Source organism: Actinokineospora lacus, assembly GCF_053813445.1.
This window is the reverse complement of record NZ_JBQERA010000004.1, coordinates 288357-346027: the sequence shown is the minus strand read 5'-3', so window position 1 is coordinate 346027 and position 57671 is coordinate 288357. Positions and strand designations below refer to the sequence as shown.

Below are 57671 nucleotides of genomic sequence, written 5' to 3'. Positions count from 1 at the left end.
CCCAAGCCCGCCGCGGCCGTCGCCGAGGCCGCCACCGAGGGCAAGACGTTCGACCGCGACCGGTGGACGTACCTGCCCGCGTGGGAGCAGCGCCCGCTGGCGGTCTCCGACCTGGGCGAACGGGTGCGGATGGCTGGTCCCTGGCTGGTCATGGCCGACGACCCGCGCGGCGAGGCCCTGGTCGAGCACCTCGTCCGGCACGGCGCCGACGTGATCGCGGTCCGCCCGGGGGCGGGGTTCGGCCAGGACGACCGGGGCGACTTCACCGTCCGGGTGGACTCGGCGGCGGACTTCACGGCCGTGTTCGGGGCACTGCTGGAGTCGCCGAGGACGGTCGTGCACGGGTTCAGCCTGGCCGCCGAGGAGGCGGGTCCCGACCCGCTGGCGCACTTCGCCGCCGAGCAGGTGCGCGGGTTCTACTCGGCGCTGGCCCTGTGCCGGGAACTCGCCGAGGGCGATGACCCGGGCAGCCGCACCGAACTGGTCCTGCTGACCTCGGGCGCGGTCGGGGTCGCCGGGGCCGACCAGCGCCACCCCGAGCACGCGGCCCTGGCGTCGCTGGCCCCCAGCCTCGCCCAGGAGAACCCGCGCGTGCGCGCCCGTTCCGTCGACGTGGGCGAGGTCGCCACGCACGACGAAGCCGGGCTCGAGGTACAGACCACCCGCGCGCTGGCCGCCATGGTGTGCGACTACGCGGGCCCGATGGCCGTGCGCGGGGACGACTCGTGGCTGCGGACCTACCAGCCGCACCCGGTGCCGATGGCCGAGTCCGCCATCCAGCCGGGCGACACCGTCCTCATCACCGGCGGCCTCGGCGACGTCGGCCTGACCCTGTCGCGGCACCTGGCCGACAAGTACGGCTGCAAGCTGGTGCTGACGGTGCGCAGCCCGCTGCCCCCGCGCGAGGAGTGGGCGGAGCACCTGGCCGCCGTCCCGGCGGGCGGGGAGCGCTCGGCCCGGCACATCCGCAACATCCTCGACCTGGAGGAGCGCGGCGCCACCGTGCTCACCGCGTCGGCCGACGTCTCCGACAAGGCCGCCATGCGGGCCGTGGTCGACGCCGCGGTCGCGGAGTTCGGCGGGATCGACGTCGTCGTCCACGGCGCGGGCGTGCAGGACGGCAGCGGGTTCGGCTTCGCCCACGCGATGGACAGGGCCGCGTGCGAGGCGCACTTCGCCGCCAAGGTGGGCGGGTTCCACGTGCTGCAGGAGGTGCTGGGCGAGCACGCGAAGGACCGGCGGATCACCCTGTCGTCGGTGTCGGTGGCCCTCGGCGGCATCACCCTCGGCCCGTACACCTCCGCCAACGCGGCCCTGGACGCCTACGCGCGGGCGGCGCGCTCGGCGGACGCGGGCCGGTGGGTGAGCGTCAACTGGGACACCTGGAACATCGACGCCGAGCGCCTGGAGACCCACAGCTCCGCGGTCATGGACTTCGCCATGGCCCCGGCCGAGGGGGTCGACGTCTTCGAGCGCGCGCTGGCCGCGGGCGACCGCGTCGGGCACGTGGTGATCTCGACCGGGTCCCTGGACGCCCGGGTCGCCAAGTGGGTCGTCGGCGACATCCACGCCGCCGCCGACGACGAGGCCGACGACCGCGACCACCACCCCCGCCCGGAGCTGGACACCCCGTTCGTGGCGCCCCGCGAGGGGACCGAGGCCCGGCTGTGCGGGATCTGGACCAGGGTCCTGAGCATCGAGCCCATCGGCGCCCTGGACAACTTCTTCGAGCTGGGCGGCAACTCCCTGCTGGCGATCGAGATGACCGCCCGCATCCGCAAGGTGCTCAAGGCGAACGTCGCCGTCACCGCGCTGCTGGTGAGCCCGACCGTGCGCGACCTCGCCGCCCGGCTGGACGCCGCCGCGGCTGTGGAGGACATCCCGACAGCCGTCGCGGTGTAGTCACTGCTGATGGGGTGCCGCCTTGAAGAAGGCGGCACCCCATCAGCGTTTCCGCGGGCCGCGTGCTCAACTGCCCGAGCGCGGACGACCCCCTTTACCCGGCAACGACTTCTGGCCGGGCGTGGGACGCCCGGCCAGAAGTGTTCGGTTGTGCGGTCAGTACCGCGCGCGGGTGCCCGCGGGCCGGCCGAGGCGCAGGGCCATCGACAGGTAGCGGTGGGTGCGGGCGGCCTGCTCGAAGACGGCGAAGTGGCCGCCGGTGAACAGGTGGAAGCGGAACTCCCCGAGCGTCTGCTCCCGCCAGCAAGCGACCTGGTCGTGCCGGACGCGCGGGTCCGCCGTGCTGCCGAAGGCCGTCACCGGCACCGACAGCGGCGGTTCCGCCAGGTACTCGTAGGTCTCCTTGACCTCGAAGTCCGCGCGCACGGCCGGGAGGACCATGCCGACGGCCGCCGGGTCGTTCAGCAGCCACTCCGGGGTGCCGCCGAGCTCCCGCAGGAGGTCGACCAGCTGGGCGTCGCTCATGCCCATCACCGGGATGTCGTCGTCCATGTTGTGGTGCGGGGCGACGAACCCGGAGACGAACAGGTGCAGGGGGTCGGGCGCGTCGCGGCGGCGCAGTTCGCGCAGCAGCTCGAAGGCGACCAGGGCGCCGAAGCTGTGGCCGTAGACGGCGTACGGGCGGCCCTCGGCGACGACGGTGTCGGCGAGGTCGGCCACCAGGGCGGGCATGCGCAGGTACGGGGGGTCCTGGAAGCGGCCCTCCCGGGCGGGGAGCTGGACCGGCAGGACCGCGACGCCGGGCAGCACGCCCAGCCAGTCGCGGTAGACCGACGCGCCCGCCCCGGCGTGCGCGAGGCAGTACAGGGCGGGCGCGTCGGCGGGTTCGCCGGTCTGGCGCAGGAACGGGAACCAGCTGCTGGCGGCGGCCATGTCAGCCGATTTCCAGGCGCACGTAGGACGGCGGCGGCTGCACCGTCGTGAGGTCCGCCTCCAGCACCACGGCCGCGCCGTCGCGGGAGACCTCGCGGAACCCCGCGAAGGCGTAGGTCACCTGCATCATGCGGTTGCGCCCGGTCTCGACGAAATCGGCGCGCACCCCGGCCCCGGCCTCGGCGGCGAGCCGCATGATGTGGTTGAGCAGGACCATGCCCACGCCGCGGGACATGACGCGGCAGGACATGAGCATCATGCGCAGCCACCACACGTCCCCGGAGCGCTCGACCAGGGCGAGGCCGATCTTGCCGTAGCTGCCGAACTTGTCGGTCAGCGACGCCACGAGCAGCAGGTGGTCGCCGGACTCGCGCAGCGCGTCCAGCTCGTCGTAGGAGTACGTGCGGCCGGTCGAGTTGAGCTGGTTGGTGCGGACGGTCAGCTCCTCGGCGCGCTGGAGGTCCTCGCGGCGGGCCGGGGCGATGGAGAAGACCATCCCCAGGCTCGCCAGGAACTCCTCGTTGGTGCCGACGAACTCGACCTCCAGCCCGTCGCGGGCCAGCTGCGCCTGGTACATGGCGCGGCGCTGGGCGGACTCGTCGGTGACGAAGCGCGGGCGGAACTCGGCGCGGGACAGCTCGACGTCCATCTCCGCGGTGTCGACCAGCAGCACCTCGGGGACGCCGTGCGCCACCTCGGCCAGCTCGAAGGGCTGGTCGTCGACGAAGGCGAAGGCGTCGAGGCCCAGGTTCAGCGCCTTGGCGATGCGCCGGATCGAGTCGGACTTGGCGTTCCAGTTGATCTGCGGGAACAGGAACATCCCGTCGAGGCCGAACTCCCGCAGCTTGGCGAACGCCGCGTCGTGGTCGTTCTTGCTGGCCACTGAGTTCAGCACGCCCATGCTGTCGAGGCGCCGGATGTGCTCCACAACGGACGGTCGGAGCGTGACCTCGCCGTCCTCCAGCAGGACGCCGTCCCACACGGTGTTGTCCAAGTCCCACACGACGCACTTCACGCGGCCTTGGATTGGTTTGGCGGGCGCGGCAAAGCCGGGTGCCCGGGAATCGACACTCACCAGACCGTCTCCCTGTCTGCCTGTCCAGCGATGGTGGTTCGCTGGATCTCGTTGCTGCCCTCGATGACCTCCATCACCTTGGCATCACGGTAGAGCCGGGCGACCGGGTAGTCGGGGCCGAACCCGTTGGCGCCGTGGATCTGGACCGCCTCGGCCGCGTGCCGGGCGGCGGCGGTGGAGGCGAAGTACTTGGCCACCCAGGTGGCCATGACGGTGGCCGAGTCGCCCGCGTCCTTGAGCCTGCCCGCCTCGGTGACCAGCAGCCGGGCCGCGCGGACGTCGGTGACCATGTCGGAGAGCTTGGCCTGGATCAGCGGCAGCTCGCGCAGCGCGACGCCGCCGACCCGCCTGCGCGCGGCGTAGCCCGCGCTGGCCTCCAGGCACGCCTGGATGATGCCGACCGACCCGGCCGCCACGCTGTAGCGGCCCATGTCGAGGGTGGCGGTCAGGACCATGCCCGCGGTGAACCCGGTGGGCCCCAGCAGGGCCTCCGGGCCCAGGCGCACGCCGCGGAAGCGGACCTCGGCCAGCATCGACGCCCGGGTGCCGAGGATGTCGTCGATGGGGACGACCTCCACCCCGGGGCTGTGCCGGGGCACCAGGAACGCGCCGATGCTGGACTCCGTGCGGGCGAAGACCAGGAACAGGTCGGCCCGCTGCCCGCCGGTGATCCACTTCTTGGTGCCGTCGAGCACCCAGCCGTCGCCGCGGGGGCTGGCCGTGGCGGCGATCCCCGCGGCGTCGCTGCCCGCGCCGGGCTCGGTCAGGCAGAACGCGCCCAGGACCTCGCCGGAGGCGAGCAGGGGCGCCCAGCGGGCGACCTGCTCGGCGCTGCCCCAGCGGCGCACCGCCCACGCCGCCATCGTGTGCACGGTCAGCAGGCTGCGCACCGACGAGCAGCCGCGGCCGAACTCCTCGTGGACCTCGCCGAGGGTGACCATGTCCATGTCGGACCCGCCCACCTCGGCGGACAGGAACGGCGCCCACAGCCCGGCGTCGGCGATCCGGCGCAGCAGGTCCTCGGGGACGCGCCCCTGCCGGTCCCACACCTCGGCGTGCGGGGTGATGTGGGCGTCGACGAACGCGCGGGCGGCCCGGCGGTCGGCCACCCGCGCGCCCGCGGGCGCCTCGACGAGGCCGGTCACGGTCACGTCCGCTCGGCCGGGTCGGCCGCGAGGCGCCCGACCAGCGCGGCCATTGAGTCGGCGCTGCGGAAGTTGTCCAGCTGCAGCTCCTTGTTCGGGATGGTGACGGTGAAGGTCTTCTCCACGAACATCACCAGTTCCATGGCGAACAGGGAGTTGACGAAGCCCAGGGCGAAGATGTCCTGGCCCGCGTCGATCTCCACCTGCGGGTAGCGGCCCCTGACGAACTCCAGGATGGTCTCCGCCGCGTCCGCGGCCTGGCTGGTCTGCTCGATCGTCACTGTGCGCTCCTTCTGGCTGTCGGCGGGGTCCGGGTCACCGCTGGGCCGTGTCGTAGGTGTAGAAGCCGCGGCCGCTCTTGCGGCCGTGCAGCCCGGCGTCGGTCATCTGCTTGAGCAGCGGGCACGGTCGGTACTTGCTGTCGGCGTAGTGCTCGTAGAGCACCTCGACGCTGTAGAGGATGGTGTCGACGCCGATGAGGTCGGCGGTCTCCAGCGGGCCCATCGGGTGGCCGAAGCAGCCGCGGAACACCTCGTCGACGGAGGCGGCGTCGGCGACGCCCTCGTGCACCAGGTAGGCGGCCTCGTTGACGGTGAGCATCAGCACCCGGTTGGAGATGAAGCCGCAGGAGTCCTTGACGTCGACCTCGCGCTTGCCCATGGCGTGCAGGACGGCCCGGGTGCGTTCCACGGTCTCCGGCGAGGTGTGCACGCCCGGGATCAGCTCGACGACGGGCTTGGCGGGCACCGGGTTCATGAAGTGCACGCCGATGACCTTGTCCGGGCGCCGGGTGACCGAGGCGACCTTGGTGATCGGGATGGCCGAGGTGTTGACGACGAAGACGGTGTCCGGCCCGCACTCGGCGTCGAGCTGGCGGTAGACCTCGCGCTTGACGTCCCAGTTCTCGGTGACGTTCTCCACGATCAGCTCGGCCTTGGCCGCGGCGGGCACGCCCACGGCGGTGGTGATGCGCGCCAGCAGCGCGGCCGGGTCGAGTTCCGGCCCGCCCATGAGCTTGCTGAGCCGGGCGTTCATGGCGATGGTGGCCCTGGCCTTGTCCAGGATCTGCTCGTCCCGGTCGACCAGGACGACGTCGAACCCGGCCGAGGCCAGGTTCTGCGCGACGCCGACGCCCATGACGCCCGCGCCGATCACCCCGATGACTGTCACGGTTTCTCCATCCGATGGTGGGCTGGTGGGTGGGTTGGGTGGCGCCGGGTCACCGGCCGCGCCTGCGGGCCGCGGACGCGTTGAGCCCGGAGCGGCGCAACTGGGCCCGGACGCCGCTGGCGCCGTCGGGGCCGGTATCCGGCCCGGCCGCGCCGGAGCGCAGCAGGTCGACGGTGACCCCGAGGGCGGCGACGGTGGGCGCCTCGTAGAGCACGTGCGGGGGCAGGCCGTCGACTCCGAACTCGCGGCGGACGGCGGCGACGATGCCGACGCCGAGCAGCGAGTTGCCGCCCAGTTCGAAGAAGTTGTCGAGCACGCCGACCCGGTCGACGCGCAGCGCGTCGCGCCAGATGCGCGCGATGGCCGCCTCGACCTCCCCGGCCGGTTCCTGGTAGGCGGTGACCAGGTCGGGGCGGGGGTGGCGGTCGCTGTCGGCGGCGGGCGCCTGCGGGGCGAGGACGGCGTCGAGGTTGAACAGGGCGCTGCCCGCGACCATCGACGGGAAGTCCAGCGGCGAGACCACCACCCGGGGCTCGCCGGTGGCCAGCGCCCGCAGCAGGGAGCGCCAGCCGTCGGCGAAGTCGATGCCGGTGCGGGCCCGGTTCTCCCGGAAGAAGGTCTGCAGGGCGCTGTCGTAGCCCGCCAGGCCCTCCTCCCAGGCGTTCCAGGTCCACTCGCCCCAGTTGACCGACAGCACCCGCCTGCCGGTGGCGGCCAGTCGGTGGGCCACGGCGTCGACGTAGGCGTTGGCGGCGCAGTAGTCGATCTGGCCGGGGCCGCCGCCGGTCGCCGCGGTGATCGAGGAGAACAGGACCAGGAAGTCCAGCCCCACCTCCTCGGAGGTGCCGTGGCGCAGCGCGGCGAGCAGGGCGTCGGTGCCCGCGACCTTGGGGGCGAGGACCTTGTCGACGTCGGTGGGCTGCTTGAACTGCACCAGGCCGATGCCGGGCACCCCCGCGGCGTGCAGGACGCCGTGCAGCGCGCCGAACCGGGTGATGGCGGTGTCGACGGCGCGGCGGGCGTCGGCGGGGTCGGCGATGTCGCCGACGACGACCTCGACCTCCGCGCCGAGGGCGCGCAGCCGGGTCACGGCCGCGACCCGCCGCCGGGTCTCGTCCTCGGGCCCGTCCAGCACCCCCGGCCAGTCGGCCTCGGGCGGCAGCCCGCGCCGCGCCTGCAGGACCAGCCGCACCCGCGTGCCCGCCGCCATCTGCTCGGCGAGGCCGAGCGCGATGCCGCCGAGGCCGCCGGTGACCAGGTAGACGCCGCCGTCGCGGAGCACGGTGGCGTCCGGCGCGGGCGGGGGCGTGATGCGCTCGTAGGTGGGCGTCCAGCGGCGGCCGCGGCGCAGGGCGACGAGGGTGCCCGCCGCGGTGGAGCCGTGGACGGGGGCGCGCAGTTCGGCGACCAGCCGCGCCGGGTCGGTGCGGTCGCAGACGTCGACCATCCGCGTCTCGACCGACGGGTACTCCAGGCCGATGACCATGGTCGGGCCGAGCAGGGCGGCGGCGTCGGGGTTGACGACGTCGCCGGGCAGGACCTCCTGGGTGCCCGCGACGGCCATGTCCAGCGACCAGTCGGTGAGCCCGCACTCCCCGGCGGCGCGGGCCAGGGCGACGAGGGTGTGCAGGCCGTGGCGCAGGGTCTCGTCCCCGGGGGCGGCGCCCAGGGTCCACAGGTGTGCGATCCGGCGCGGGTCGCGGCCGCGGGCGCGCAGGTCGCGCAGCACGGCGAGCAGGTCGGCGACGCTGCCGGGCGCGGCGGTGTATGTACCGTCCTCGGCTCGGCCGTAGGCGCTGCCGGGTCGTACCGCGTCCACTGTGGACTTGCCTGCCGCGCGCCGCAGTTCGGCGACGGCGTCGTCGGCGAGGCCGTCGCGGGTGAAGACCAGCCACGCCGCCGGTTGCGCCGCGGCGGGCGCGGGCGTCGGGACCTGCCGCCACGCGGGCAGATAGAGCCACTGGTCCTCGGGCAGCTTCGGCAGGCTGGCGATCGCCTCGAACAGGTCGGTCGCCGCCGGGACGGCCGCGGGCGCGCCCACGGCGGCCCGGCGCTCGGGCGGGTCCATCCAGTAGCGCTGGCGCTGGAAGGGGTAGGTCGGCAGCGGGACGCGGCCGGGGCGCCCGTCGCGGTCGCGGCCGTGGAACGCCTGCCAGTCGATGTCCACCCCGGTCAGCCACAGCCGGGCGATGGCGGTGGCCAGCGCCGCGTCGTCCGGGGCGGGGTCGCTCGCGGCGGGCAGGGTGCCCAGCACCAGCGGCCACCGGTCGCTGGGACAGGCGTCGTGGCCGCGCACCAGGGCGCCGAGGGACTGGCCCGGGCCGATCTCCAGCACGGCGAGGTCGGGGTCGGCGAGCAGGGCGGCCACGCCGTCGGCGAAGCGCACCGGCTCGCACATGTGCCGCGCCCAGTAGTCGGGGGAGCAGACCAGCTCCGCGGTGGCCTCGCCACCGGTCACGTTGGAGATGTAGGGCGTCCTCGGCGGGTTGAGGCTGATGTTGGCCCGCACCCACTCGGTCAGCGGCTCGGCGGCCGGGCGCAGCATCCGCGAGTGGAAGGCGTGGGTGGTGCGCAGCTCGCGGCAGGCGACCCCGGCGGCGCGCAGGCCCTCGGCCAGCCCGCGCACCGGCTCGGCCGGACCGGCGACCACGCTCACCTGGGGGCCGTTCAGCGCGGCGATGTCGAGTCCCCGGCCGTCCAGGTCGAACCGGGCGCGCAGGTCGTCGGCGGGCAGCGACACCGCGAGCATCGCCCCGCCGGGCAGCTCCGCGATCAGCGCGGCCCGGTGCGCGACCAGGCGCAGCGCGTCCTCAAGGGACAGCACGCCCGCCAGGCACGCGGCCACGTACTCGCCGAGGCTGTAGCCCAGCATCACCCGCGGCCGCACGCCCCACGCGGCGAGCGTGGTGGCGATGGCGTACTCGACGGCGAAGACGGCGGGCTGCACGACCTTGGTGCGCTCCAGCGCCTCCGCCCGCTCGTCGCGCTCGGCGGCGCGGCCCATCAGCGCGGCGAGGCCGGGGCCGTCGCCGCGGCCGCCGGTGAGCAGCTCGGTCAGCTCGACCTCGCCGACCAGGCCGCCCCACAGCTCGCCCAGCCGCAGCAGGCAGTGGTCGAGCGCGTCGCGGAACACCGGCTCCCGCCGGTACAGCTCGGTGACCAGGCCCGGGTACTGCTCGCCGACCCCGGCGAAGAGCACGGCCACCCCGCGCCCGCGCATCGTGTCCGTCCGCCCGAGCACGGCGGTCGCCGGTTCCGCGGTCAGCGCGGCGGCGGCCTCGCGGACGTCCTCGGCGACCATGACCCGCCGGTGCTCGAAGGTCTTGCGCCCGACCTGGAGGGTGTAGGCGACATCGGCGATGGCCGTGTCCGGCCGCCCGGCCAGGTGCGCGCCGAGGCGGGCCCTGGACTCGTCGGCCGCGGCGGCGGTGCGGGCCGACACCGGCAGCACGTGGTACCGGCGGCCGGTGTCGGGGTCGGCCGGTTCGCGCGTCCGCCGCGCGGGAGCCTCCTCGACCACGGTGTGCACGTTCGTGCCGCCCATGCCCAGCGAGTTGATCCCCGCGATGCGGGGACGCCCGTCGCGCGTGCGCCACGGCGTGAGCCCGGTGGCGACGTAGAAGGGGGACGCGGCGAAATCGATGTCCGGGTTGGGGCTGGTGTAGTGCAGCGTCGGCGGGATGAGGCCCTCGGTGAGGGCGAGGGAGGTCTTGATCAGACCGCTGACGCCCGCCGCCCTGTCCAGGTGCCCGACGTTGGTCTTCAGCGACCCGATCGGGCAGTACTGCGTGGTCGAGGTGGGGCCGAACGCCCTGGCGAGGGCGGCGACCTCGATGGGGTCGCCGAGCTCGGTCGCGGTGCCGTGCGCCTCGACGTAGCTGACGTCCTCGCCGCTCACCCCCGCGTCGGCGAGCGCGGCCCCGACCACCGTGGCCTGCCCGGTCACGCTCGGCGCGGTGTAGCCGACCTTCAGCGCGCCGTCGTTGTTCATCGCCGTGCCGCGGATGACCGACCAGATGTGGTCGCCGTCGCGCAGCGCCGCGGAGAGCCGCTTGAGCACGACCACGGCCGCGCCGTCGCCGAACATGCTGCCCTTCGCCTTGGCGTCGAAGGTCCGCACGTGCCCGTCGGGGGATTCCATGCCGCCGGGTCCGTAGACGTGGCCGATCTTGTCGGGCACCCGCACGGACACCCCGCCCGCGATGGCCATCTCGCACTCCCCGGCCCGCAGGGCCTGCACGGCCAGGTGGGTCGCCACCAGCGAGGTGGAGCAGAACGTCTGCACCGCGACGCTGGGGCCGTGCAGGTCGAACAGGTAGGACACGGTGGTGGTCAGGGCGTCCTTGTCGTTGCCCATGACGACCTCGTAGTGGCTGACCTCGGACTCCGGGCCCAGCAGGTGATCGGCCATGCGCAGCAGGTAGGTGCTGATGTTGGAGCCGCCGTAGACCCCCACCCGGCCGCGGCCCTCGGGCTCGGCGTAGCCCGCCTGCTCCAGCGCCTCCCAGCAGACTTCGAGGAAGAGGCGCTGCTGCGGGTCGGTGAGGGCCGCGGTGCGCGGGCTCATGCCGAAGAACCCGGCGTCGAAGCCGGCCACGTCGTCGAGCACCGGCCGGGCGGGCACGTAGTTCGGGTCGGCGGCGGTCTTCGCGTCCACGCCCGCGGCGGCCAGCTCCTCCGGGGTGAAGAAGCTGATGGACTCGACGCCGTCACAGAGGTTCCGCCAGAACTTGTCCACATCGGACGCCCCGGGGAAGCGGCCCGCCATGCCGATCACGGCCACCCGGCGGTCATCGTCTTCGTCGGGGACGGCGGTGATGGGCGCGACGGGCCGGGGTACGGCGACGGCGGGCGCGGGCTGTTGGGCGGCAGGGGGCGTGGCGCGGTGGGCCGCGCCGTGCTCGTCCAGGATGACGGCGAGGGCGTGCACGGTCGGGCCCTCGAACAGCGCGACCGTGGGGACGGCCACGCCGAGGCGCTGCTTGGCCAGCGCCAGCATCTGCAGGCCCACCAGGGAGGTGCCGCCCAGGTCGAAGAAGTTGTCGCGGGTGCCGACCGGTTCGACGCCGAGCACGTCCGACCACAGGTCCGCGAGCACGCGCTCGGTGGCGGTGGCGGGCGGGCGGTAGGGCTGGGGGAGTTCGGGCCGGGGGAAGCGGTCGCCGCCGCGGGCGGGCGCGGGCGGCGCCACGGCGCGGCCGGGAAGCCGGTCGTCGAGCCCGCCCGCGGCGACCACGGTGTCGGCGAGCCCGAGGGCGAGGACGCGGTCGACGGCGGCGAGACCGTCCGCCGTGGACATCGCGTGCGCGGCCATCGTCGCGCCGAACCCGCTCCCGATGCGGCGCAGCGTGATCGACCAGGTGTCCCATTCCACCGCCTGCCAGCGGGTCCGGCCGTCGCGGTTGCGCGCGGCGACCGCGGTCAGCGCGGCGTTGGCCGCGGCGTACCCGCCGAAGGTCACCCCGCCCAGCAGCGCGGAGGTCGAGGAGAACAGCAGGCAGAACTCCGGCGCGTCGGGCAGGTCGCGCAGCAGCCGCTCCAACGCCAGCGCCCCGCCGACCTTCGCCCCGAAGGAGCGCTCCAGCCGGGGGGAGTCGAGGTCGCGCAGCGGGGCGAAGGTCTCCGCGGCGGTGTCGGCGGCGGCGTGGAAGACGCCGTGGAAGGGGCCGTGCTCGGCCAGGACGGCGCGCATGGCGTCGAGGTCGGCGGCGTCGGCGCGCGGGGTGATCACCTCGGCGCCGAGCGCGCGCAGGCGGGCGACGGCGTCGGCGCGGGGCCCGTCCGGGCCGCCGCGGCTGGTGAGCACGATCCGGGCGGCGCCCGCCTCCGCGAGGTGGCCTGCCAGCAGCAGGCCGACGTCGCCGAGCCCGCCGGTGACCAGGTACGCGCCGCCGCGGCGCACGCCGGGCGCGGAGCCCGGCCCGGCGGGACCGAACCCGCGGACGTGGCGGCGCCCGGCGCGGTAGGCGACCAGGGGCACGGCGCCGGGCAGGACGGCCTCGGCGACCACCGCGGCGGTGTCCAGCGCCAGGTCCGCCCGCGGGTCGAGGTCGACAGCGCGGCAGTCGAGGTTGAGGTACTCCTGGTTGGCGACCAGGGGCAGCGTGGCCACCGCGGCGGCGGCGGGCGCGGGCCGGTCGCCCTCGGCCACGGCGGCGCCGCCGCGGGTCACCACGACGATCCGGGTGCTGCGCGCGGCGTCGCCGCCCCAGGCGTCGAGTTCCCCGGCCAGGGCGAGCACGTCGGCGCGGCCGTCGCCCGCCGCGTCGAGCGGGCGCAGGTCGACCACGACGACCGGGTCGGCGTCAGTGCCGACGGTGTCGTCGGTGCTGTCCATACCGGTGGGGTCGAGGTCGGCGGCGTCGATGACCTCGACACCCTCGGCGAGCAGCTGGGCGGCGACGGCGTCGGCCAGCGCCGTCGCCGTGCCCGCGAGCAGCACGCAGCGCGACGGCGCGTCGAAGTCCCCTGGGGAGTCCTCACGGGACTCCTCGGCCGACCAGGTCGGGACGAGCAGGTCGACGGCTGCCCCAGTGTCGGCGGTGGCCCCGGCGGGTGCGGGGGCGGGCACGGGTGCGGGGGTGCCCGGCGGGTCGATCCAGTAGCGCTCGCGCTCGAACGGGTAGCCGGGCAGGCCGGTCTTGGCCGCCGGCCGCCCGGCCCGGTGTCCGGCCCAGTCGATGCCGACGCCCGCGAGCCACAGGCGCCCGGCGGTCTCGGCGAGCACCGCGGTGGCCGGGCGGGGGTCGGCGGCGGCGGGCAGGGTCGGCACGATCAGCGGCCAGCGCGGCGGCGCGCAGTCGCGGTGCGCCCGCGCCATGGCCGAGAGCGACTGGCCGGGGCCGATCTCCAGCAGCGCCAGGTCGGCGTCGGCCAGCAGGGTCGCGAGCATGTCGTCGAAGCGGACCGGCGCGCACATGTGCTCGGCCCAGTAGGCCGGGTCGGTGGCCTGGGCGTCGGTGACGACCCGTCCGGTCACATTGGACAGGTACGGCACGGTCGGCGCGGACAGGGTGGTGTTCGCGGCGATCCACTCGGTCAGCGGGGCGCGGACCGCCTCCAGCATCCGGGAGTGGAAGGCGTGGGTGGCGGCCAGCGGCCTGCACGGCACCGAGCCCTCGGCGAGCAGCCCGGCGGCGGCCCGCACGGCGTCGACCGGGCCCGCGATGACGGTCAGCTCGGGCCCGTTGAGCGCGGCGACATCCACCTCGCCGATCCCGGCGAGCCGGGTGCGGACCTCGTCGGCGGACAGCGGCACGGCGGCCATCGCGCCCGGGGGCAGCGCGGCGATCAGCCTGGCGCGGTGGGCGACCAGGCGCAGGGCGTCCTCAAGGGACAGCACGCCCGCGAGGCACGCGGCCACGTACTCCCCGAGGCTGTAGCCCGCGACCGCGGCGGGCTCGACGCCCCAGGACCGCACCAGGGCCGCGAGGGAGTACTCGACGGCGAACAGCGCCGGGTGCAGGGTCGCGGTCTCGGCGAGCGGGTCGGCTGCCTCGGGCACGCGCCCGAGCAGGGCACTGAGGTCCGGCACGGCCGCGCGTGGGCCGAGCAGCCCGGCGACCGGGTCGGCGCCGGTGGCCTCGACGAGGATGGCCCGGCAGCGGTCCAGCTCGGCGCGGAACACCGGCTCGCGGGCGTGGAGGTCGGCGGCCATGCCGGGGTACTGCTCGCCCGCGCCCGCGACCAGGAACGCCACCGGGCGGTCGGTCCGGCTCTCGGCGCGGGCCAGGGCGGCGGCGTCGGCCAGCGCGGCGGCGGCGTCGGCCGCGGTCTCGGCGGCCAGCGCCCGGCGGTGGCCGAACACCTGCCTGCCGGTCTGCAGGGTGTGGGCGATGTCGGCGAGCGGGGTGTCGGCGGGCAGCCCGGCGAGGTGGTCGGCGAGGGCGCGGGTGGCGGTGTCGGCGGCGGAGGCGGTGCGGGCCGACCACACCAGCACCTGCGGACGGGTGGCGGGCTCGCGCGGCGCGGGGACCGGGGCCTCCTCCAGCACCACGTGGGCGTTGGTGCCGCCGATGCCGAACGCGCTCACCCCGGCCCGCCGTGGCCGGTCGGCGCGGCGCGGCCAGTCGAGCAGGTCGGTCACGATCTCCAGGTCGGCATCGCCCGCGCGCAGCTGCGCGCTGGGCTCGTCGGGGGCGCGGGTGGGCGGGATCTCGCCGTGGTGCAGGGCCAGGGCGGCCTTGATCAGGTTCGTCACGCCCGCGGCGCGGTCGAGGTGGCCCAGGTTGGGCTTGACCGAGCCGATCTTGAGCGAGTGGCCCGCGAAGACCTGTTGCAGGCCCGCGAGCTCGGCGGCGTCACCGAGGGCGGTCCCGGTGCCGTGCGTCTCGACGTAGTCGATGTCCCCGGGGTCCAGCCCGGCGGCGGCCAGCGCCTCGGCGACCACGGCCGCCTGCCCCCGCACGCCGGGGGCGGTGAAGCCGACCTTGCGGCCCGCGTCGTTGTTGACCGCCCAGCCGCGCAGCACCGCGTACACGCGGTCGCCGTCGGCGATGGCGTCGCCGAGCCTGCGCAGCGCGACGACCCCGACCCCGCTGCCCAGCGGGCTGCCCAGCCCGGCGGCGTCGAACACGCGGCACTCGCCGTCCGGCGGGGCGATGCCGCCGGGCTGGTAGGTGTAGCCGACGTGGTGCGGGACGCTGACCACCACACCGCCCGCCAGGGCGAGGTCGCTCTCGTAGGCGGCCAGGCTCGACGCGGCGGCGCAGACGGCGACCAGCGACGTCGAGCAGTAGCTCTGCACGGTGTAGGTCGGGCCCGACAGGCCGAGGGTGTGCGACACCCGGGTGGTGAGCGAGTCCTTGTCGTTGGCCAGGCCCACGGCCAGCTCGCCCATGGCCGCGACGGTCCCGGCGGGAACCAGGTTGCTGGTCAGGTACGACGACCAGGCCGTGCCGCCGAACACCCCGATCGCGCCGTCGAAGCGCGTCGGGTCGCACCCGGCGTCCTCCAGGGCGACCCACGCCTGTTCGAGGAACAGCCGCTGCTGGGGGTCGAGGATCTGGGCCTCCTTGGGGCCCATGCCGAAGAAGCCCGCGTCGAAGCGGTCGACGTCGTCGAGCACCGGGGCGGCCTTGACGTAGGCCGGGTCGGCGATGGCGGCCTCGGGGACGCCGTTGGCGCGCAGCTCGTCGTCGGTGAACCGGGTCAGGCCCAGCCTGCCCGCCCGCAGGTTCGCCCACAGGCCGCCGACCCCGGGCGCGCCGGGGAACCGGCCCGCCATGCCGACGATGGCGATGTCCTCCGGCGTGAAGTCCCCGCCCGGCTGTCCGGTCCGCTCGGTCATGCCCGACCCCCGCTTCCCGCGCTGTTCCTGGCCTTGCGCCGCCGCGCGCCGCGGGCCGAGCCCGCGGTCAGCGCCATGCCCCCGCCTGCGGCGGGCTCGCCCGGGCCGCCGTCGACCGCGGCGGCGAACGCGGCGACGGTGGGGTGCTCGAACAGCACCGCGGGTGGGATCGCCACGCCCAGCTGGCGCTCGATGGCCAGCACCATCGCCATGCCCAGCAGGGAGTTGCCGCCGAGGTCGAAGAACGGGTCGTCGACCCCGACCCGGTCGATGCCGAGGTAGGCGCCCCACACCTCGGCGACGGCGGTCTCGGTCGCGGTGCGCGGCGCGGCGAACTCGGTGCGCAGCGCGGGCCGGGGGAACCGCTGGCGGTGCTCGGCGGGTGTGGCGGCCCCGGCCAGGGTGGTGATGTCGGTCAGCGCCGCCCACTCGCGCAGCAGCTCCGGCAGCGGCTGGCGCACGGCGAGCACGCTGCCGCCGCCGGTCGCGGCGATCCGGTCGAGGAAGGCGCAGCCCGCGTCGTCGGCGAACCCCCAGCGGGCCCGGTAGTCGCGGACCCCGCGGGCGAGCCCGGCGCCGGCGCCCTCCAGGGCGTCGGCCTGCCAGGTGTCGTGCCGCCACGGTCCCCAGGCGACGGACACGACGCGGGTGGACGGCGCGTGCGCGGCCAGCGCCTCGCCGCAGGCGTCGAGCACGGTGTTGGCCGCGCAGTAGTCACCCTCGCCGATCCCGCCGAACGCGGTGACGACCGAGGAGTACAGCACCAGCAGCTCGGGCCGCTCCGCCTCGGGGACACCGGGGCCGACGAGTTCGGCGAGCGGCCCCATGGCCAGCACCTTCGGGGCGAGGACGGCGGCGGAGTCGGCGACCGAGCGCCGCTGCGCGAGCCCACCCGCCGGGAGCCCGGCGGCGTGGACGACGCCGGTCAGCGCGCCGAAGTGGGCGCGGCAGGCGCGCAGCGCGGCCCGCAGCTGCTCGGGCACGCCCGCGTCGGCGGTCAGCAGCAGCACCCGCGCGCCCTCGGCCTCCAGGTCGGCGACGTCGGCGCCGGGCGTGCGCCCGACCAGGGCCAGGTTGCGGACGCCGAGGCCGACGAGGTGGCGGGCCAGCGCCCGGCCCAGCCCCCGGGTGCCGCCGGTGATCAGGTACGTGCCGTCGGCGCGCCACGGCGGCTCGCCGTCGGGGGTGGGCACGGGCGCCCAGTCCTTGACCCAGCGGCGTCCCCGCCGCCAGGCCGCGCTGCCCGCCAGCAGGCCCTCCGGCCGCGCGGCGGTGGTCAGCTCGACGAACAGGTGGGCCGCGGCAATGTCGGGGTCGGCGGTGCTGGGGTCGGCGGTGTCGGGGTCCAGGTCGACGCCGGTCCACTCCATGCCGGGGTACTCGTGGTGGACGGCCCGTCCGAGGCCGTGGACGACGCTGCGGTGCGGCGCGGTCGCGTCACCGCCGAGCACCTCGGCGGCGCCGCGCGTGGCGGTCAGCAGCCGCACCGGGCGCTGCCCGGCCAGCTCCCCGAGCGCCTGTACGGCGAGCAGGAGGGTGTCGTGGCCGTCGCGGACCGCGGCCCGCAGCTCGTCGTCGGCGGGGAAGCCGGGGACGGCGGCCGGGGTGTCCAGGGTCCACAGGTGGACCACGCGCACCGGGCCGGACCCGGCGCAGGCGGCGGCCACCTCGCGGTAGTCGGCCGGACGGGTCGGGTCGACCACCAGCACGCGGCCGTCGCGTCTCGGCCCCGCCCCCGGCCGGACCTCGATGACCTCGGCGCCCGCCGCGGCGGCGGCGTCGGCGAGGCGGGCGCCGATCCCGCCCGCGTCGGCGAACACGACCAGGGTGCCGTCGAGCCGGTCGGGCCGGGTGGGACCGGTGGCGGTGTCCCGCCGCCACGACGGCACGAAGGCGAGGTCGGCGGGCACGGTGGCGGGGGCCGGGCTGTCCGCGACCACCTCGGGCCAGAACTCCTGGCGCTGGAACGGGTACGTCGGCAGCGACACGAGCGAGCCGGGGCCCGGGTCGGCGGCGGCCCAGTCGACGTCCACGCCGATCTCCCACAGCCGGGCGCAGACCCGCAGCAGGTCGACGCGTTCGTCGGCGTCGCCGCTCCACCGTCCGGGCAGGGTGCCCAGCACCGCGGCGGCCGGGCCGTCCACGGCCACCTGGCGGACCAGGCCGCCGAGGGTCTGGCCCGCGCCCAGCTCGATGAAGGCGTCCACCCCGGCGGTGACGGCGGTGGCGACGCCGTCGGCGAAGCGCACCGGCCGCACCAGGTGCTCGGCCCAGTAGCGGGCGCTCACGGCGTCCTCGGCGCTCAGCACCTCGCCGGTGCGGTTGGACACGATGTCGACGCGCGGCGCGTGGCGCGGCACCGACTCGACCAGGGCGGCGAGCTTGTCGCGGGCCGGTTCGAGCAGCGTGGAGTGGAAGGCGTGGACCGAGCGCAGCGGCTTGGCCGCCACCCCGGCGGCGACCAGGGTCGCGGCGACGGCGTCGACGGGGTCCGCCGGTCCGCTGATGACCGTCATGGCCGGGCCGTTGATCGCGGCGACGCCGACCTCGCCGTCGTCGGGCAGCGCGGCCCGCACCCGCTCCTCGCCCGCCGCGACGGCGACCATGCGGCCCGCGGGGGCGGCGGCGATGAGCCGGGCCCGCTCTGCGACGACCCGCAGCGCGTCGGGCAGGGTGAACACCCCGGCGAGGCAGGCGGCGACGTACTCGCCGAGGCTGTAGCCGATCAGCACGTCCGGGCGCACGCCCCAGGAGGCCAGCAGCTCGGCCAGGGCGTACTCGACGGTGAACAGGAACGGGTGCGCGGTCTCGGCGTGGTCGAGCGGGTCGGCCGCGGGGTCGGTGCGGCCCAGCATCGCGGCCAGGTCGCCGCCCGGTCCAGGCTCGCTGTCCACAAGGGACTTCACGTCGACGCCCATCGGGGCGAGCACGGCGGCGCAGGCGTCGACGGCGGCGGCGAACACCGGCTCGTCGCGGTAGAGGGCCCGCCCGAGGCCGCGGTACTGGTCGCCGGTCCCCGGCAGCAGGAAGGCGACACGGGGGCGCCGCGTGCTCCGCCGAACGCCGGGAACGGCCGCGGCGGCGGCGAGCCCGCGCCGGGCCTCGGCGGTGTCGCCCGCGAGCACGGCGTGGCGGAAGTCGTGGGACGCGCGGTGCTCGCGCAGGGTGTGGACGACGTCGGTGAGCGCGGTGCCCGGGTGCGCGGCCAAGTGCCCGGCGAGCCGCTCGGCGTGGGCGGTCAGCGCGGCCTGTCCCGCCGCGGAGCAGGTCAGCACCCGCACACCAGTCCGCGGCGCCCGCGCGGCCACTGGGCGTTCGGGCGCGGCCTCCAGCACGACGTGGGCGTTGGAGCCGGACCAGCCGAAGGCGCTCACCCCGGCCAGGCGCGGGGCGTGCCCGGTGTGCCGGGGGTCGGCGCCGACCGGGGCCACGGTGCCGTCGTCGGGGACCGAGCGGGCGGGCTTGGCGTAGTTCAGGTTCGGCGGGATCTGCCCGCGCTCCAGCGACAGCGCCGCCTTGATCAGCCCGGCGATGCCCGCCGCCGCCAGCGTGTGCCCGATGTTGGTCTTGACCGCGCCGACCCGCAGCGGGTTGCCGGGGTCGCGGCCGCCGAACACGTCGTGCAGGGCGCTGAGCTCGATGGCGTCGCCGAGGCGGGTCCCGGAGCCGTGCGCCTCGACGTAGTCGACCTCGTCCGGGGTGACCCCGGCGGTGGCGAGCGCGCGGCGGATCACGTCGGCCTGGGCGGCGCGGCTCGGCGCGGTGAGGCCGTTGCTGCGGCCGTCCTGGTTGGTGGCCGAGCCGCGCACGACCGCCCGGATGGGGTGGCCCTTGGCCAGGGCGGTGGACAGCCGCTCCAGCACGACCACGCCGCCGCCCTCGCCCATGACGTAGCCGTCGGCCTTGGCGTCGAAGGTCTTGCACGCGCCGTCGGCGGAGAGCATGGAGGTGGCGCACGCCTGGATGTAGAGGTCCGGGTGCAGCACGAGGCTGGTGCCCGCGGCGATCGCCAGGTCGCACTCGTCGCGCCGCAGCGCCTCGACGGCCAGGTGCACGGCGATCAGCGACGACGAGCACGCGGTGTCCACCGTGATGGCCGGGCCGCGCAGGTCGAACTGGTAGGCGATGCGGCCCGCGACGACGCTGGCCGACACGCCCTGCCCGAAGTGCGGCTCGGCGGCCACGTTGGGGATGCGCTCCAGTTCGAGGCGGCCGTACTGCAGGAAGTCCAGGAAGCCGACCAGCACGCCGGTGCGGCTGCCCGCGAGCGTGGGCGCCGGGGTCCCCGCGTCCTCCAGCGCCTCCCACACCAGTTCGGCGAGCAGCCGCTGCTGCGGGTCCAGGCGCAGGGCCTCGCGCGGGGAGTGGCCGAAGAACTCCGCGTCCCACCCCGCCACGTCGGGCAGCATCGCGCCCCGTCTGGTGTAGACACCGCCGCGGGCCCTGCGGTCGGGGTTGAAGTACTCGTCCATGTCCCACCGGGACACCGGGACGTCCCCGACCCCGCTGCGCCCCTCGCGCAGCAGGTCCCAGTAGGCCTCGACGGTGTCGGCGCCCCCGGGGTACCGGCAGGCCATGCCGACGATGGCGATCGGCTCGCCGCGCCGCTGCTCGGCCCGCGCCAGGCGCTGCCGGGTCTCGGCGAGTTCCACGGTCGCGCGTTTGAGGTAGTCGCGGAGTTGTTGCTCGGTCGCCACGTCGGAGCCTTCCGGTGTGAGCGGGCAGTCCTCAGGTCTTGTCGATGATCGCGAAGATGTCCTCGTCGGAGGCTGACTCGATGAGGGCTGGGTCGATAAGGGGTGAGCCGATGAGCGCGGCGTCGACCTGGGGGGCCGGTCCCTGGCAGGCGGTGCCGGTGTCGTGCTCGGCGAGCAGCTCGCGCAGCCGGGCGACCGCGTCGGCGCGCGGGCGGGCCTCGGCCGCGGCCAGCCCGGCGGCGAGTCGGTCCACAAGGGACATCAGGTCGACGGCTGCCAGCCTGGTGCGGATGTGCTCGGCGAGCGCGCTGAGGGTCGGGTGGTCGAAGACGACCGTGGCGTGCAGGGCCAGACCCGTGTCGGCGCTGAGCAGGTTGCTCAGTTCCACCGCGTTGAGCGAGTCGAACCCGACGTCGCTCAGCGGGGTGTCCATCGGGACGTCGTCGGGGCTGGGCGCGGGCAGGACGGCTGCGGCGTGCCCGCGGACCGCGGCGGCGATCAGCTCGCCGAGCGCGTCGGGCGGCAGCGCTGCGGCACGCGCGGCCAGAGTGTCCATTTGGGACATGGGAAGTCACCCCCGGGGGAAACGCGGCGCGGGATCACGGCGCAGGGCGTTGCGGCGCGGTCCCCAGCATCGGCAGCGGGTTGTGGCGGCGTCAAGGCGCGGCGGTGGCAACCTGTGCCCAGCGATATGTGCCAGCGCGCCGTCCTGTCGCGGGGTGGGGCGGTGTGGTCGGGTTGACAAGTGTCCGTCGAAGCCCCGCTGAACAACGGCCAGCTCTGGAGCTGGCGCGATGTCGACCGGTACCCGCCCGCGTGGCGCACCGACGCCAACCTGCCGGTCTTGTGGGACCTGCGGGGGATGCCCGCCGCCGCGGTGGAGACCGCGCTGCGCCGGGTGACGGCCCGCCACGACGCGCTGCGCACCACCTACCACCTGCGCGACGGCCTCCCGGTGCAGCGGGTGCGCCCGACGGCGGTGCTCCCGCTGGAACGCGAGGACCGGGAGATCACCGACTACGGCGACCCCGACCGGGTGCTGGCCGCCCTGGCCGCGCGCCCGTTCGCCATGACCGGCGAACTGGGCTGGCGCGGGCACCTGGTGAGTACCGGGGGAGCGCCGATGTTCCTCGCCCTGGTGTACTCGCACCTGATCGTCGACGTCTGGTCGACGCACCACATCCAGGACGATTTCCGCGCCCTGGTGGCGGACCCGGACGCGCCCGACCCGGACGGCCCGTCGCCGCGGGAGCTGGCCGCGGCGCAGCGCGGCCCGGACTGGCGGCCCCGGCAGGCCGAGTCCGAGCGCTACTGGCGGCGCGTCCTCACCGACGACATCGGCCGGTGCTTCCCGACCCTGCCCCACCGCGCCCAGCGGCCCCGCGTCGAGCTGACCCTGCACTCGCACCGCCTCGGCGGCCTCGCGGCGCGGGCGGCCCGCGGGCTGGGGGTCTCGGCCCCGTCGGTCCTGCTGGCGTGCACCGTCGCCGCGCTCGCGCATTACCTCGACACCCGTCGGGTCACGATGAGCGTGATGGCGTCGAACCGGTTCTCCCCTGAGCACCAGCAGGTCGTCGGCACCATGAACCAGCTCGTCCCGGTGATGTCCGACGTGGACCCGGACGAACCGCTGTCGGCCCTGGTCAAGCGGGTGCACTGGGCCAGCGCCAAGGCATACCGGCATTCCTGCTACGACACCGACGCCATCGCCGCCATCGCCGCGGAGGTGCTCGGCCCCGTCGAGCACGACTGCTGGTTCAACCACCTGTTCCGCGGCTGGTTCAACTACCTGCAACTGGACCGCGAGCCCGCCGACCCGGCCGCCGAGACCCCCGCCGAGCTGGTGTGGACGCCCGCCGACCGGGCGCAGCCCTACGGCCAGCCGTTCCGGGTCCGCGTCGCCGCGTCGCAGGGCCGCACCAGCGCGATCCTGCTCGCCGACCCGGAGATCCTGCCGTCCGCCGCGGCAGCGGGCATCCTGCGCGCCATGGCCATCGGCGCCCGCCAGGCCGCCGCCGACCCGGCGGCCCCGGTCAGCGGCCTGTGGCGCGGCGCTGCGCTGGAACCGGCGCTGTTCCCCCTCCACGCCGTCCCTGTTTAGCGCCGTCCCCTGTTTAGCATCATCACTGTTTGGCGCTGTCACCGTAGGCGCTGTCACCGTTTAGCGCGGTCCCTGTTCAGCGCGGTCCCTGTTTAGCGCGGCACCGTCCAGTCCGGTCACTGTCCAGCTCGGTCATTGTCCGGACGGCGCGGCCCGCGATCACACCAGGATCTCCACCGGGGCCGGGTGGCCGAGGAACGCGGTGGGGCTGGCGGTCAGCCCGTACGCGCCCGCCTGGAAGACCACGATCAGGTCTCCCACCTCCACCTCGGGCAGGTCGACGTCCTTGCCGAGCAGGTCGAGCGGGGTGCACAGGCAGCCGACCACGGTGACCGGGCCCGCGGGCGCCGCGTCGGCCTTGGTGGCCACCAGCAGCGGGAAGTTGCGGCGGATCGCCTGGCCGAGGTTGCCGGTGGCGGCGAGCTGGTGGTGCAGGCCGCCGTCGACCACGGCGAACTCGGTGCCACGCGAACGTTTGCGGTCCACCACCCTGGTGACGTACACCCCCGCCTCGCCGACGAGGTAGCGGCCGAGTTCGACGGACACGCGCGCCCCGGGCAGGCGGGCGGCGAGCGGGCCGTCGAGCAGCGCGGCCAGGTTCGCCCCGACGGGGCCGAGGTCGAGGCGGCGGTCGCGGGCGCTGTAGGGGATGCCGAAGCCGCCGCCGAGGTTGAGGTGGCGCACGGGCGCGGGCGCGGAGTCCGCGAGCCCGCACACCAGCTCGACGGTGTGGGTCTGGACCTGGCAGAGGCTGGCGGCGTCGAGGTTCTGCGAGCCCGCGAAGACGTGGAAGCCCTGGAAGTCCAGCCCCGCGTCCCCGATGCGGGCGAGCACGGCGGGCGCCTGCTCGGCGTCCACGCCGAACTGGGCGGGACCCCCGCCCATGCGCATCCCGTGCCCGCGCACCGCGAAGTCGGGGTTGACCCGCAGCGCCACCCGCGCGGGCAGCCCCAGGCCGTCGCTGACGGCGCGGACCCGGTCCAGTTCCCCCACGGACTCCAGTTCGATGGTGACGCCCGCGGCGACGGCCTGGGTCAGCTCCGCGGTGGACTTGGCTGGCCCGGCGAAACTGACCCGGGCGGGCTCGACGGGGGTGTCCAGCGCGTGCCGCAGCTCCCCGGCCGAGGCGACGTCGAAGCCGTCGACCAAGGTGCTGAGGTGCTGCACGAGCGCGGGCATCGGGTTGGCCTTGACCGCGTAGCTCAGCGCGACCGCGGGCGGCAGGGCCGCGCGCACCTCGGTGACCCGGCTGGTCACCAGGGCGCGGTCGTAGGCGAAGAACGGTGTGCTCCCCGCGCGGGCGGCCAGGCGGTCCACGGGGATACCGCCGACGGTCAGCCTGCCGCCGTCGCGGCCCGCCCAGCCCGGCGGCACGGCGGTCACCGCGCGGCCACCCGGCGCAGGGCGGCGAGGTCGAACTTGCCGTTGCCGGAGCGGGGCAGCGCCGGGCGGGTCAGGACGGTGCCGGGCAGCATGTAGCCGGGCAGGTCGCGGCCGAGGGCGGCCCGCAGCGGCCCGGTGTCCTCGACGCCGCTGACGGCCAGCACGATGCGCTGGCCCAGCGCCTCGTCGGGCACCCCGAACGCCGCGGCCTCGGCGACGAGACCGGTGGCGTAGGCGGCGTTCTCCACCTCCGACGGGCTCACCCGGTAGCCGGAGGTCTTGATCATCTCGTCGGTGCGGCCGACGATGTGGACGAACCCGTCCTCGTCGCGGCGGGCCCGGTCGCCCGACCACACCGCGGTCTCCGCGCCCGGCACGTCCGGCGGGTAGGGCCGGAACCGCTCCGCCGAGCGGACCGGGTCGTTCCAGTAGCCCTGGGCGACGAGCGGGCCCCGGTGCACCAGCTCGCCCTCCTCGCCGGGGGCGCACTCGGTGCCGTCCGGGCGCACCACCAGCACCTCGGCGTCGGGGATGGCCTTGCCGACGGAGTCGGGCCTGCGGTCGACCTCGGCCGGGTCGAGGTAGGTGGAGCGGAACGCCTCGGTGAGCCCGTACATCAGGTAGGGCCGGGCCGCGGGGAACAGCGCGCGCAGCCGCGCCAGGGTCGTCCGCGGCATCCGGCCGCCGGTGCTGGCGAAGTACCGCAGCGGGCCCGCCGCCTCGGGCGGCCAGTCCGCGCCTGCCAGTTGCAGCCACAGCGGGGGCACGCCGGTCAGGCCGGTGACCCGGTGGCGCGCGCACAGGGCGACGACCTCGCGCGGGCGCAGGTAGTTGACCAGCACGGCGTGCGCGCCCGCGGTGAAGGCGGTGGTGAGCTGGCTCAGCCCGGCGTCGAAGCTCAGCGGGAGCACGGCGAGCACGACGTCGTCGGCGGTGTGCCCGAGGTAGCCCGCCACGCTGCGGGCGCCCACGGTCAGGTTGCGGTGCGAGAGCACGACCCCCTTGGGACCGCCGGTGCTGCCCGAGGTGTAGAGGATGGCCGCCGGGTCGGTCTCGGCCACCGGCACCGGATCGTCCTCATCGGACAGCACGAGCCGGGACCACGGCACCGTCCTGGCGTCCCCGTCGTCGGAGTCGAGCAGGACGAGCGCGCGGACCGACCGGGTCTCGGCCAGGGTGGCCGCCAGGGCCCTGGCCCTGGCCGCGGTGGTGACCAGCGCGGCGGCGGCGCAGTCGGACAGCACGTGCCCGACCTGCGCGGGCTTGGCCAGCGGGTTGACCGGCACGGCCACCGCGCCCGCGGCGGAGACCGCCAGCAGGGCGGCCACGGTCTCCAGCCGCTTCTCGGCGAACACCGCGACCCGCTCTCCCGGGCGCACCCCCATCGCGCGCAGGCCCGCCGCCGCGCGGGCGGTCTCGCCTGCCAGCTCGCCGTAGGTCAGGGTGCGGCCCTGGTGGGTCAGCGCGGGCCGGTCGGGGTCACCGTGGCGCAGCAGGGCGTCCACCCGGCTCATTGGGCGCTTTCGCGCACGAGCAGGTCCGCGACGGCCAGCCACAGGGTGCCGACGGTGGCGAAGGTGTCCTCGTCGAGCAGGTCGTCCGGCACGGTCAGCCCGTACCCGGCCTCGATGTCGGCCAGCAGCGACACCACGGCCATGGAGTCGAGGCCGAGCATGGCCAGGTCGTCGTCGGCCTGGAACCCGGCGGCGTCGGCGAAGGGCAGGTGGACGCGCAGGATGTCCTGGAAGTGGTGCGGTATCTGCATGGTCGACGTCCCACTCTCGGGCGGGGCACCTCGCCCGGTCGCGGTCAGTGTCGGGCGGGCGCGGCGAGCCGGTCAAGGCGCGCCGCGGACCGCCGCCGTCAGCTTGGGGACGGCAACAACGTGCCACCCGGGCGGCGTTGTGCCGCCATGGCCGCGTCGACACCATCGGGCTCATGCCGCTAGCGAAGGCCGCGGGCCTGGGGTGGGGACAGCGCTACCTGTGGCTGCGCCACCAGCAGCAACCCGGCTCCGGCCGCCACGAGTCGAACCTGGTGCTGAACTGCGCGCTGGAGACCCCGATCCCGCTGGCGCGGCTGCGGGCGCTGGTCGACCAGGTGGTCCGCAGGCACGAAGGGCTGCGCACCACCTTCCACCACGACATCGACGGCGACCCCGAACAGCGGGTGCACCCGCCCGCGCCGCTGCCGTTCGCGGTGGCCACGACCGAGCGCGACGGCACGCCGACACCGGCGGAAGTGGTCGGCGCGGCGACCTCGACCGCGTTCGACCTCGCCACCGAGTGGCCGGTCCGCGCCTGCGCCGTCACCACCGCCGGGGTGCCCGTGCGGCTGGTGCTGGTGTTCGACCACATCGCCGTCGACCGGTGGACCGTCGACCGGATCGACCACGACCTCGCCGTGCTCTACGGAGCGGTGACGGCGGGCAGGCGGGCGCGGATGGAGCCGGTCCAGCACCAGCCGGTCGACCTGGCCCGCCACGAGGCCACGGCGGCGGCGCGCCCCGCCCTGGACTGGTGGCACGCCGAACTGGCCTCGCTGCCCGCCGACACCTGGGCGGCGCGGCGTGCGCCCGCGGCGGGTCCGCCCGCCCACGAGGCGACCCTGACCTCGCCGGAGCTGGTGGCCGCGGCGCGGGCGGTGGCCGCGAGCCACGGCGTGTGGCCCTCCCTGGTGCAGCTCACCGCGTACGCGGCGGTGACGGCGGCCTACACCGGCAGCGGCACGGTCGCGGTGGCGACCTTCGCGAGCAACCGCGACCTGGTGCCGTACCCGCGGGTGCACACGTGCCTGTTCTCCCCGCAGCTGCTGCGCGTGGACTGCTCGGGCGACCCCGGTTTCGCCGAGCTGCTCGGCCGGGTCGCCGACAGCTTCGCTCAATCGCGGTGCCACACCTACGTTCCGCACGACGCCATCGTGGAGCGGATCGCCCGCGAAGGGGCCCGGCGCGGCCAGCAGCTGCGGCTGGGCCACGAGCTGAACCTGATCGGCGAGACCTGGCGGGAGACCCGGGCCCGCCGGACCACGCTGGTGCGCAAACCGGCGCCGACCGGCTGGGCGGGCGCCGGGACCGACACCTTCGTCCGCCTCCACGAGTGGCGCGACGCCCTGGGGATCACCCTCAGCGTCCGCGCCGAGCTGATGGACACCGACGCCGTCGACACGTTCCTGCGGACCTTCGAGCAGGTGGTCGTCGAGCACGAGCGCGGGGCCGACCCTCGGGTCAGCGAGCTCGCCGCCCGCTTCCCGGCCCCGGCGCGCGCCCTGGCGACCGTCGCGGGCGACCCGGTCGACCTGGACCTCGTTGCGGACATCCTGCGCGCGCACCCGGGGGTCGACGCCGCCTCGGTGTCCGTTGTGGATGGTGAGCTGGTCGCCGACGCGCCGGGCCGGGCGTCCGCGGACGAGCTGCGCGCCCACGTCATGGCCAGGCTGGACACCGCGGGCGCGGTGCGCTGCCCGACCCGGTTCCGCGCGGGTCCTGACCGGCGGGCGGCGGCGCCCACCGCCGCCGAACTGGAGCTGGCGGCCGCCGTCGCCACGGCCAACGCATTGTCCGAAGTGGACCTCTCAACGGACTACACCAGCGCGGGCGGGCGGGTTCTGCGCGTCCCGCGCGTGCTCGACGCGCTGGCCGCGCGCGGGTGGACCGGTCTGCGCCCGCGCGAGCTGGCCTCGCCGGTGCCGCTGCGCGCGCTCGCCGCCCGGCTGACCACCGGCCCCCGCCCCGCCCCGAACCGACTCCAGGAGGCACAAGCATGAGCGAGACGCTGAGCACCCCAGTGCGCACCAGACACCGCCTGGTCGGCTCCGAGGCCGAACTCCGCGCCGCGATCGACGGCGAACTGACGGGCCGCTCGGGCGGGCTGGTGGTCATGGGCGGGCACTTCATGCTCATGGCCGATGCCGACACCGGGGCACTGGTGCCGGGTGTCGCCTGCGAGCAGCGCTCGGACACCATGCGGGCCAGGGTCGCGGGCCGGGTGGGGATCTTCCCGGAGTACACCTGGGGGCTGGCCGTCGACCTGGTGGGGGCACACGGGCGCGCCTTCGACGACAGCAGGCTGCTGCTGCTGGTCAACGACTGGCAGTACGTGCCGGTGACCGAGAAGTCGGCGGGAGAGTTGCGGGCGGAGTTCTACGCCGGGTTCACCCGCCTGCCCGCCGACTACGAGAAGGCGCTGCGCGAGGCGGGCCTCGGCCCCGACCGGGTGCTGCCCAGCCGCAAGCACCCCCTGGCCTTCCCCGAGACGTGGCTGAAGTACCGCTTCCAGAAGGCCGCCGACAAACTGGTCCGCCAGGGCCTGCTGGAGAAGCGGGTGCTGGACACCGGCGGCGCCGACACCGAGGTCGCCTTCCTCGACGACGACGGCAACTACCGCACGCTCATCAGCTGCGGGGTCACCGGGTGCGCTGGCGAGATCACCGAGATGGTCGCCGAGGTGCACCGCGCGGGCCACCGCACGCTGGTGGTGTTCGCGCCGGGGGAGTGCCTGGCCCCGGTGCAGACCGGGGTCTCCACGGCGCTGAGCCTCTACCGCCTGCCGGACATGCTGGTGGTCGTCGCCGACCCCGGCGGCAGCGGCGAGGGCAGCACCGAGGAGATCTACGGCAACCTGGTCACCGTGAGCAGTTTCCGGAGCTGACCCCACCGTGGACGTCATCTACCTGGACAACTGCGCCACCACCCGGGTCGCCGACGACGTGCTCGCGGCGATGCTGCCCTACCTGCGCGAGGACTTCGGCAACCCGGCGTCGCCGCACCTGCTGGGCAAGCGCGCGCGGCGGGCGGTGGACGCCGCGGCCGAGTCCGTCGCGGCGCTCATCGGCGCGCCCGACCCGGCGGGCATCGTGTTCACCTCCGGCGCGACCGAGAGCAACAACCTGGCCCTCCAAGGCGTCTTCGGGCACGACGACGCGCACCCGGCGAACCTGCTGCTGTGCCCCATCGACCACAAGTCGGCGCTGGCGACCGGCCAGGCGCTGGGGGCGCGCGGCATCGGCGTGCGGACCATGACCGTGCGCCGGGACGGCACCGTCGACCTGGCCCGCCTGTCCGCCTTGCTGGACAGCCACTCCCGCATCGCGGCCGTGGCGGCGGTCAACAGCGAGATCGGGGTGGTGCAGCCGGTCGCCGAGATGGCCGCGCTGTGCCACCGGGTCGGCTGCCTGCTGCACGTGGACGCCGCCCAGGCCGCGGGCCGAATCGCCGTGGACGTGGTCGCGGCCGGGGTGGACACCCTGGCGCTGTCGGCGCACAAGATGCACGGCCCCAAGGGCGTCGGCGCGCTGTACGTGCGCCCGGGGCTGCGGCTGCGGCCCCTGCTGCACGGCGGCGGGCAGCACGACCTGCGCAGCGGGACGGTCCCCACCCACCTGGTCGTGGGGATGGGGGTGGCAGGCGACCTCGCCCGCCGCGACCTGGCCGACAACCGGCGGCGGGTGGCCGTGCTGCGGGCGGCCGCGCTGGAGCGGCTCGCCCGCTTCCCCGGGTTCCGGCTCAACGGGGACCCGCGGGTGTCGGTGCCGCACGTGCTCAACGCCGTGCTGCCCGGCGTGCGCGGTGAGAGCCTGGTGGCCGGTCTCGGCGGGGTCGCGGTGTCCACCGGGGCGGCCTGCAACTCCGCGTCACAGCTGCCGTCCTACGTGCTCACCGCGATCGGCGTGTCCACTGAGGACGCCAACAGCTCGGTGCGGATCGGGCTGGACCCGGCGATGCCGGTCGAGGACGTGGTGCGCGGCGTCGACCTGCTGTGCGAGCGGGCGCTCGCGCTGGCCGGGATCGGCGCCGTGGCCGCCGGGTAGGCCGGGGGTCCCACCCGGCGGCCGCGGTTCAGCGCGCCAGCCGGTCCGCTTCCCCGCCCGCGAAGTACCTGCGGGCCGCCAACACCCCGGCCTGGAACCGGCTGATGGCGTCGAGGTCGCGCAGCAGCGCCGCGATGTGCCTGCGGCAGGTCCGCACCGACATGTCGAGCTTGCGGGCGATCACCTCGTCGGTGTAGCCCTCGGCCATCAGCGCCGCGATGGTGCGCTGGAGGTCGTCGGCGACGGGGGCGTAGCCGATGGTGTCGTCGGTCAGCGGGGTTCCCTGGTCCCACAGGTTGTTGAACAGGTCGAGCAGGAACCGCACGACGCCGTCGTCGCTCACCCTGGCGACGGCGTCGCCGTCCCCGGCCAGTCCGAACAGGACGGCCGTCGCGCAGTCGAACACCGCAGCCGCGCGCGGCACGTGGCTCACGGTCCGCACGGACAGCCCGGCGTCGACGAGCCGCTTGAGCTTCACCCGCGCGGCCAGGTCGGTGCGGCTTCGGTGCTGGCACACCACCCGCACCTCGATGTCGCGGGCGATCCCCGCCAGGTGACCGGACACCAGCCGCTCCAGCTCGGCGGCCGTGGCGCTGTTGGGCAACAGCACCAGGACCTCGACGCGGCAGGCGTCGGTCGCGGTCTTGAGCAGCCCCCGCACCTGCACGGGGTCGGTGAGGCGGTCGATGGCGACGAACGGGCTCGGCCCCCGCTCGGCCGAGAACTCCCGGAACGCCCCGAACCGCTCGCGGATCTGGTCGATCTGCTCACGCCGCTGGTAGATCTCCCGTTCCACGGAGAACACCGCCGAGGCGGTCGCGACCTCGGGGTCGACGGGCTCGAACCCGCCCGCCGGGTCGGCGGAGGGCCGCAGCAGGCCGTGGTCGACCAGGAGCCGGACGGCGGTCTCGGCGTCCTGGGCGGTGATGCCCAGTTCCGCCGCGACCGCGTCGATCGAAGTGAGCGCGCCCGCGTGCGCGGCGGCGCGGTAGATCTCGGTCACGTGCGTCCCACCGGTCGCAGTGACCTGGGATAACGGAGCCCTCGTCTGCATGGTCAGTCCTCCTGGGTTCCACCTCGTTCTTGCTGTCCTGCCGCTGGGGGCCCCCGCATCAGCGCGGGAGCACGACCCCCAAGCCGTGGTCGACGGCGGCCTCGTACAGGGCGTTTGCCAGGCCGACGTCGAGTCGCGTGGTGCCGAGCAGTTCGACGAGGAGCACGTCGTCGGCGTGCGAGCGGCCGCGCCGGTCGCCGGAGATGAGCTGGGCGAAGTCGGCGGCGACCCGGTGGGGCCGGGGTCCGCCGGGGACCGGGGGACCGGCGAGCGGGTGCGGCCGGGCGAAGTGCCTGCGCCGGTGGGCGCCGATGAGCGCGGTGTCGTCGACGAACACCTGGTCGACGGAGTCGACGACGGCGTCGGGCAGGTCAGCGCCGGTGGTGTTGACCAGCGTCGAGCCGGGCGGCAGCCGGTCGGTCGCGCCCCAGCCCGCCTCCGCCGCCACCACGACGAGCGTGGCCCCGAACAGCGCGTCGGCGAGGGCGGGCGCGATCGTCCACCCCACGCGGGCGCCCGCGAGCGGGCGGACCACGTCCAGCGGCACCGGGCAGCCCGCGTCGCCGACCGGGTGCACGGCGACGCGGCTGACCCCGGGCAGGCCGGAGACCATGAGGGACACCGAGAGGCGGGCCACGAGGCCGAGGCCGAGCACGGCGGCGGTGACCACGCCGGGCTGGACCAGGACGCGCGCGGCGAGCACGGCCATCGCCGCGGTGCGCACGGCGCACAGCTCGGCCGAGGGCAGCACGCACCGGCCCCCGGCGGGCTGCCCGTCGAGCAGGACGAGGTCGTCCGCGCCGCGCCAGGGGACGAGCCTGCCGGGGACGCGGCGCCCGCTGTGCTCGGCGGCGGCCAGCGCGACCGGGTCCACAGCGCCCGCGAGCACCGCGAGTTCGGCCCCGGAGAGCCGCAGGTGCGGGCTGGTCATGTCCGGTCGCCTCCTGTCGCGGTACCCGTTCGGGCTCAGCTTCGGCAGGGCCGGTCCCAGGTCGCTCCCGTCGCGCTCTCGCCCGGCCGGGAGCGCGCCGACAACGGCGTCGGCGATGATCAGTGGCGACCCCGGCCCGCACAACGGGCCACGGACACCGCACACGGAGGAGGACGGGACATGCCGACCACGCAGCCTGCCGACCCGAACCGCACTGGCGAGGACATGCACTGGCCGCGAGCCGCCTGACCCGGCCGCCTGACCCGGCCCTCTGACCTGGCTGCCTGGCTCGGCCGTGTGATCCGGCCGCCTGACCCGGCCCGCAACCTCCGCCACGCCCCCTATGCCATCTTGGCGTCTCCGGCGTGGTCGTCTCCATCGTCTTCGCCGCCGTGGCCGTCTTCGCCACCAGCGGCTCCAAGGACAGCGGCGCGCCCGAGGTCCCCAGATCAACCCGTAGGGGCGCCTTCTGACCCGGCCTTCTGATCTGGCTGCGTGAGCCGGCTTTCTGATCTGGCCGCTTGGCCTGGCCTTCTGACCCTGGCCGCCTAGCCCGGCCGCGTGACTCGGCCTCCTGACCTGGCGTCCTGACCTGGCCGCGTGACCCGGCCTGACCCCGTCGTCTGGCTGGGCCGCCTGGTTCGCCGTCTCACCCGGGAACACGGCGGGGGTCACGCGGAGATCTCGCGCCCCGCCCTCGGTCGGGGGATGTCCGGTGTGGTGGGGAACCGGGCGCTGCTGAGCCGTTCGATCTCGGCCGCGAGGCGGTCCGCCTCCTTGGACCGCGCGCCCGCCAGGAGGGCGCCCGCCGCGCGCAGGTCGTCGGCCGCCCTGGCCCGCTCCCGGCCCGCGGCGCGCGCCCGGGCGAGCAGCACGAGGGTCTTGGCCCGCCAGAGCGCCGATGACAGGCCGGTGAACGAGACCAGGGCCTGTTCGAGGTGCTCGACGGCCGCCGCCCGGTCGCCGCGCCCGACCTCGATCTCCCCGAGGGCGTAGTGCGCCTGGGCCTCGACGAAGCGCTCGCCGAAGCGGCGGGCCAGGGAGAGCGCGTGCCGCATCGCGGTCTCGGCGCTGTCCAGGTCGCCCTCGCCCATCCGCACGAGGCCGAGGCCGTAGAGCGCGTGCACCTCGCCGACGCGGTCGCCGAGGTCGCGCACGATCAGCAGCACCCGGTGCGCGGCGTCCTTGGCCTGCTCGACCCGGCCGTCAGCGGCGTGCAGGTAGGCGAACTGGTTGAGCACCTGGGCCTCGCCGCGCAGGCAGCCCACCTCGCGGCAGATGTCGAGCGCCTCGCGCAGCAGGGCCATGGCCAGGTCCCGGTCGCCCTCGTCCACCCGGAACCGGGCGAGGCCGCGCAGGATCTGCGCCTCGCCCATCCGGTCCCCGACCGCCCGCATCAGCTCCAGCGCCACCCCGTACCGGGCCAGCATGGCCTGCCAGTCACCGCGCAGGCCGTCGACCAGCGCGAGGTTGCGCAGCACGAGGGCGCGGCCGTGCACGTGCCCCTCGGCGTCGAACCGGGCCAGGGCGTCCAAAAAGGACTCCTCGGCCTCGTCGAGCCGCTTCTGGAACATGTGCAGGGTCCCCAGCGAGTAGAGCATCGCGGCCTGGCCGACCCGGTTGCCCGCCGCGGCCGTGGCGCGCAGGCCGACCTCGGCGGTCTCGCGCCACTGGTCGAAGTAGCCCTTCACCTCGAACAGCGTCACCGAGGTCAGCGCCAGGTCCCAGCACACCTCGTCCAGCCCGGCCTCCGCGGCCTGCCGGACCGCGGCGACCAGCGCGGTGCGCTGGGAGTCCCAGCGGTCGACCGGGTCTTCGCTGGCCAGCGCCTCGTCGCCGTGCTGGGGCCGCCAGCGCGGCGCGCGGCCGCGCAGGACCGTGTAGTCGCCGCCGTACTCCTTGCGGTGGACCTCCTCGGCCAGCGCCAGCCACGCGCCCAGCACCCGGCGCAGCGCCGCGTCCCGGACCTCGGGGTCGAGCAGCGCCGCCTTCTCCCGCGCGTACACCCGCACCAGGTCGTGGAAGCGGTACCAGGTCCGCTCGCCCGGGTAGGTGACCACCTCGATCATCCGGGCCTCGACCAGGCTCTCCAGCAGGTCCTGGGCCTCGACCAGCCCGGTGTCGAGCAGGGCCGCGGCCGTCCAGCCGGGGAAGTCGGGCGCCTCGACCAGCGCCAGCAGGCTGAACAGCAGCTGCGCGCGCGGGGACAGCGCCCGGTGGGTCAGCCCGATGTTGGAGCGCAGTTCCAGGCCGCGGTGGGCGAACTCGTCGAGCCTGCGGGCCTCCACCCGCAGCCGGGCGACGAGTTCGGCGATGCGCCAGTGCGGCCGCGAGGCCAGCCGCGCCCCCGCGATGCGCAGCGCCAGGGGCAGCCCGCCGCAGAACCGCACCAGCTCGACCGCGGCGTCCGGCTCCGCCCACACCCGCCGCGTGCCGACGATCCCGGCGAGCAGCCGCATCGCGACGTCGGTGTCGAGCACGCCGACCTCGACCTGGGTCGCCCCGGGCAGCCCGCCGAGGCGCGAGCGGCTGGTCACGACCACCGCGCTGCCGCCGCCGCCGGGCAGCAGCGGCAGCACCTGCTCCTCGCTGGTGACGTCGTCGAGCACTACGAGCAGCCGCCTGCCCGCCACCACAGTGCGGTAGAGGTCGGCGCGCTGCTGCGGGTCCTCCGGCACGGCCGTGCCGCTGATCCCCAGGGCGCGCAGGAACCGGACGAGCACCATCCCGGCGCTGTCGCGCCCCTCGGAGTCCTGGAACCGGGCATAGCAGACGCCGTCGGGGAACTGGTCGGCCACTTCGTGGGCCACCCGCACGGCCAGGCTCGACTTGCCCACGCCGCCGGGCCCGGACACCACGATCACCGGCACCGTGTAGGACTGGGCCCGGTGGGCGGGCTCGGCCAGCAGGCCGCTGATCGCCGTGACCAGGTCCTCGCGCCCGGTGAAGTCGGGTGCGCCCCAGGGCAGCAGGTGCGGCACCATCGGCGGCTCAGCGATATCCGGTGTGGACAGTGGGACCGCCGTCACGGGCGCGCGGGGGTCCAGCGCCGGGTCGCGGGTGAGGATGGCCCGTTCGATCGCGCGCAGCTCCGGACCCGGCTCGATGGCCAGCTCCTCCACCAGCCGGACGTGGGCACGGCGATAGGCGGCCAAGGCGTCGGCCTGGCGCCCGGACCGGTAGAGCGCCAGCATCAGCAGCTCGCAGAAGCCTTCCCGCAACGGGTGCTCGTCGACCAGGGCGGCCAGTTCCCCGACGACCTGGGCGTGCCAGCCCAGGTCGAGCTCGAGCCGCATCCGCTCCTCGACGGCGGCCAGCCTGCTGTGCTCCAGCAGTTCGGCCTGCCGCCGCACCGGGCGGCTGTCCACCCCGGCGAGGGCGGGGCCGCGCCACAGCCCGAGCGCGCTGCGCAGGGTGGCTGCGGCGGCCGCGGTGCGGCGTTCGTCGGCCATGGTCCGCGCGGCGGCGGTCAGCTCGGTGAACTCCGCGACGTCGAGGTCGCTCTCCGCGGCCCGCAACAGGTACCCGGCGGGGTAGGTGCGGATGGCGTCCGGGCTGCCCGCGTCGGCGAACAGCCTGCGCAGCGCCGAGACGCACGTCTGGATCTGGCCGCGCGCCGTCGTCGGCGGCACGGTGTCCCAGACGGCGTCGATGAGCGCGTCGATCGGGGTCACCCGGTTGGCGTTGAGCCCCAGCATCGACAGGATCACGCGCTGCCTTGGTCCGCCTGTGACCACCAGCCGGTTGCCCGCGACCAACTCAAGCGGGCCGAGCAGGTTCAGACGCATCAGTGACGGCACCTCAATGGGAAAGCGGGCTGTTACCCGCGATACAACCAACCGGTAATACCGATCGAAACAGCATTCACACCGTCGGCCGTTGCCCTGGCGGCATCACACTAGGTCAGCGGACTCCGTGAGAATCGTTCACCAGCCGCTTTCGGCGTTTTCCCCGTCCGCCGGTCCGCCTCCAGGTGGCGCAGCTCCCGCAACAGGTCGTCGAACGCCTCGTTCATCACCGACGCGTGGCGGGCGAGGGCTTCCCCCGCGGGCGTGAGCAGGACCCCCACCGGGGTCCGCAGCACCAGCACCACGCCGAGAACCCGCTCCATCCGCTTGACCTGCCGCGACAGCGTCGGCTGCCCGACCCCCAGCCGCGCGGCGGCGCGCCGGAAGCTGCCCTCGGCCCCGAGCACGGCGAGGATGCGCAGGTGCCGGATAGCGATGTCCACGAACCCTCCAGCGGAGACCGGTGACTCCGATACCGGAACACTCGCACCCGCCGCCGCGGGGCCGCATCTCATCCGGTGCCCTCTGCGGCGGTCCGGGTGTTTGGGCGGAGGCGACCAAGCCGGGCGCTGCCGCACAGTCGAATCTCGGCGCTGTTCAGCCGCTTCCACCCGCGGGCAGCTGCGTCGGGGAGGGGACCTCCGTAGTGTCGGCCGCGTCCGTGATCATGGACCATCCGACCCTCTCAGGAGGACAGCGTTGAGGTCACGTCCCAGACCCGGCTTGATCGCGCTCGTCACCGGAACCCTTGTCGTGGCGGCGTCTTCGGCGCTCACGCCCGTCGCCGCCGCTGAGCCCGCGCTCGGCGGCGTCATCACCGTCGCCGGGGCGAAACCCGTCCCGAACAGCTACGTCGTCGTACTGGAGAAGGGCGTTGACGCCCTCAGCGCGTCGGCGTCCGTGGTCGACGCGCACGGCGGCGACGTCCGCGACGTGTGGCACAACGCGGTGCGGGGCTTCGCCGTCACCGCGACACCCCGGCAGGCGGCCAGGATCGCGGCCGACCCGCGGGTGGCGCTCGTCCAACAGGACGTCGAGGTCTCCGTCACCGGCACGCAGAGCCCCACCCCGTCGTGGGGGCTGGACCGCATCGATCAGCGCAACCTGCCGCTGAACAACTCCTACACCTACCCCGACACCGCCTCGAACGTCACCGCCTACATCATCGACACCGGCATCCGCACCACGCACACCGACTTCACTCAGCGGGCGGTGTGGGGCGCCAACACCACCGGCGACGGCGTCGACGCCGACTGCCACGGGCACGGCACGCACGTGGCGGGCACCGTCGGCGGCGCGGGCCACGGCGTGGCCAAGGCCGTGCGGCTGGTCGCGGTGAAGGTGCTCAACTGCGCGGGCTCCGGCACCACGGCCGGGGTGATCGCGGGCGTGGAGTGGGTGACCGGCACCTCCGCCCGCCCGGCGGTGGCCAACATGAGCCTCGGCGGCGGGGCGCAGCCCGCCCTCGACACCGCGGTGGCGGGCTCCATCGCCTCGGGCATCACCTACGCCATTGCCTCGGGCAACTCCAACGCCGACGCCTGCGGCTTCTCGCCCGCGCGCGTCCCCACCGCGCTGACGGTGAACGCCTCCGACAGCGCCGACAACCGGGCGAGCTTCTCCAACTGGGGCTCGTGCACCGACCTGTTCGCCCCGGGCGTGGGCATCACCAGCGCCTGGGCGACCAGCGACACCGCGACCAACACGATCAGCGGCACGTCGATGGCCGCCCCGCACGTCGCGGGCGCCGCGGCGCTGCACCTCTCGGCCAACCCCGGCGCCACCCCGGCGCAGGTCGGCGAGGCCATCCTCGGGGCGGCCACGCCGGACGTGGTCAGGAACGTGGGCGGTTCGCCCAACCGCCTGCTGTACGTGGTCAACGGCACCACCCCGCCCCCGGGCAAGGTGGCCCTCAACCGCTACATCCGGGGCAACGACCACGCCACCGCGACGGCCGCGAACGCCCCGTCCGGCCACGCCCTCGAAGGCGGGCTCGGGTCGATCAACACCGCGCCCGGCGCGGGCACCCACCCGGTGTACCAGTGCCTGGTGGGCGGCTGGGACCACATGACGTCGATGGCCGCGAACTGTGAGGGCACAACGGTGGTCGGCGTCATCGGCTACCTGCTCGACGCCCCGGCCTCCACCGCCAACCACCCGATCCTCCGCTGCCGCGTCGCGCGCACCGGGAACCACTTCGACTCGCCCTCAGCCAACTGCGAGGGCCAGGTCGTCGAAGGCGTGATCGGCTACTCCACCTGATCCACTGGTGAAACCCGGGTGGCGGAGCGAATCCCGCTCCGCCACCCGGGTCACCGTCTTGAGGGTATGGGGAATCAGAAGACCAGCGCGAGGATGACCAGCAGCACGACGACCCCGATGGCGATGGGGATGAGCGGAAGACCCGCGGGCATCCGGTAGTGCCTGCGTACGGTCGCCCTGCGGAACAGGCTGCCCGGCACGCGACGGCGGTGGCTCTCGACCCAAGGCATGGCATGTCTCCTCGTTTTTCGACTCGGAAACGAGGTACCTCCCGGCCTGCGAGGTCAAACTGGGCCAAGTGGAGCAGCCCTTCCCGAGGACCTGCTCTGTTCGAGTGGTCCCCTCGGCCAAGGCGTATCTGCGGGCTCGCCCGCGATCCCCTGTACCAGTGCTTGATGAGGGTGGCATCGAGCGGGAGGCGGGAGGGGGGCGACTTTGCCACGACTGCGCATCCACTTCGGCCATGCCGACATCGCGCGCACGCGGCTGAAGATGGACACGGACCTGATGTGGGAAGCCGTTGGCAGCGTCCAGGTCCTGCAGCACAACGACGGCGCCGTGTTCTTCGGTGACTGGCGCCGCCACGTGCGGCGGGTCGCCGAACGCGTCGGCGCGGTGCGCGCGGCCGTGCGGACCTTGATGGCCTTGGCGCCCCATGCGGCGTACTTCCCAGACTTCCTGACACCCAGCGCCGACGTGTCCGACTACGACACAGCCATCGACGCGGTCTTGTCGACCAGCCCGTCACAACTGCGCGCGGAGGTCGGCATGCTCCAGCACGCAGCTGACTCGGCCGCCTGGCTGCGTGATCTCGCGGCAGGAAGAAGCGCCGGGCTGCGGCAATTGCGGCTCGCTCTGGACGTGTACGTCAAGGAGCTTGTCGAGCCGTACCGCCCGGTGATCGATGTCGCGCTGCGCGATGAACGCGCAGGCCGGATTCGCGACTACCTCGACCGCGGCCCGGAAGGTCTGCTCGCGGGCTATGAGCCGATCATGACGTGGCGACCGCCGGTTCTGACCGTTGACTACCCGGTCGATCGTGACCTGCACCTCGACGGCGCGGGTCTCCTGCTGGTCCCGTGCTACTTCTGCTTCCGCACCCCGGTCGCCTTGGCCGACCCCGGGATGCGCCAAGTGCTGGTGCTGCCGATCCGGCCGGGGTCGCGGCTCCTCGGTGAGGAGCGCGGTGGCGACAAATTGGCTGCCCTGCTCGGCGCCACCAGGGCGGACATCTTGCGGTCGGTGCTGAAGGGCAGCACGACCAGCCGGTTGGCGAAGCTGAACAACATCACCCTGCCCACCGTCAGCCATCACACCGGTGTGCTGCGGGAAGCGGGTCTCATCAACACGATCCGCCAGTCGAACTCGGCGGTGCACCTCATCACGCCGCTCGGTCTGAGCCTGCTCACCGAACCCGGAATCAGAGCGTCTGACCTTACGATTCCTTGAGCACGATGGCAGTCTCGTTACGAGCAATGTCCCAAGTGGTCCGGACACCGTGGTGTCCGGACCACTTGGGACGGTGGTCAGGTGAGGATCAGGCTGAGGCCGTAGGCGGAGAGGATGGGGTTGACCTCCTGGTAGAAGGTCACGCCGCCGCTTCTGCAGTTGCCCGAGCCGCCCGAGGTGACGCCCTGGGCCTGGTTCGCGCTGAGCCAGGAGCCGCCTGAGTCGCCGGGTTCGGCGCAGACGTTGGTGCGGGTCAGGTTGTAGACGGTGCCCTGCGGGTAGTTGACCGTCTGGCCGCGGGCGAGGATGGTGCCGCACCACATGCCGGTGGTCGAACCCGAGCGGCACACGCCCGAGCCCGCGGCCATCTGGGCGGAACCCCGCACGTAGTACCAGTAGCCGTTGTAGCCCTCCATGTAGCCCCAGAGGACGACGCCGGGGTTGGTCCGGACCCACGCGTAGTCGTAGTACGGGAACTGGGACCCGGCGAAGGAGCCGAGGACCGCGCCGTTGCTGTCACTGGCGGTCGCGCCGACGCCGCCGCAGTGGCCCGCGGTGACGAACCCGCCGTGGACGGCGAAGCCGACCGAGCAGCGGCCCGCGAAGTTGATGTAGTACGGCCAGCCGCCGACCACGTCCGCCATCGGCCGCGGCGAGTGGTTCTCCTCAACGACGCGGACCGAGGTGTGGATGGATTCGGCCCGCTCGACGAATGCCTTCGCCGCCTGGTCGACCTTGTTCTTGTTCACCGTGATCACGATGCTGTTCGTGGGGACATCCACGTACCAGCCGTTCACGGCGGCGGGGGCGTGCTTGCCCGCCGCCCGGTCGATCGCGGTCTTGGCCGACTCCAGCGCGGCGCTGGTGTGGCGCACGGTCTTGACGCTGACGCCCCGGGCGGACAGGGCGGAACCCCGGGTCGAGTCGGTGGTGTAGGCGACCAGCTTGCCGGTCTTCGAGTCGAACCAGCTGCCCGCGTAGCTCGCCCCCAGCAGGTCCTTGGCGGTCTGCTCGGTGGCGCGGGCCTTTTCCTCGGCGGCCAGCCGGACGCGCACCTGGTCGGGGGACAGGCCGAGGTCGCGCTGCAGGGCGTGCGACATGGCCATGCTCACCTTGGGCGCGTCCGCCGGAGCGGTGACCCGCATCATGTCCGCCTGGGCGGGCAGTGCGACCGAGATCGCCAGGACGAAGGCTCCCACGACCGCGACGCGGATATTCGGCGCTCGTTTCATCGGATTCCTTTCCAACCGCAGGATGTTGGCACCCGCGTATCCGGGCGACTCGCCGCCAATCGGCGCAGACGACTACAGCCGGCCGGAGCGGTGAACCCGGCTGGCTGGCGCGGCGAACCACTGATCGGAAAGCGGGGACCTGAATGGAAGGTAGCTCGTGAATCCTCCCCGCAGGTACCCCCGACGGTGTGACGCCAGCCAGGTGACCTGCGTCTTCCTTGTGGCGGCCGGATTACGGCGAAAGGACGAAGAAGGATGGGTCCGCGGGAGTCACGCGAATGCCGCTGCGCTTTCCCTGCCGCATAGCGCTCGGGAAGGGGATATCCGCCATTTGGATCAGCGAACAGCCTGTCGCGCCGGGTTTGTGCACGCCGTCGCGGCGGTGCCGCTCGCGCGACGGTTGTGGCGCTCTGCGCGGCCGGTCGTCGGGTCCGTGCTTTCCTGCCTTCTGGAGGGGTGATTGACCAATGTGGACTGTGGTTCCGGTGCGACCGGCCGAGCGGGTCTTAGGACCCTCCTCGATTGTCCACCTAGTACTCAAGCAGCGCGCGAGCGGTCTCGTCACCCGCGATCGAGGGGACGGCCTCATCACGCTGACCGGACTCGCCGAGCCCCGTCGTAGGGTGTACGTGATTGGCTGTCACAGAACGGCGGGGGCCGGCGTCTGGTGGGGGACACCGTTGAGAGGAGCCACCATGGCCGGGACGTCACAGACCGCGTTCGATGAGCGCGGCGAGGGCCAGGACGAGCGCGCGGACTCCGCCACCGTGGCGTTCGTCGCCCACCGCAACCTGCTGTTCACCGTCGCCTACGAGATGCTCGGCTCGGCCGCAGACGCCGAGGACGTCCTCCAGGAGACCTGGCTGCGGTGGGTGGGCGTCGACCTGGGCACGGTGCGGAACCAGCGGGCGTACCTGGTCCGGATCACCACCCGCCAGGCGCTCACCCGGCTGCGCACGCTCGGCAGGCGCCGGGAGACCTACGTCGGCCCGTGGCTGCCCGAGCCGCTGCTGACCGCACCCGACGTCGCCGAGGACGTCGAGCTGGCCGACAGCGTCTCGATGGCGATGATGCTGGTGATGGAGACGCTCGCCCCGACCGAGCGGGCGGTGTTCGTGCTCCGCGACGTGTTCGACTTCGGGTACGACGAGATCGCCGGGGCCGTCGACAAGACCCCCGCCGCGGTCCGCCAGATCGCCCACCGGGCGCGCGCCCACGTCGCCGCGCGCCGCCCCCGGGGGATCGCCTCCCCGGCCGAGACCCAGGGCGCGCTCGACGCGTTCCGGCGGGCGGTCGAGACCGGCGACCTGCGCGGCCTGCTCGACATTCTCGCCCCGGACGTCGTCCTCCTGGGCGACGGCGGCGGCGTCAAGCAGGCCGTGCCGCGCCCCATCGTCGGCGCCGACAAGGTGGCCCGCCTCCTGACCGCCGGCCTGGGCAAGATCACCGACATCGCGTCCCTGCGCCCGGTCCAGGTCAACGGCCACCCGGCCCTGACCCTGCACCTCAACGGCGAACTCGACAGCGTCCTCGCGATGCGCGTCGACAACGGCCTCATCACCGGCCTCTACGCCGTGCGCAACCCGGAGAAGCTGTCCCGCATGGAGCAAGAGACCACCCTGCGCCGCTGAGGCCGGGCGGGGTGGAAAAGAAAGCGGTCCATGCCTGGCGGTGGTATTCCGGGGCGGAAGATTTTCGGCCAAGCCCGGTTCGGTCTCGGCCGGGGCGCGACATATTCGTTCTCGGTCTTGCCGTGAGTAGTCGAAAGATGGCGGTATCCATAGGGTCGTAAATGTCCCGGGAATTATGGCGGAATTCCGCTCGCGACCTGTTGACGAGGGCTGTGGACCTCGGCTAACGGTAGTTGCAGCATAGGTGCTCCATTTGGAGTATGGCAGGTTTGATGACCGGGAGTTACTACATTTAGTGAACAGCTGATCACTCGCCTGATATGTGGCGTATACGTCTGGCGTGGCGGGATTTCGCCGACTAGGGTCGGCATTCAGTTGATAAGACGCAGTGGGCGTGCCGGGGGCGGAAATGAGATTGCGGCTGCTTGGTCCGCTTGAACTGGTCGTCGGTCGAAGGCTGGTTAACCTCGGTGGGCCGAGACAGCGGGTCGTGCTGGCCATGCTCGCGCTCAACGCCAACCGGGTGACCCCGGTCGACTCGCTGGTCGACGCGCTGTGGGATGAGTCCCCGCCGTCGACGGCCCGCGCGCAGATCCAGACCTGCATCTCCAGCCTGCGCAAGCTGTTCACCCAGGACGGCGGGCGTCCTGTGGCCATTCAGACCAGGCCGCCCGGCTATCTGTTGAAGATCACCGCGGCGGACCTGGACAGCCAGGAGTTCACCGACCTGATCGCCGAGGCGCGCGCGCAGGCCGACCGCGACATGGCCGAGCACGCCGCGGCGACGCTGCGCGCCGCGCTGGCCCTGTGGCGCGGCCCGATGCTGGCCGACATCACCAGCGACGTCGTGCAGCGGGGCGCGGCCTCGTTCGAGGACAGCAGGCTGGCCGCGATCGAGGAGCGGGTCCGGCTCGACCTCGCGCTGGGCAAGCACGAGGCGATCAGCGGCGAACTCGCCGCGCTGGTCGAGGAGCACCCGTACAACGAACGGCTCTCCGAGCTGCGGATGCTCGCCCTCTACCGCTCCGGCAGGCAGGCCGACGCCCTCGACGTCGCCCGCCGCGCCCGCACCATCCTGATCGGTGAGCTGGGCATCGAGCCGGGGCACGACTTGCGGAACCTGGAAGCCGCGATCCTCAACCGGGACCCGGCGCTCGACCTCAAACCGGTCGGGGCCGGGGCATCCCACGTCGGCCAGGCGCACGACCCGCCCGCGGCCGACCCGGCGCTGGTGCCGCGCCAGCTGCCCGCCAGCATCGCCGACTTCACCGGCCGGGACGCCCACATCGCCGACATCAAGGCCGTGATCGCCGCCGAGCGGGACCGGGCCTACGGCATGCGCATCGTCGGGATCTCCGGGAAGGGCGGCGTCGGCAAGTCCAGCCTCGCCCTGCGCGTCGCCCACGAACTGCGGGAGCGGTTCCCCGACGGGCAGCTCTACGGCGACCTGCAGAACCCGGCCGGGATGGACGACCCCACCGCGACCCTGCTGGCCCGCTTCCTGCGCTCGCTGGGCGTCAGCGGCGCCGCGGTCCCGGACGACCCGCAGGAGCGGGCCGAGATGTACCGCAGCGTGCTCGCGGACAGGCGGGTGCTCGTCGTGCTCGACGACGTCACCAGCGAGGAGCAGGTCCAGCCGCTGCTGCCGGGCAGCGCGACCTGCGCGGTGATCGCGACCAGCCGGGTCCGGCTGTCCGGGCTCTTCGGCGCGCACTGGATCGACGTCGACGTGCTCGACACCGAGACCTCCACCGGGCTGCTCGCCAAGATCATCGGGCAGGCGCGGGTGCTGGCCGAGCCCGTCGCGGCGCGCGAGCTGGTCACCCTGTGCGGGGGACTGCCGCTGGCGCTGCGGATCGCGGGCGCCCGGCTCGCCTCCCGGCCGCACTGGCGGATCGCGGCGCTGGTCGCCCGGCTGCAGGACGAGGCGGGCAGGCTCGACGAGTTCACCTACCGCGGCGTCGGGCTGCGCTTCAACATCGACCTCACCTACCGCGGCCTGCCCGAGCGGGCCAAGCGCCTGCTGCGGCTCTTCGCCGTGGTCCGGACCACGGACTTCCCGGCGTGGATGGCCGCGGCCCTGCTCGACACCGACCTCATCGACGCCGAGGACGTCCTGGAGCAACTGGTCGAGGCCCAGCTGCTCGACGCCGTCGACACCCCCGGCGAGCAACTGCGATACCGGTTCCACAGCCTCATCCGGATCTACGCGGTGGAACGCCTCACCGAGACCGAGACCCCCGACGAGCGCAACCGGGTGCTGGAACGGGTGATCGGCGCGTGGCTCGCGCTGGCCGAGGACGCCCACCGCGACGAGTACGGCGGCGACTACACCGTCCTGCACGGCAGCGCGCCCCGCTGGCGCCCGCCGGGCGGCCCGCGCCGGGGCAACCCGATGCGGTGGCTGGACTCCGAGCGCGCCGCCCTGGTCGACGCCGTCCGCCAGGCCGCCGCCGCGGGCATGGACGAGCTGTGCTGGGACCTCGCGCTCACCTCGATCACGCTGTTCGAGGTCAAGGGCTACTACGACTACTGGCGGGAGACCGCGACGCTGGGCCTGGAGGTCACCGAGCGAGCGGGCAACGACAGCGGCCACGCGGCGATGCTGTACTCGCTGGGCACGCTGCACCTGGCGCAGAAGCGGCTGCCCGACGCGGAGAAGTGCTTCGCCGAGGCGCTGGAGATCTTCACCGCGATCGGCGACGACCACGGGCGCGCCCTCGTCCTGCGCAACTCCGCCATCGTGGACGGACTGCACGGCGACTCCGGCGCGATGCTGGTCAAGTACGACCTGTCGCTGGTCCTGCTGCGCGCGGCAGGCGACCGGATGGGCGAGGCGCAGGTGCTGCGCAGCATCGCGACCGCCCGCATCGAGGAGGGGGAGACGGCGGCGGCGAGCGGGCTGCTCGAGCGGTCGCTGGCGATCTGCCGGGAGGTCGGCTGCCTGCGCGGTGAGGCACAGGTGCTCTACCGGTACGCCAACCTGCGCTTGGAGACCGGCCACTTCGAGTCCGCCCGCCGGGACCTGGCCAGGGTGCGCGACATCGTGCACCAGATCGGCGACCGCGTCGGCGAGGCCTACGCCCAGTACGGCCTCGGCGTGGCCCTCCGCAGGGAAGGCATGCTCGACGAGGCCGAGGCCACGCTGCGGCAGGCGCTGTCGCTGGCCAAGCTGATCGGCGAGCGGCTGGTCGAGGGGCAGGCGCTGCACGCGCTGGGCGAGATCGCCCTGGTGCGCGGGGACGACACCGGCGGCGCGGCGTACCTGGCCGAGGCGGGCGCGCTGTTCGAGGAGCTGGGTTCGGCGCTCTGGCAAGCCAAGACGCTCATCTCGCAGTCCGGGATCTCGCAGTCCGGGATGTCTCAGACTGGGCTGCGCGCGGGCCCGGGGGACCAGGCGCGCGCGCGTCAGCGGGCCAGGGACCTGTTGCGCGGCTTGGACTCCAAAGAGGCCGCCCGGCTGCTGACCCGCCTCGACGTCGAGGCCCAGCGGTGAGCGGTGTCGCTCACCAGTGCATGTCCTCGACGGTGGAGGGCACGGTGTCGGTGACGACCTCGGCGCCGGTCCGCGCCGTCTCGCACACCAGCCAGTGCATGTCTTCGGGGCAAATGCCGTAGGCGTGGGACACCGGACCCGCGCTCGACGCGGTGAGCACCGCCACGGCGCCTGCGATGGTGAACAGCGCCGAACCGATGACCTTTGACGTCCGACCGACCATGTCAACTCCCTGAGTGCTCATCACCTTCTAACCCGGAGTTGACCGGGAAGCGCTCTCGGCCCGCTCTCGGCCGCCCGATAGAAGGCCAGTAGAGCGGCCCACGAGTGTCCTCGCGAACCGGCACCGCGACACGTCAGGGGACGCCGATGACCAGCCCGTTCATCCAGCTCAACGCGGCGGAGATGGCCAGCGCGCTCGGTGCTGTCGCGGCCGTCGACCTGCTCGCCGCCGAGCTGGGCGGCCGGAGCCAACCCGCGCCCGGCGCCCGGCTCACGCCGTGGCGCGAGGACCCGGGCCTGGTCGTGCTCGAGGACGACGGCGGGCACGCCCGGTGCGTGCTGCCCGCCGCCGGTCTGCGGGACTGCCGCATGGCGGCGCTGACCGGGCTCGCCGCAAGGGAACTGGCTGTGCGCGGCCCGATGACCGCCGTCGTCATCGGGCCGGGCGCGGGCAGCGGCCCGCTGCTGGCGGTGCTCGTGCACCAGTTCCCCGAGGTCGGCCGGATCGCGTTCTGCCCAGCGCGCGGCGGCCGGGGCGCGGTGATCGAGCAGCGGCTGATCGACGAGATCGACCTCGCGGGCGTGTCCCTGTCGGTCGTCGACGACGTGCGGTGCGCGGTGCGCGGCGCCGCGCTGGTGGTCATCCGGGGACCGGCGGACCGCCCGCTCACCGCCGACGCGTTCACCGCGGGCGCCCTGGTGGTGGACGCGAGCGAGGACGCCGTCGCCTGCGCGCTCGCGGTCGACCAGGTCTACGTCGACGACGCCCGGCTGGCCGGTGGCCGGACCGTCGAGGCCGACCTCGGCCAGGTGCTCACCGGAGCGCACCCCGGCCGGACGCGGAAGAACCACATCCTGCTCGTCGAACTGCTGAGCGCGAACGCCCCCGCCGTCTCCCTCGCCTGCCTGCTCCACCTGGCCGCGGTCGAGCGCGGCTTCGGCATCAGGCTCCTCGGCTAGGCGACGCCGCGCTTGTCCCGTCCAGATCGCAGTGCGAGGCCACGCTCACCGTGCTTCCTCGCCGGAGTGGAAAAGAGAGTCCCATGTTGGTCGAGCGGCGTGACGAGTTATGCCTGATGCACGGGGCCTACGCCGAGTGCGTCGCGGGCGAGGGCAGGTCCGTGCTGGTCAGCGGGGGGCTGGCCAGCGGCAAGACGGCCCTGCTGCACGCCTTCGCCGAGCAGGCCGCCGACAAGGGCGCGCTGCCGCTCACCGCGACCGGGACCAGGATGGAGCGCTCGGTGCGGATGGGGGTCATGTGGCAGCTGTTCCGCAGCGCGCCGCTGCCCGCCGAGACGCTGGACCGGGTGTCCCGGCTGATCGACGCCGACCCGGTCCCGTCGGACGCGCGGGACCTGGAGCCGCACACGATGCGGCACGCCGACATCCAGGCCGTGCACGGGTTGTGCGCGGTGCTGCTCGACCTGGCCAAGGACGCCCCGCTGGTGATCGTGGTCGACGACCTGCAGTTCGTCGACGGCGCCACGCTGCAGGTGCTGCTGTACCTGCGGCTGCGGATGCGCGCCGAGCGGGTGCTGCTGGTCCTCGGCGAGTGGTACCGGCCGGGGCTGGCGCGGCCGTTCATCGGCGCCGAGGTGACCAGGCAGCCGCACCTGCGGATCGGCGTCGACCCGCTGACCGAGGCCGGTGTCGCCCAGCTCGCCGCCGCCCGGCTCGACCCGCGCCACGCCGCACGGCTCGCCCCCGAGCTGCACGCGGTCAGCGGGGGCAGCCCGGCCCTGGCGCGGGCGCTGATCGAGGACTGCGCCCGGCTGGCCCCCGACGCGGACCGGCCGGTGATCGGCGGCGCGTTCCGGCAGGCCGTCCTGGACTGCCTGCACCGCTGGGACCCGGACGTCCTGCGGGTCGCGGGCGGGCTCGCGGTGCTCGGCGAGCACGCGCGGGCCGACCTGGTCGCCGAGCTGCTGCGCATTCCCGTCGGGGTGGTCGGCCAGCTGATCGATGTGCTCGCCACCGCGGCCATCGCCGACGGGCAGCGGCTGCGCCACCCCGGGATCGCCGCGACCGTCCTCGGCGGCCTGCCGCCGGAGACCGCCTCGGCGCTGCACGTGCGGGCCGCCGAACTCCTCGACAAGCACGGCGTGGACGCCATGGGGGTCGCCGGGCACCTCGTCACCGCCGACGCGGCGCCGGGACCGTGGGCCGTGCGGGTGCTGCGGCACGCCGCCGAGCAGGTCGCCGTCGACGACGCCGCCTTCGCGATGAAGTGCCTCGACCTGGCCCTGCGGGCCGCCGAGGACGACCGGGAGCGGGTGGCGCTGCGCGCGGCGCTGGTGCGGGTCGCGTGGCGGGTGAACCCCTCGGCCGCCGCCCGGCACCTGTCGCCCCTGCAGGGCGCGCTGCGGGCGGGCGAGCTCACCTGGCGCGACGCCGTCCCGGTGATCCGGCACCTGCTGTGGCAGGGCGACCTCGACGCCGCCGCGGCACAGCTGCTGACGGTGTCCGCCACGGCGGGGCCGCTCGACGTCCGGACGACGGCCGAGCTGCGGCTCACCTGCGAGTGGATCTACGGCTCGCTGCGCGAGCAGGTGCCCGACGAGGTCCACGCGCTGCTCACCGCGACCGAGCGCGCCACATCGGCCAACCCGTGGGTGCAGACCGCCCTGCTGAACCGGGGGTGGGCGCGGGGCGCGGGCCGCGAGGTCGTGCCCAGCGCGGAGCACATCCTGCAGGGCTGCCTCGGCGACATGCTGCCCGAGGTCGGCACGACCGCCCTGCTCGCGCTGGACGACGCGGAGCGCCCGGAGCGCGCGCTCCAGTGGTGCGGCAGGCTCGTCCAGGAGGCCACCCGCAGGAGGGCCACGACCTGGCAGGCCGTGCTCGGCTGCGTCGCGGCGGACTTCGCCCTGCGCCGGGGCGACCTGGTGACCGCCAAGGCGCAGGCGAGCGCCGCGCTCGCCCTGCAGTCGACGCAGAGCTGGGGGGTGCTGATCGGCTACCCGCTCTCGGTGCTGGTGCTGGCCGAGACCGCGATGGGCAACCTCGACCAGGCGACCGAGCTGCTGGCCCGGCCGGTGCCGGAGGCGATGCCGCGCACCACTTTCGGCGCGCGGTACCTGCACGCGAGCGGGCACTGCCACCTCGCCGCGGGACGCACCCTCGCCGCCCTGGAGGACTTCGAGCGCTCCGCGAGCTGGGCCCGGGGGCGTGAGCTGGACGTCCCGGCGTCGGTGCCGTGGCGGGGCGACCTGGCGCAGGCGCTGCTGCGGCTGGGGCGGCGCAAGGAGGCCAGGGCGTACGCCTCCGAGCAGCTGAGCCGGGCGCAGGCGGCGGGCAGCGCCCGCAACCTGGGCATCGCGCTGCGGGTGCTGGCCGCGTGCGCCGACCCCCAGGAACGGGCGGCACTGCTGGGCGAGTCCGTCCAGCACCTGGAACGCTGCGCCGACCGGCTGGAGCTGGCCAGGTCGCTGGCCGAGCTGAGCCAGGTGCACCAGGAGCAGGGACAGCTGGCGGGGGCGCGGCTGGTGCTGCGCAAGGCCGCCCAGCTGGCCAAGGCCTGCCAGGCCGACGTGGTGCCCGAGGACACTGTCCGGGTCCCCGTCGGGCGCCCGCCGCGCGACACGGCGGTCATCGACGACGGCGCGGCGTCGCTGTCAGAGGCCGAGCGCAAGGTCGCCGAGCTGGCCGCGCACGGCCACACCAACCGGGAGATCGGGCGCAGGCTCTACATCACGGTGAGCACGGTCGAGCAGCACCTGACCCGGGTCTACCGGAAGCTGAACGTGGCCAGGCGCACGGACCTGCCCACCGAGCTCCCCCCGTTCGTCGCCGCGGAACGCGAGGACGCCGCTGCCGGGCAGCGGGTGGCCATGTCGCGGTGACCCATCTCTGCGGTGACCTGTGTCGCGGTGACTCACATCGCGGTGACCCGTATCGCGGTGACCTGTGTTGCGGTGACCTACGTCGCGGTGACCCGTACTGCGGTGACCCGGGGTGCCGGTGCCGGGGTGGCTCCCCGGCACCGGTCACGCGGGCAGCAGGGCGGAGCGGATGCGGTCGAGCACCGCGGGCACGTGCCGGTCGAGGTAGAAGTGCCCGCCGGGGAACACGGTCAGCTCGAACCCGCCGGTGGTGTGCTCGGCCCAGCGGCGCACCTCCTCGACGGTGGCCTTCGGGTCGTCGTCGCCGATCATGGCGTGGATGGGCGCGGCGATGGACCGGCCGGGGGCGCACTGGTAGGTCTCGACGGCCTTGTAGTCGTTGCGGATCGACGGCAGCACCATGCGGAGGATCTCCTCGTCCTGCATGACCTTGGCGTCGGTGCCGGACAGCGAGGTGATCTCGGCGATGAGCCCGTCGTCGTCGCGCAGGTGCACCCGCTCGTCGCGGTGGGTCCCCGGCGCCCTGCGGCCCGAGGCGAAGACCGCGCTGACGCCCACCCCCGCGCTCTCCAGGCGCTCGGCGATCTCGAAGGCGAGGAGCGCGCCCATGCTGTGCCCGAACAGCGCCAGCGGCCGGTCGGCCCAGCGCCGCACCCGCGCGGCGAGCTGGTCGGCGAGGTCGGCGACGTTGTCCACACAGGGCTCGGACCGGCGGTCCTGCCTGCCGGGGTACTGCGCGGCCAGCACGTCGATGTGCGGGGCGAGGCTGCGGGCCACCTGGAAGAAGTAGCTGGCCGAGCCGCCCGCGTGCGGCAGGCAGACCAGGCGCTGGGCCGCCTGCTGTGCGGGGTGGTAGCGGCGCAGCCACAGGTCGGTCGCCTCAGCGGTGTCCATCGTGCCCTCGTTCCCGGTCAATGTGTCTACAGAGGAATGTTCCCGTGGTGGCCCCGGCCCGCAGGCGCCCCGGCGATGGCCTCGGCCACCAGGGCGCGGGTCCGCTCCGGGGCGATGACGGCGTCCACCACGCCCAGGCTCAGGGCCCTGTCCACGCCGCCAGCGGTCCGCTGCTGCTCCTCGACGAGCCGGGCGCGCAGGTCGTCGCGCTCGTCGTCGGTGGCCGCGGCGAGCTTCTTGCGGTGCATGACGTTGACCGCCGCCTCGGCGCCCATGACCGCGACCTCGGCGCCCGGCCAGGCGAACACCGCGGTGGCGCCCAGCGAGCGCGAGTTCATGGCGATGTAGGCGCCGCCGTAGGACTTGCGGGTCACCAGCGTGACCCGCGGGACGCTCGCCTCGGCGAAGGCGTGCAACAGCTTCGCGCCGCGACGGACCACACCGCCCCACTCCTGGCCCACGCCCGGCAGGTAGCCGGGGACGTCGACAACGACAAGCAGCGGCACGCCGAACGCGTCGCACATCCGCACGAACCGGGCGGCCTTCTCCGCCGACAGCGAGTCCAGGCAGCCGCCTTTGCGCAGCGGGTTGTTGGCCAGCACCCCGATGGTGCGGCCGCCGAGCCTGCCGAGGCCGACCACCATGTTCGGGGCCCAGCGCGCCTGCAGTTCCACGAACTCGCCGTCCACCAGCGCGTCCACGATCCCGTGCACGTCGTAGGCCCGGCGCGGGGACTCCGGCAGCAGCGCGCCCAGCGGCACGTCCTCGGCGATCGAGGCGAAGTCGAACCAGCCGGGCCGGGCCAGCAGCGTGGTGATCGCCCTGGCCCTGGCGTAGGCCGCTTCCTCGCTCGCCACGGTGATGTGCGCGACGCCGGAGCGCCTGCCGTGCGTGTCGCACCCGCCGAGGCCGTCCATGTCGATCTGCTCGCCGGTGACGGTGCGCACGACATCGGGACCGGTGACGAAGATCCGGCCGCCCTCGGCCATGATCACGACGTCGGTCAGCGCGGGCCCGTACGCCGCCGCGCCCGCCGCGGGGCCGACCACGACCGAGAGCTGCGGCACCGTGCCCGAGGCGCGGGTCATGGCGGTGAACATCCGCCCGACGGCGTCCATCGACTCCACCCCGTCGGCGAGCTTGGCGCCGCCGGAGTGCCAGATGCCGATCACCGGGACGCGCCTGCGCACCGCGAGGTCGATCGCCGCGATGATCCGGTCGGCCTCCGCGGTGCTCAGCGAGCCGCCGACCTTGGTCGCGTCCGTGCAGTAGGCGACGACCGGGGCGCCGTCCACGCGGCCCACCGCCGCCACCACCCCGCACGGCGGACCGGGCAGCGGCTCGATCCCGCCATCCAGCAGCAGCCGCAGCCGGGTCACCGGATCGCGCGGATCGGGCACGGCGTCGGCTTCGGTCGGGGGGTTCTCGGCTGCGACCCGCATCTGAATTCTCCCGTCGACGCCACTGCGGCAGGTGTAAACGTGCGGTGCGCACCCGCGGACAGGCAACCCCTAGCTCGCCCGCGCGGGATCACGCGCTGATCGCGGCGCGGGCGATCAGTGCTGGTAGGGGTTGTTGTTAGGGGGGTGCCGCCGGTTACGTGGGCCGCGAGCACCGGGCCGGTCCGGGCTGGGACACGTGCACGGGAGCAGCGGATGGCAGCGGACACGATCCAGCGGACGCGGCTGCGACTCGCCGCGTGGCGCGAGTACGTGTGGACCGCGGGCGAACAGGGCGACCCGTACGCGCTGCTGCTACGCGCGCCCGAGGACCCCTACCCGCTCTACGAGCAGATCCGCGCCCGCGGGCCGCTTTCCCGCAGCGCCCTGGGCACCTGGCTGGTCCCCGACCACCGGCTCGCGGGCCAGGTCCTGCGCGACCGCCGGTTCGGGGTGCGGATGGTCGGCGGGGACCGGGCGCCGCAGTCGATCGAGTTCGACAACTCGATGCTCGGCATGGACCCGCCGGAGCACGGCAGGCTGCGCAAGCTGACGATGCACGCGGTCAACCCCGGCCAGATGGAGTCGTGGCGGCCCAGGGTCGAGCGGTTCTGCGACGAACTGGTCGACAAGGTCCTCGCCGGGCCCGCGCGGGTCAACCTCATGACCGCGTTCGCCCAGCAACTGCCGATGTACGTCATCGGCGAGCTGATCGGCGTGCCGCGCGAGCACCAGCCGGCCATGTTCGCGCTGACCCGGCGGATGATGCACCTGGTCGACGGCGAGCCGTCGCTCGAGCTGGTCGACGACGTGGCCCGCTCGACCGCGCAGATGCACGCGATGTTCGCCGACATCATCGCGCTGCGCCGGGCCGACCCGCGCGACGACCTCATCTCCGACCTGCTGCCCGCCCTCGACGACGGCCGCATCACGATGGAGGAGTTCGTGCCGCTGTGCGCGTTCCTCACCCTCGGCGGGGTCGAGACGACGGTGAACCTGATCGCCAACGCCACGCACCTCATGCTCGCCCACCCGGACCAGTGGGCCGCCTTCCGCGACGACCCGTCGCTGGCCCCCTCGGTGATCCAGGAGACGCTGCGGTTCGAGACGCCGACCCAGCAGTACCGCAGGGTCGCCCAGGAGGAGCTGGAGATCGGCGGCGTGGTGCTGCCGGTGGACAGCCAGCTCGCGATCCTGGCGGGCGCGGCGAACCGGGACCCCCGGGTCTACCCGGACCCTGAGCGGTTCGACATCTCCCGGCCGCCGAGCCGGGAGCTGCTGTCGTTCTCGCTGGGCATCCACTTCTGCCTCGGCGCGGCACTGGCCAGGCTCGAGGGCGAGGTGGCGCTGGCCGCGCTCGCGCGCAGGCTGCCCGACCTGCGCCAGATCGGGCCGATCCGGCGCCGGAAGTCCTACATCATCCGCGGAATGCTGCAGTTTCCGGTCGCTGTCCGCTGACTACCGGGGTGAATGAGGTCCCACATGGCAGACGAGAAGACTCTCCGCGACTACCTGAAGCTGGTCACGACCGACCTGCGGCGGACCAAGCAGCGACTGCGGGAGCTGGAGGACAGCGACACCGAGCCCATCGCGATCACCGGCATGGCCTGCCGGTACCCGGGCGGGGTCGACTCGCCGGAGGACCTGTGGCGGCTGGTCGCCTCCGGCGGTGACGGTATCGGCGCGTTCCCCGGCGACCGGGGCTGGGAGCTGGACACCCTTTTCGACGCCGACCCGGACTCCTCGGGCACGAGCTACGCGCGGGAGGGCGGGTTCCTCAGCGGTGCCGCGGAGTTCGACCCGGTGTTCTTCGGGATCACCCCGCGAGAAGCGCTGGCCATGGACCCGCAGCAGCGGCTGCTGCTGCAGGCGTCCTGGGAGGCGTTCGAGCGGGCCGGGATCGACCCGACCTCGCTGCGCGGCAGCCAGACCGGGGTGTTCGCGGGCACCAACGACCAGGGCTACCTGGCGGTGGCCAGCACGGCGCCGAGGGAGACCGAGGGCTACCTGCTGACCGGCGGCGCGTCCGCCGTGGTGTCCGGTCGGGTCGCCTACACCTTCGGCCTTGAGGGGCCCGCGGTCACTGTGGACACCGCGTGCTCGTCCTCGCTCGTCGCGCTGCACCTGGCCGTCCAGGCGCTGCGGCGGGGCGAGGTCACGATGGCGCTGGCGGGCGGGGTCACGGTCATGGCGACCCCCGGGGTGTTCACCGAGTTCAGCAGGCAGCGCGGGCTCGCGGCCGACGGGCGGTGCAAGCCGTTCGCCGCGGCGGCCGACGGCACCGGGTGGTCCGAGGGCGTGGGCGTGCTGCTGGTGGAGCGGCTGTCCGACGCGGTGCGCAACGGGCGCCCGGTTTTGGCGGTGGTTCGTGGATCGGCGGTAAACTCCGACGGCGCGTCGAACGGGCTGACCGCGCCGAACGGGCCGTCGCAGCAGCGCGTCATCCTGCAGGCGCTGGCCAACGCCCGGCTGTCACCGTCCGATGTGGACCTGGTGGAGGCCCACGGCACCGGCACCACGCTCGGCGACCCGATCGAGGCCCAAGCCCTGCTGGCCACCTACGGCCAGGGCAGGGAGCGCCCGCTCTGGCTCGGGTCGGTGAAGTCGAACCTCGGGCACACGCAGGCGGCGGCCGGGGTGGCCGGGGTCATCAAGGCCGTGATGGCGCTGCGGAACGCGACGCTGCCCAAGACCCTGCACGTCGACGCGCCGACCGCAGCGGTGGACTGGTCGGCGGGCGCGGTGTCGCTGCTGACCGAGTCGCGTCCCTGGCAGGCGGGCGCCGCGCCGCGCCGGGCCGGGGTGTCGGCGTTCGGCGTGAGCGGGACGAACGCGCACACGATCATCGAGGAGGCGCCCGCGCTCCCGGCCCCTGCCGAGCCGGTCGAGGCTCCCGCCGTGGTGCCGCTGGTGGTGTCGGCCCGGTCGGCGGCCGCGCTGCGCGCGCAGGTGCGGCGGGTGCGCGAGCTGCCCGGGTCCTCAGTGGATGTGGGCTATTCGCTGGCGACGACCCGGGCGGCGTTGGAGCGCCGGGCTGTCCTGTTGGGGGACGACCTCGTCGAGGGGTCGGTCGTCTCGGGCGGGCTGGCGTTCTTGTTCACCGGTCAGGGTTCGCAGCGGGTGGGGATGGGGCGGGGGCTGTCCGCGGCGTATCCGGTGTTCGCCGCTGCGCTGGATGAGGTGACCGCGCGGTTTGAGCGGGTTCCGTTTGATGATGAGGAGTTGTTGAACCAGACAGAGGGTGCGCAGGCGGCGATCTTCGCGTTGGAGGTCGCGCTTTTCCGGTTGGTGGAGTCGTGGGGGCTGGTCCCGGACTTCGTGTTGGGGCATTCGATTGGTGAGGTCGCGGCCGCGCACGTCGCGGGCGTTCTGTCCCTTGAGGACGCTTGTGTTCTGGTGGCGGCCCGGGGTCGGCTGATGCGGGCGCTGCCGTCTGGTGGGGCGATGCTGGCCGTGGAGGCCACTGAGGCTGAGGTGCCTGCGGGTATCGACGTCGCGGCGGTCAACAGCGCTACTTCGCTGGTGGTGTCGGGTGCTGAGGGTGAGATCTCGGCGTTGGAGGCGGTGTGGCGGGCTGAGGGTCGGCGGGTGAAGCGGCTTGTTGTCTCGCATGCGTTTCATTCGCGGCTGATGGAGCCGATGCTGGCGGAGTTCGCCGTTGTCGCGGAGCCGTTGACTTACCACGAGCCGCGTATCCCGATGCTGGGTGCGGTGACCGAGCCTGGGTACTGGGTGCGGCAGGTGCGCGAGACCGTCCGCTTCGGCGACGCCGTGCGGCGGCTGCGCGCGGCCAACGTCACCACCTTCGTCGAACTGGGGCCCGACAGCGTCCTCTCGGCCCACGTCGAGGACGCCGTGGCGGTCCTGCGCGGTGGCCGGGACGAGGCCACCACCCTGCTGAGCGCGGTCGCCACCGCGTGGACGCGCGGCGCCGCCGTCGACTGGACCCGAATCCTGCCCGGGGGCAGGCGCGTCGACCTGCCCACCTACCCGTTCGCCCGCGACCGGTTCTGGCCCGCGGTGACCACCCGGGCGGGCGACGTGGCCGCGGCGGGCCTCGGCGTCACCGATCACGCGCTGCTCGGCTCCGGGATCGGGGTCGCTGGCGGCGACGACTACCTGTTCACCGCCCGGCTTTCCACTCGCGCGCAGCCCTGGCTGGCCGAGCACGCCGCGGTGCCCGGCTCCGCGTTCGTCGAACTCGCCGTGCGCGCCGGTGACCAGGTCGGCTGCGAGCGCGTCGCGGACCTGACCGTCGACACCCCGCTGCCGGTCCCGGCCACCGGCGCCCTCCAGGTCCAGGTCCGACTGGACGCGCGCGACGCGGCGGGCGGCAGGCCGTTCACCATCCACGCCCGCGCCGAAGACCCCCGCGCCGACCGAGGCTGGCCCGACCGCCCCTGGACCCGCCACGCCCAAGGCACCCTGACTCCCTCCACCAGTACGACCGAGCCCACCTGGCAGTCCAACTGGGACACCCCCGCCGGGGCCACCCCCGCCGGGGACACCATCGACGTGCGTTTGCCCGGTGGCGAGCGGGCCGATCGGTACGGGCTGCACCCGGCGCTGCTCGACGCCGCGTTCGGCGGGGCCGCCGCGGTGGCCTGGTCCGGGGTGACGCTCTGGGCCTCCGGCGCCTCGGCGCTGCGGGTGCGGGTCACGCCGACCGGGCTTGACACCGTCGCGGTGCTCGCCGTGGACGACGCGGGGCGCCCGGTGCTCTCCGCGGACCGGGTCGTGCTGTCGACCTGGAACCTCGACGGCGCGACGCGAGCGGACGACCTCTACCGTCTGGAGTGGAGGGAGCGGGCCCCGGCGCCGGACGCGGCGCAGTGCCCGCCCTTCGACCAGCGCGGGTTCCGGGCACTGACCCAGGACACGCTGCTGCACCGCGTCCGGCTCGCCGATCGCGGCGTCGTCGTGCTGGAACCGTGTGCCACCGACCTGCGCCGGACGACCGCGGGCCTGCTCGCGGCCGTCCAGGACTGGCTGGGAAGCGAGGAGCCCGACCGGCTCGTCGTGCTCACCAGGACGGCGGTCGCCGTCGGCCCCGACGAGCCGGGACCGGACCTGGTCGGCGCGGCCTGCTGGGGCCTGGTGCGCTCCGCGCAGGCCGAGCACCCGGGCCGGATCGTCCTGGTCGACACCGACGCCGACACCGAGGCGGACACCGCCGTGCGGGTCGCGCTGGCCTCGGGCGAGCCGCAGGTCGCGATCCGGGGCGCGGCCCTGTTCGTGCCCCGCCTGGTCCGCGTCGAGGGCAGTTCGGCCCCGTGGTCGATCGACCCGGACCGCACCGTGCTGGTCACCGGGGGCACCGGCATGCTCGGCGGCCTCCTCGCCCGCCACCTGGTGACCGCCCACGGCGCGCGCGACCTCCTGCTGACCAGCCGCCGCGGCCCGGACGCCGACGGCGCCGCGGCCTTGGCGGCCGAACTGTCCGGGCTCGGGGCCCGGGTGGCGGTCGTGGCCTGCGACGCCGCCGACCGGACCGCCCTCGCCGCCCTGCTCGCCGACCACCCCGTCGGCGCCGTCTTCCACACCGCGGGCGTCGTCGACGACGGCCTGGTCTCCACCCTCACCCCGGACGCGCTGGACGCCGTCCTGGCACCCAAGGCCGATGCCGCGCTCGCCCTGCACGAGCTGACCGAGGGCAGCGACCTCACCGCGTTCGTGCTGTTCTCCTCGATCTCGGGCACCGCGGGCAGCGCGGGCCAGGGCAACTACGCCGCCGCCAACGCCGTGCTCGACGCCGTCGCCGAGCGCAGGCACCGGGCTGGCCTGCCCGCGCTGTCGCTGGCCTGGGGGCCGTGGGACACCGACCGCGGCATGGTCGGCGCGCTCGCCGCCGCCGACCGCGCCCGCATCGACCGCTCCGGCTTCCCGCCGCTGTCCCCGGAGACCGCGCTCGCCCTGCTGGACCGGGCC

33 protein-coding genes (2 of these 33 cut by a window edge) are annotated in these 57671 nt (G+C 74.4%); 13 read left to right on the top strand and 20 right to left on the bottom strand.

Translation table 11 applies throughout. From position 1 onward, the window contains the following. A protein-coding gene (locus tag ACTG9Q_RS12545) for an SDR family NAD(P)-dependent oxidoreductase (protein ID WP_455572893.1) crosses the window boundary here: on the top strand, positions 1 to 1902 show its end. The gene continues 1929 nt to the left of window position 1, outside the view; the window shows 1902 of its 3831 coding nt (coding positions 1930-3831); its start codon lies beyond the left edge, outside the window; it ends in the stop codon at positions 1900 to 1902. Positions 1903 to 2058: 156 nt separating this feature from the next. On the opposite strand, the gene ACTG9Q_RS12540 is transcribed toward ACTG9Q_RS12545, so the two are convergent. Genes ACTG9Q_RS12540 through ACTG9Q_RS12505 form a run of 8 tightly spaced genes read right to left on the bottom strand, consistent with a single transcriptional unit; the run spans position 2059 to position 20767 of the window. After that, positions 2059 to 2835: a thioesterase II family protein gene (locus tag ACTG9Q_RS12540; protein WP_455572892.1), complete on the bottom strand. Its 777-nt coding sequence runs from the start codon at positions 2833 to 2835 to the stop codon at positions 2059 to 2061. A gap of 1 nt (position 2836) precedes the next feature. Next, positions 2837 to 3850 carry an HAD-IIIC family phosphatase gene (locus tag ACTG9Q_RS12535; protein ID WP_455572891.1) on the bottom strand — a complete coding sequence of 338 codons (1014 nt, stop codon included), beginning with the start codon at positions 3848 to 3850 and terminating at the stop codon, positions 2837 to 2839. A 56-nt stretch (positions 3851 to 3906) separates the two neighbouring features. After that, complete coding sequence (locus ACTG9Q_RS12530; protein ID WP_455572890.1) at positions 3907 to 5061, bottom strand: acyl-CoA dehydrogenase family protein; 1155 nt, start codon at positions 5059 to 5061, stop codon at positions 3907 to 3909. Beyond that, positions 5058 to 5336, bottom strand: a complete 279-nt coding sequence (locus ACTG9Q_RS12525) for a phosphopantetheine-binding protein (protein WP_455572889.1) — start codon at positions 5334 to 5336, stop codon at positions 5058 to 5060. Before ACTG9Q_RS12525 ends, ACTG9Q_RS12530 begins: the two co-directional genes overlap by 4 nt. 34 nt (positions 5337 to 5370) lie before the next feature. Next, on the bottom strand, positions 5371 to 6225 hold the full coding sequence (locus tag ACTG9Q_RS12520; protein WP_455572888.1) for a 3-hydroxyacyl-CoA dehydrogenase family protein: 855 nt from the start codon (positions 6223 to 6225) through the stop codon (positions 5371 to 5373). A gap of 49 nt (positions 6226 to 6274) precedes the next feature. Beyond that, positions 6275 to 15514: an SDR family oxidoreductase gene (locus ACTG9Q_RS12515; protein WP_455572887.1), complete on the bottom strand. Its 9240-nt coding sequence runs from the start codon at positions 15512 to 15514 to the stop codon at positions 6275 to 6277. Beyond that, positions 15511 to 20211 carry an SDR family NAD(P)-dependent oxidoreductase gene (locus tag ACTG9Q_RS12510; RefSeq protein WP_455572886.1) on the bottom strand — a complete coding sequence of 1567 codons (4701 nt, stop codon included), beginning with the start codon at positions 20209 to 20211 and terminating at the stop codon, positions 15511 to 15513. The genes ACTG9Q_RS12515 and ACTG9Q_RS12510 overlap by 4 nt, the downstream gene beginning before the upstream one ends. Before the next feature lie 31 nt (positions 20212 to 20242). Further along, positions 20243 to 20767 carry an acyl carrier protein gene (locus ACTG9Q_RS12505; protein WP_455572885.1) on the bottom strand — a complete coding sequence of 175 codons (525 nt, stop codon included), beginning with the start codon at positions 20765 to 20767 and terminating at the stop codon, positions 20243 to 20245. Between the two features lie 189 nt (positions 20768 to 20956). Here ACTG9Q_RS12505 and ACTG9Q_RS12500 point away from each other — a divergent pair, with 189 nt between their 5' ends. Further along, positions 20957 to 22312 (top strand): condensation domain-containing protein, encoded by a 1356-nt coding sequence (locus tag ACTG9Q_RS12500; RefSeq protein ID WP_455572884.1) that lies wholly within the window; start codon positions 20957 to 20959, stop codon positions 22310 to 22312. 159 nt (positions 22313 to 22471) lie between these two features. Here ACTG9Q_RS12500 and ACTG9Q_RS12495 read toward each other — a convergent pair whose 3' ends face one another. From ACTG9Q_RS12495 to ACTG9Q_RS12485, 3 genes are read right to left on the bottom strand one after another with little or no spacing between them, the layout of a single operon-like run. Further along, on the bottom strand, positions 22472 to 23695 hold the full coding sequence (locus ACTG9Q_RS12495) for a pyridoxal-dependent decarboxylase, exosortase A system-associated (RefSeq protein WP_455572883.1): 1224 nt from the start codon (positions 23693 to 23695) through the stop codon (positions 22472 to 22474). Beyond that, entirely contained in the window at positions 23692 to 25209 is a 1518-nt protein-coding gene (locus tag ACTG9Q_RS12490; RefSeq protein WP_455572882.1) for an acyl-CoA ligase (AMP-forming), exosortase A system-associated, read from the bottom strand. The genes ACTG9Q_RS12495 and ACTG9Q_RS12490 overlap by 4 nt, the downstream gene beginning before the upstream one ends. Further along, positions 25206 to 25460 carry a phosphopantetheine-binding protein gene (locus ACTG9Q_RS12485; protein ID WP_455572881.1) on the bottom strand — a complete coding sequence of 85 codons (255 nt, stop codon included), beginning with the start codon at positions 25458 to 25460 and terminating at the stop codon, positions 25206 to 25208. Before ACTG9Q_RS12485 ends, ACTG9Q_RS12490 begins: the two co-directional genes overlap by 4 nt. A 173-nt stretch (positions 25461 to 25633) precedes the next feature. Between ACTG9Q_RS12485 and ACTG9Q_RS12480 the strand changes: the two genes are divergently transcribed. From ACTG9Q_RS12480 to ACTG9Q_RS12470, 3 genes are read left to right on the top strand one after another with little or no spacing between them, the layout of a single operon-like run. Beyond that, the gene (locus tag ACTG9Q_RS12480) at positions 25634 to 27460 is read left to right on the top strand and encodes a condensation domain-containing protein (protein ID WP_455572880.1); all 1827 of its coding nucleotides are present in this window, start codon (positions 25634 to 25636) and stop codon (positions 27458 to 27460) included. Continuing rightward, a complete protein-coding gene (locus ACTG9Q_RS12475) occupies positions 27457 to 28344 on the top strand; it encodes an LPD16 domain-containing protein (protein WP_455572879.1) in 888 nt (295 codons plus the stop codon). Before ACTG9Q_RS12480 ends, ACTG9Q_RS12475 begins: the two co-directional genes overlap by 4 nt. Before the next feature lie 7 nt (positions 28345 to 28351). Continuing rightward, a complete protein-coding gene (locus ACTG9Q_RS12470) occupies positions 28352 to 29503 on the top strand; it encodes a cysteine desulfurase family protein (RefSeq protein ID WP_455572878.1) in 1152 nt (383 codons plus the stop codon). Positions 29504 to 29531: 28 nt separating this feature from the next. On the opposite strand, the gene ACTG9Q_RS12465 is transcribed toward ACTG9Q_RS12470, so the two are convergent. The 4 genes from ACTG9Q_RS12465 to ACTG9Q_RS12450 all read right to left on the bottom strand — a co-directional run bounded on the left by ACTG9Q_RS12465 (position 29532) and on the right by ACTG9Q_RS12450 (position 35719). Continuing rightward, positions 29532 to 30506: a hypothetical protein gene (locus tag ACTG9Q_RS12465; protein ID WP_455572877.1), complete on the bottom strand. Its 975-nt coding sequence runs from the start codon at positions 30504 to 30506 to the stop codon at positions 29532 to 29534. A 109-nt stretch (positions 30507 to 30615) separates the two neighbouring features. Further along, positions 30616 to 31488, bottom strand: coding sequence for a hypothetical protein (locus ACTG9Q_RS12460; protein WP_455572876.1), 873 nt, complete (start codon positions 31486 to 31488; stop codon positions 30616 to 30618). Between the two features lie 671 nt (positions 31489 to 32159). Beyond that, positions 32160 to 35276, bottom strand: coding sequence for an AfsR/SARP family transcriptional regulator (locus ACTG9Q_RS12455; protein ID WP_455572875.1), 3117 nt, complete (start codon positions 35274 to 35276; stop codon positions 32160 to 32162). Between the two features lie 110 nt (positions 35277 to 35386). Next, on the bottom strand, positions 35387 to 35719 hold the full coding sequence (locus ACTG9Q_RS12450; protein ID WP_455572874.1) for a LysR family transcriptional regulator: 333 nt from the start codon (positions 35717 to 35719) through the stop codon (positions 35387 to 35389). Between the two features lie 280 nt (positions 35720 to 35999). Here ACTG9Q_RS12450 and ACTG9Q_RS12445 point away from each other — a divergent pair, with 280 nt between their 5' ends. Next, the gene (locus ACTG9Q_RS12445; RefSeq protein WP_455572873.1) at positions 36000 to 37538 is read left to right on the top strand and encodes a S8 family peptidase; all 1539 of its coding nucleotides are present in this window, start codon (positions 36000 to 36002) and stop codon (positions 37536 to 37538) included. A 74-nt stretch (positions 37539 to 37612) separates the two neighbouring features. On the opposite strand, the gene ACTG9Q_RS12440 is transcribed toward ACTG9Q_RS12445, so the two are convergent. Further along, the gene (locus tag ACTG9Q_RS12440; RefSeq protein ID WP_455572872.1) at positions 37613 to 37768 is read right to left on the bottom strand and encodes a hypothetical protein; all 156 of its coding nucleotides are present in this window, start codon (positions 37766 to 37768) and stop codon (positions 37613 to 37615) included. 205 nt (positions 37769 to 37973) lie between these two features. Here ACTG9Q_RS12440 and ACTG9Q_RS12435 point away from each other — a divergent pair, with 205 nt between their 5' ends. After that, positions 37974 to 38987 carry an ArsR/SmtB family transcription factor gene (locus ACTG9Q_RS12435; protein ID WP_455572871.1) on the top strand — a complete coding sequence of 338 codons (1014 nt, stop codon included), beginning with the start codon at positions 37974 to 37976 and terminating at the stop codon, positions 38985 to 38987. A 77-nt stretch (positions 38988 to 39064) separates the two neighbouring features. Here the strand turns inward: ACTG9Q_RS12435 and ACTG9Q_RS12430 are convergent, their stop codons facing one another. After that, positions 39065 to 40219, bottom strand: a complete 1155-nt coding sequence (locus tag ACTG9Q_RS12430; RefSeq protein WP_455572870.1) for a S1 family peptidase — start codon at positions 40217 to 40219, stop codon at positions 39065 to 39067. 695 nt (positions 40220 to 40914) lie between these two features. Here ACTG9Q_RS12430 and ACTG9Q_RS12425 point away from each other — a divergent pair. Beyond that, a complete protein-coding gene (locus ACTG9Q_RS12425) occupies positions 40915 to 41850 on the top strand; it encodes an RNA polymerase sigma-70 factor (protein WP_455572869.1) in 936 nt (311 codons plus the stop codon). Between the two features lie 409 nt (positions 41851 to 42259). Further along, positions 42260 to 45346 carry an AfsR/SARP family transcriptional regulator gene (locus ACTG9Q_RS12420; protein ID WP_455572868.1) on the top strand — a complete coding sequence of 1029 codons (3087 nt, stop codon included), beginning with the start codon at positions 42260 to 42262 and terminating at the stop codon, positions 45344 to 45346. Positions 45347 to 45356: 10 nt separating this feature from the next. Here the strand turns inward: ACTG9Q_RS12420 and ACTG9Q_RS12415 are convergent, their stop codons facing one another. Beyond that, complete coding sequence (locus ACTG9Q_RS12415; protein ID WP_455572867.1) at positions 45357 to 45569, bottom strand: hypothetical protein; 213 nt, start codon at positions 45567 to 45569, stop codon at positions 45357 to 45359. A 146-nt stretch (positions 45570 to 45715) separates the two neighbouring features. On the opposite strand from ACTG9Q_RS12415, the gene ACTG9Q_RS12410 reads away from it, so the two are divergent. Together ACTG9Q_RS12410 and ACTG9Q_RS12405 are read left to right on the top strand one after the other, a co-directional pair. Further along, entirely contained in the window at positions 45716 to 46528 is an 813-nt protein-coding gene (locus ACTG9Q_RS12410; protein WP_455572866.1) for a hypothetical protein, read from the top strand. An 83-nt stretch (positions 46529 to 46611) separates the two neighbouring features. After that, entirely contained in the window at positions 46612 to 49410 is a 2799-nt protein-coding gene (locus tag ACTG9Q_RS12405; protein ID WP_455572865.1) for an AAA family ATPase, read from the top strand. Positions 49411 to 49554: 144 nt separating this feature from the next. Here the strand turns inward: ACTG9Q_RS12405 and ACTG9Q_RS12400 are convergent, their stop codons facing one another. Continuing rightward, positions 49555 to 50304 (bottom strand): thioesterase II family protein, encoded by a 750-nt coding sequence (locus ACTG9Q_RS12400; RefSeq protein ID WP_455572864.1) that lies wholly within the window; start codon positions 50302 to 50304, stop codon positions 49555 to 49557. A 26-nt stretch (positions 50305 to 50330) separates the two neighbouring features. Further along, positions 50331 to 51746: an acyl-CoA carboxylase subunit beta gene (locus tag ACTG9Q_RS12395; protein WP_455572863.1), complete on the bottom strand. Its 1416-nt coding sequence runs from the start codon at positions 51744 to 51746 to the stop codon at positions 50331 to 50333. Between the two features lie 213 nt (positions 51747 to 51959). Between ACTG9Q_RS12395 and ACTG9Q_RS12390 the strand changes: the two genes are divergently transcribed. After that, positions 51960 to 53201: a cytochrome P450 gene (locus tag ACTG9Q_RS12390; RefSeq protein WP_455572862.1), complete on the top strand. Its 1242-nt coding sequence runs from the start codon at positions 51960 to 51962 to the stop codon at positions 53199 to 53201. A gap of 24 nt (positions 53202 to 53225) precedes the next feature. After that, positions 53226 to 57671: the 5' portion of an SDR family NAD(P)-dependent oxidoreductase gene (locus tag ACTG9Q_RS12385; protein WP_455572861.1), read on the top strand. The gene runs 10851 nt beyond the window's last position; 4446 of the gene's 15297 nt are visible here — the first part of the coding sequence; the start codon lies at positions 53226 to 53228; its stop codon lies beyond the right edge, outside the window.

Coding starts and splice junctions, on each gene's coding strand:
- ACTG9Q_RS12440 (WP_455572872.1), bottom strand. CDS start 37,768: ATGCCTTGGGTCGAGAGCCACCGCCGTCGCGTGCCGGGCAGCCTGTTC.
- ACTG9Q_RS12405 (WP_455572865.1), top strand. CDS start 46,612: ATGTTGGTCGAGCGGCGTGACGAGTTATGCCTGATGCACGGGGCCTAC.
- ACTG9Q_RS12410 (WP_455572866.1), top strand. CDS start 45,716: ATGACCAGCCCGTTCATCCAGCTCAACGCGGCGGAGATGGCCAGCGCG.
- ACTG9Q_RS12485 (WP_455572881.1), bottom strand. CDS start 25,460: ATGCAGATACCGCACCACTTCCAGGACATCCTGCGCGTCCACCTGCCC.
- ACTG9Q_RS12390 (WP_455572862.1), top strand. CDS start 51,960: ATGGCAGCGGACACGATCCAGCGGACGCGGCTGCGACTCGCCGCGTGG.
- ACTG9Q_RS12515 (WP_455572887.1), bottom strand. CDS start 15,514: ATGACCGAGCGGACCGGACAGCCGGGCGGGGACTTCACGCCGGAGGAC.
- ACTG9Q_RS12420 (WP_455572868.1), top strand. CDS start 42,260: ATGAGATTGCGGCTGCTTGGTCCGCTTGAACTGGTCGTCGGTCGAAGG.
- ACTG9Q_RS12415 (WP_455572867.1), bottom strand. CDS start 45,569: ATGGTCGGTCGGACGTCAAAGGTCATCGGTTCGGCGCTGTTCACCATC.
- ACTG9Q_RS12430 (WP_455572870.1), bottom strand. CDS start 40,219: ATGAAACGAGCGCCGAATATCCGCGTCGCGGTCGTGGGAGCCTTCGTC.
- ACTG9Q_RS12540 (WP_455572892.1), bottom strand. CDS start 2,835: ATGGCCGCCGCCAGCAGCTGGTTCCCGTTCCTGCGCCAGACCGGCGAA.
- ACTG9Q_RS12460 (WP_455572876.1), bottom strand. CDS start 31,488: ATGACCAGCCCGCACCTGCGGCTCTCCGGGGCCGAACTCGCGGTGCTC.
- ACTG9Q_RS12505 (WP_455572885.1), bottom strand. CDS start 20,767: ATGGACACTCTGGCCGCGCGTGCCGCAGCGCTGCCGCCCGACGCGCTC.
- ACTG9Q_RS12480 (WP_455572880.1), top strand. CDS start 25,634: ATGCCGCTAGCGAAGGCCGCGGGCCTGGGGTGGGGACAGCGCTACCTG.
- ACTG9Q_RS12475 (WP_455572879.1), top strand. CDS start 27,457: ATGAGCGAGACGCTGAGCACCCCAGTGCGCACCAGACACCGCCTGGTC.
- ACTG9Q_RS12400 (WP_455572864.1), bottom strand. CDS start 50,304: ATGGACACCGCTGAGGCGACCGACCTGTGGCTGCGCCGCTACCACCCC.
- ACTG9Q_RS12395 (WP_455572863.1), bottom strand. CDS start 51,746: ATGCGGGTCGCAGCCGAGAACCCCCCGACCGAAGCCGACGCCGTGCCC.
- ACTG9Q_RS12425 (WP_455572869.1), top strand. CDS start 40,915: ATGGCCGGGACGTCACAGACCGCGTTCGATGAGCGCGGCGAGGGCCAG.
- ACTG9Q_RS12455 (WP_455572875.1), bottom strand. CDS start 35,276: ATGCGTCTGAACCTGCTCGGCCCGCTTGAGTTGGTCGCGGGCAACCGG.
- ACTG9Q_RS12490 (WP_455572882.1), bottom strand. CDS start 25,209: ATGAGCCGGGTGGACGCCCTGCTGCGCCACGGTGACCCCGACCGGCCC.